At 50.8% G+C, this 43,462-nt stretch carries 55 protein-coding genes, 3 pseudogenes and 1 riboswitch (1 of these 59 only partly in view); of the genes and pseudogenes, 46 read left to right on the top strand and 12 right to left on the bottom strand.

Annotated features, from left to right (window positions below; genetic code table 11):
• Positions 1-741 precede the first annotated feature (741 nt).
• Both sopA and AC3EMD_RS28225 read left to right on the top strand, forming a co-directional pair.
• On the top strand, positions 742-1,908 hold the full coding sequence (gene sopA, locus AC3EMD_RS28230) for a plasmid-partitioning protein SopA (protein WP_000523815.1): 1,167 nt from the start codon (positions 742-744) through the stop codon (positions 1,906-1,908).
• Positions 1,908-2,873 carry a ParB/RepB/Spo0J family plasmid partition protein gene (locus AC3EMD_RS28225; protein ID WP_032740676.1) on the top strand — a complete coding sequence of 322 codons (966 nt, stop codon included), beginning with the start codon at positions 1,908-1,910 and terminating at the stop codon, positions 2,871-2,873. The genes sopA and AC3EMD_RS28225 overlap by 1 nt, the downstream gene beginning before the upstream one ends.
• Positions 2,874-3,830: 957 nt before the next feature.
• Here the strand turns inward: AC3EMD_RS28225 and crcB are convergent.
• The 4 genes from crcB to AC3EMD_RS28205 form a co-directional block, all read right to left on the bottom strand.
• Entirely contained in the window at positions 3,831-4,205 is a 375-nt protein-coding gene (gene crcB / locus AC3EMD_RS28220; protein ID WP_074446765.1) for a fluoride efflux transporter CrcB, read from the bottom strand.
• 96 nt (positions 4,206-4,301) lie between these two features.
• Positions 4,302-5,591, bottom strand: a complete 1,290-nt coding sequence (gene eno / locus AC3EMD_RS28215) for a phosphopyruvate hydratase (protein WP_032740678.1) — start codon at positions 5,589-5,591, stop codon at positions 4,302-4,304.
• Positions 5,592-5,607: 16 nt separating this feature from the next.
• A complete protein-coding gene (locus AC3EMD_RS28210) occupies positions 5,608-6,033 on the bottom strand; it encodes an adenine nucleotide alpha hydrolase family protein (protein WP_040107908.1) in 426 nt (141 codons plus the stop codon).
• Between the two features lie 2 nt (positions 6,034-6,035).
• Positions 6,036-6,938: a DHHA2 domain-containing protein gene (locus AC3EMD_RS28205; RefSeq protein WP_040107984.1), complete on the bottom strand. Its 903-nt coding sequence runs from the start codon at positions 6,936-6,938 to the stop codon at positions 6,036-6,038.
• A 77-nt stretch (positions 6,939-7,015) separates the two neighbouring features.
• A riboswitch (Fluoride riboswitch) is annotated at positions 7,016-7,084 on the bottom strand.
• Positions 7,085-7,396: 312 nt separating this feature from the next.
• Here AC3EMD_RS28205 and AC3EMD_RS28200 point away from each other — a divergent pair.
• Positions 7,397-7,627 (top strand): hypothetical protein, encoded by a 231-nt coding sequence (locus AC3EMD_RS28200; protein ID WP_032740680.1) that lies wholly within the window; start codon positions 7,397-7,399, stop codon positions 7,625-7,627.
• A 390-nt stretch (positions 7,628-8,017) separates the two neighbouring features.
• On the opposite strand, the gene AC3EMD_RS28195 is transcribed toward AC3EMD_RS28200, so the two are convergent.
• Positions 8,018-8,314, bottom strand: a complete 297-nt coding sequence (locus AC3EMD_RS28195) for a hypothetical protein (protein WP_032740681.1) — start codon at positions 8,312-8,314, stop codon at positions 8,018-8,020.
• A 408-nt stretch (positions 8,315-8,722) separates the two neighbouring features.
• Here AC3EMD_RS28195 and AC3EMD_RS28190 point away from each other — a divergent pair, with 408 nt between their 5' ends.
• From AC3EMD_RS28190 to arsC, 19 genes and pseudogenes are all read left to right on the top strand, one after another.
• On the top strand, positions 8,723-10,294 hold the full coding sequence (locus AC3EMD_RS28190; protein WP_302074208.1) for a sensor domain-containing diguanylate cyclase: 1,572 nt from the start codon (positions 8,723-8,725) through the stop codon (positions 10,292-10,294).
• Between the two features lie 15 nt (positions 10,295-10,309).
• Positions 10,310-10,702, top strand: a pseudogene (locus AC3EMD_RS28185) (hypothetical protein); the annotation flags it as partial.
• A 219-nt stretch (positions 10,703-10,921) separates the two neighbouring features.
• Complete coding sequence (locus AC3EMD_RS28180) at positions 10,922-11,350, top strand: antirestriction protein (protein ID WP_040107910.1); 429 nt, start codon at positions 10,922-10,924, stop codon at positions 11,348-11,350.
• 44 nt (positions 11,351-11,394) lie between these two features.
• On the top strand, positions 11,395-11,901 hold the full coding sequence (locus AC3EMD_RS28175; protein ID WP_046622857.1) for an antirestriction protein ArdA: 507 nt from the start codon (positions 11,395-11,397) through the stop codon (positions 11,899-11,901).
• 42 nt (positions 11,902-11,943) lie between these two features.
• Positions 11,944-12,135, top strand: a complete 192-nt coding sequence (locus tag AC3EMD_RS28170) for a hypothetical protein (RefSeq protein WP_040107911.1) — start codon at positions 11,944-11,946, stop codon at positions 12,133-12,135.
• Positions 12,136-12,335: 200 nt separating this feature from the next.
• The gene (locus AC3EMD_RS28165; RefSeq protein ID WP_302074207.1) at positions 12,336-12,590 is read left to right on the top strand and encodes a DNA polymerase III subunit theta; all 255 of its coding nucleotides are present in this window, start codon (positions 12,336-12,338) and stop codon (positions 12,588-12,590) included.
• 34 nt (positions 12,591-12,624) lie between these two features.
• Complete coding sequence (locus AC3EMD_RS28160; RefSeq protein WP_023340975.1) at positions 12,625-12,945, top strand: hypothetical protein; 321 nt, start codon at positions 12,625-12,627, stop codon at positions 12,943-12,945.
• Between the two features lie 673 nt (positions 12,946-13,618).
• Positions 13,619-14,161 carry a single-stranded DNA-binding protein gene (gene ssb / locus AC3EMD_RS28155; RefSeq protein WP_040107913.1) on the top strand — a complete coding sequence of 181 codons (543 nt, stop codon included), beginning with the start codon at positions 13,619-13,621 and terminating at the stop codon, positions 14,159-14,161.
• Between the two features lie 48 nt (positions 14,162-14,209).
• Positions 14,210-14,458 (top strand): DUF905 domain-containing protein, encoded by a 249-nt coding sequence (locus AC3EMD_RS28150; protein ID WP_040107914.1) that lies wholly within the window; start codon positions 14,210-14,212, stop codon positions 14,456-14,458.
• 68 nt (positions 14,459-14,526) lie between these two features.
• On the top strand, positions 14,527-16,527 hold the full coding sequence (locus tag AC3EMD_RS28145; RefSeq protein WP_040107915.1) for a ParB/RepB/Spo0J family partition protein: 2,001 nt from the start codon (positions 14,527-14,529) through the stop codon (positions 16,525-16,527).
• Positions 16,528-16,571: 44 nt separating this feature from the next.
• Entirely contained in the window at positions 16,572-17,003 is a 432-nt protein-coding gene (psiB, locus tag AC3EMD_RS28140) for a conjugation system SOS inhibitor PsiB (RefSeq protein WP_038992715.1), read from the top strand.
• A complete protein-coding gene (locus AC3EMD_RS28135; protein WP_040107916.1) occupies positions 17,000-17,728 on the top strand; it encodes a plasmid SOS inhibition protein A in 729 nt (242 codons plus the stop codon). Before psiB ends, AC3EMD_RS28135 begins: the two co-directional genes overlap by 4 nt.
• Positions 17,725-18,051 (top strand): hypothetical protein, encoded by a 327-nt coding sequence (locus AC3EMD_RS28130; RefSeq protein WP_038992719.1) that lies wholly within the window; start codon positions 17,725-17,727, stop codon positions 18,049-18,051. Before AC3EMD_RS28135 ends, AC3EMD_RS28130 begins: the two co-directional genes overlap by 4 nt.
• Positions 18,052-18,239: 188 nt before the next feature.
• Positions 18,240-19,593 (top strand): annotated as a pseudogene (locus tag AC3EMD_RS28125) (IS3 family transposase).
• Between the two features lie 217 nt (positions 19,594-19,810).
• Positions 19,811-20,161, top strand: a complete 351-nt coding sequence (gene arsR / locus AC3EMD_RS28120) for an As(III)-sensing metalloregulatory transcriptional repressor ArsR (protein WP_012540252.1) — start codon at positions 19,811-19,813, stop codon at positions 20,159-20,161.
• A gap of 47 nt (positions 20,162-20,208) precedes the next feature.
• Entirely contained in the window at positions 20,209-20,571 is a 363-nt protein-coding gene (gene arsD, locus AC3EMD_RS28115; protein WP_012540111.1) for an arsenite efflux transporter metallochaperone ArsD, read from the top strand.
• A 17-nt stretch (positions 20,572-20,588) separates the two neighbouring features.
• Positions 20,589-22,340, top strand: a complete 1,752-nt coding sequence (arsA, locus tag AC3EMD_RS28110) for an arsenite efflux transporter ATPase subunit ArsA (RefSeq protein WP_040107917.1) — start codon at positions 20,589-20,591, stop codon at positions 22,338-22,340.
• A 47-nt stretch (positions 22,341-22,387) separates the two neighbouring features.
• Positions 22,388-23,677 carry an arsenite efflux transporter membrane subunit ArsB gene (gene arsB / locus AC3EMD_RS28105; RefSeq protein ID WP_302074206.1) on the top strand — a complete coding sequence of 430 codons (1,290 nt, stop codon included), beginning with the start codon at positions 22,388-22,390 and terminating at the stop codon, positions 23,675-23,677.
• A gap of 12 nt (positions 23,678-23,689) precedes the next feature.
• Entirely contained in the window at positions 23,690-24,115 is a 426-nt protein-coding gene (arsC, locus tag AC3EMD_RS28100) for a glutaredoxin-dependent arsenate reductase (RefSeq protein WP_013087165.1), read from the top strand.
• A gap of 34 nt (positions 24,116-24,149) precedes the next feature.
• On the opposite strand, the gene AC3EMD_RS28095 is transcribed toward arsC, so the two are convergent.
• The 6 genes from AC3EMD_RS28095 to AC3EMD_RS28070 all read right to left on the bottom strand — a co-directional run bounded on the left by AC3EMD_RS28095 (position 24,150) and on the right by AC3EMD_RS28070 (position 28,619).
• On the bottom strand, positions 24,150-24,686 hold the full coding sequence (locus AC3EMD_RS28095) for a GNAT family N-acetyltransferase (RefSeq protein ID WP_013087166.1): 537 nt from the start codon (positions 24,684-24,686) through the stop codon (positions 24,150-24,152).
• A gap of 124 nt (positions 24,687-24,810) precedes the next feature.
• Positions 24,811-26,568 carry an arsenical pump-driving ATPase gene (gene arsA, locus AC3EMD_RS28090; protein ID WP_013087167.1) on the bottom strand — a complete coding sequence of 586 codons (1,758 nt, stop codon included), beginning with the start codon at positions 26,566-26,568 and terminating at the stop codon, positions 24,811-24,813.
• Between the two features lie 20 nt (positions 26,569-26,588).
• Positions 26,589-26,951 carry an arsenic metallochaperone ArsD family protein gene (locus AC3EMD_RS28085; protein ID WP_013087168.1) on the bottom strand — a complete coding sequence of 121 codons (363 nt, stop codon included), beginning with the start codon at positions 26,949-26,951 and terminating at the stop codon, positions 26,589-26,591.
• Between the two features lie 75 nt (positions 26,952-27,026).
• Positions 27,027-27,572: a sigma-70 family RNA polymerase sigma factor gene (locus tag AC3EMD_RS28080; protein ID WP_040107919.1), complete on the bottom strand. Its 546-nt coding sequence runs from the start codon at positions 27,570-27,572 to the stop codon at positions 27,027-27,029.
• A gap of 8 nt (positions 27,573-27,580) precedes the next feature.
• Positions 27,581-28,294 carry an arsenical resistance protein ArsH gene (arsH, locus tag AC3EMD_RS28075; RefSeq protein ID WP_013087170.1) on the bottom strand — a complete coding sequence of 238 codons (714 nt, stop codon included), beginning with the start codon at positions 28,292-28,294 and terminating at the stop codon, positions 27,581-27,583.
• Position 28,295: 1 nt separating this feature from the next.
• On the bottom strand, positions 28,296-28,619 hold the full coding sequence (locus AC3EMD_RS28070) for an ArsR/SmtB family transcription factor (RefSeq protein WP_065907728.1): 324 nt from the start codon (positions 28,617-28,619) through the stop codon (positions 28,296-28,298).
• 299 nt (positions 28,620-28,918) lie between these two features.
• On the opposite strand from AC3EMD_RS28070, the gene AC3EMD_RS28065 reads away from it, so the two are divergent.
• The 9 genes from AC3EMD_RS28065 to AC3EMD_RS28025 all read left to right on the top strand — a co-directional run bounded on the left by AC3EMD_RS28065 (position 28,919) and on the right by AC3EMD_RS28025 (position 34,208).
• Complete coding sequence (locus AC3EMD_RS28065; protein ID WP_012540086.1) at positions 28,919-29,185, top strand: type II toxin-antitoxin system TacA family antitoxin; 267 nt, start codon at positions 28,919-28,921, stop codon at positions 29,183-29,185.
• A complete protein-coding gene (locus tag AC3EMD_RS28060; RefSeq protein WP_013087172.1) occupies positions 29,173-29,658 on the top strand; it encodes a GNAT family N-acetyltransferase in 486 nt (161 codons plus the stop codon). The genes AC3EMD_RS28065 and AC3EMD_RS28060 overlap by 13 nt, the downstream gene beginning before the upstream one ends.
• Positions 29,659-29,884: 226 nt before the next feature.
• A complete protein-coding gene (locus tag AC3EMD_RS28055; protein ID WP_306463585.1) occupies positions 29,885-30,094 on the top strand; it encodes a DUF5431 family protein in 210 nt (69 codons plus the stop codon).
• Positions 30,039-30,158, top strand: a complete 120-nt coding sequence (locus tag AC3EMD_RS28050; protein WP_223156217.1) for a type I toxin-antitoxin system Hok family toxin — start codon at positions 30,039-30,041, stop codon at positions 30,156-30,158. Before AC3EMD_RS28055 ends, AC3EMD_RS28050 begins: the two co-directional genes overlap by 56 nt.
• A gap of 902 nt (positions 30,159-31,060) precedes the next feature.
• The gene (locus AC3EMD_RS28045; RefSeq protein ID WP_038990973.1) at positions 31,061-31,441 is read left to right on the top strand and encodes a hypothetical protein; all 381 of its coding nucleotides are present in this window, start codon (positions 31,061-31,063) and stop codon (positions 31,439-31,441) included.
• 66 nt (positions 31,442-31,507) lie between these two features.
• Positions 31,508-31,855, top strand: coding sequence for a hypothetical protein (locus tag AC3EMD_RS28040; RefSeq protein ID WP_038990975.1), 348 nt, complete (start codon positions 31,508-31,510; stop codon positions 31,853-31,855).
• Between the two features lie 87 nt (positions 31,856-31,942).
• Positions 31,943-32,173, top strand: a complete 231-nt coding sequence (locus AC3EMD_RS28035) for a CCDC81 family HU domain 1-containing protein (protein WP_038990977.1) — start codon at positions 31,943-31,945, stop codon at positions 32,171-32,173.
• Positions 32,174-32,219: 46 nt separating this feature from the next.
• Complete coding sequence (locus tag AC3EMD_RS28030; protein WP_040107920.1) at positions 32,220-33,053, top strand: N-6 DNA methylase; 834 nt, start codon at positions 32,220-32,222, stop codon at positions 33,051-33,053.
• A gap of 624 nt (positions 33,054-33,677) precedes the next feature.
• Positions 33,678-34,208, top strand: coding sequence for an antirestriction protein (locus AC3EMD_RS28025; protein WP_040107921.1), 531 nt, complete (start codon positions 33,678-33,680; stop codon positions 34,206-34,208).
• Positions 34,209-34,245: 37 nt separating this feature from the next.
• Here the strand turns inward: AC3EMD_RS28025 and AC3EMD_RS28020 are convergent, their stop codons facing one another.
• The gene (locus AC3EMD_RS28020) at positions 34,246-34,725 is read right to left on the bottom strand and encodes a transglycosylase SLT domain-containing protein (protein WP_040107922.1); all 480 of its coding nucleotides are present in this window, start codon (positions 34,723-34,725) and stop codon (positions 34,246-34,248) included.
• Positions 34,726-35,159: 434 nt separating this feature from the next.
• Between AC3EMD_RS28020 and traM the strand changes: the two genes are divergently transcribed.
• The 15 genes and pseudogenes from traM to AC3EMD_RS27945 form a co-directional block, all read left to right on the top strand.
• Positions 35,160-35,552, top strand: coding sequence for a conjugal transfer relaxosome DNA-binding protein TraM (gene traM, locus AC3EMD_RS28015; protein WP_047665760.1), 393 nt, complete (start codon positions 35,160-35,162; stop codon positions 35,550-35,552).
• A 206-nt stretch (positions 35,553-35,758) separates the two neighbouring features.
• Positions 35,759-36,454 (top strand): transcriptional regulator TraJ family protein, encoded by a 696-nt coding sequence (locus AC3EMD_RS28010; RefSeq protein ID WP_072194100.1) that lies wholly within the window; start codon positions 35,759-35,761, stop codon positions 36,452-36,454.
• A gap of 83 nt (positions 36,455-36,537) precedes the next feature.
• Positions 36,538-36,909, top strand: a complete 372-nt coding sequence (locus AC3EMD_RS28005) for a TraY domain-containing protein (protein ID WP_071885111.1) — start codon at positions 36,538-36,540, stop codon at positions 36,907-36,909.
• 53 nt (positions 36,910-36,962) lie between these two features.
• A complete protein-coding gene (traA, locus tag AC3EMD_RS28000) occupies positions 36,963-37,331 on the top strand; it encodes a type IV conjugative transfer system pilin TraA (protein WP_047665762.1) in 369 nt (122 codons plus the stop codon).
• Positions 37,332-37,344: 13 nt separating this feature from the next.
• Entirely contained in the window at positions 37,345-37,650 is a 306-nt protein-coding gene (traL, locus tag AC3EMD_RS27995) for a type IV conjugative transfer system protein TraL (RefSeq protein WP_004178059.1), read from the top strand.
• A gap of 19 nt (positions 37,651-37,669) precedes the next feature.
• Positions 37,670-38,236 (top strand): type IV conjugative transfer system protein TraE, encoded by a 567-nt coding sequence (traE, locus tag AC3EMD_RS27990; protein ID WP_047665763.1) that lies wholly within the window; start codon positions 37,670-37,672, stop codon positions 38,234-38,236.
• Positions 38,223-38,963: a type-F conjugative transfer system secretin TraK gene (gene traK, locus AC3EMD_RS27985; RefSeq protein WP_302074205.1), complete on the top strand. Its 741-nt coding sequence runs from the start codon at positions 38,223-38,225 to the stop codon at positions 38,961-38,963. The genes traE and traK overlap by 14 nt, the downstream gene beginning before the upstream one ends.
• On the top strand, positions 38,963-40,387 hold the full coding sequence (gene traB / locus AC3EMD_RS27980; protein WP_046622826.1) for an F-type conjugal transfer pilus assembly protein TraB: 1,425 nt from the start codon (positions 38,963-38,965) through the stop codon (positions 40,385-40,387). Before traK ends, traB begins: the two co-directional genes overlap by 1 nt.
• Positions 40,380-40,976: a conjugal transfer pilus-stabilizing protein TraP gene (traP, locus tag AC3EMD_RS27975; protein ID WP_047665764.1), complete on the top strand. Its 597-nt coding sequence runs from the start codon at positions 40,380-40,382 to the stop codon at positions 40,974-40,976. Before traB ends, traP begins: the two co-directional genes overlap by 8 nt.
• Before the next feature lie 22 nt (positions 40,977-40,998).
• Entirely contained in the window at positions 40,999-41,568 is a 570-nt protein-coding gene (traV, locus tag AC3EMD_RS27970; protein WP_046622829.1) for a type IV conjugative transfer system lipoprotein TraV, read from the top strand.
• Between the two features lie 155 nt (positions 41,569-41,723).
• Entirely contained in the window at positions 41,724-42,122 is a 399-nt protein-coding gene (locus AC3EMD_RS27965) for a hypothetical protein (protein ID WP_223170083.1), read from the top strand.
• A 28-nt stretch (positions 42,123-42,150) separates the two neighbouring features.
• Positions 42,151-42,441, top strand: coding sequence for a hypothetical protein (locus AC3EMD_RS27960; RefSeq protein WP_046622830.1), 291 nt, complete (start codon positions 42,151-42,153; stop codon positions 42,439-42,441).
• A gap of 23 nt (positions 42,442-42,464) precedes the next feature.
• Positions 42,465-42,683 carry a hypothetical protein gene (locus AC3EMD_RS27955; RefSeq protein ID WP_046622831.1) on the top strand — a complete coding sequence of 73 codons (219 nt, stop codon included), beginning with the start codon at positions 42,465-42,467 and terminating at the stop codon, positions 42,681-42,683.
• Positions 42,684-42,994: pseudogene (locus AC3EMD_RS27950) on the top strand (hypothetical protein).
• A gap of 66 nt (positions 42,995-43,060) precedes the next feature.
• Positions 43,061-43,462, top strand: the 5' portion of a protein-coding gene (locus AC3EMD_RS27945; RefSeq protein ID WP_046622833.1) for a hypothetical protein. The gene runs 3 nt beyond the window's last position; the window shows 402 of its 405 coding nt (coding positions 1-402); it begins with the start codon at positions 43,061-43,063; the stop codon falls past the right edge of the window.

The raw sequence follows: 43,462 nt of genomic DNA, 5'->3' as shown, positions 1-43,462 counted from the left end.
CTTGATCCTCAACGGTTATCCACAAAAGAATGTCGTTATACGTATCGCAGTCAACGGATATACATACCTCAGTAAATACCGTTGCATATCACAGTATTAGATTTTGCATACAGCAGTCAACATTTTACATTCCATAGTCGATCCAGTATGACGTTCAGGCCAGTCACGGCGCCTGCTGCAGCGATCCGGGGATCTCTTTAGGATCTCAATATGATCTCTTTGGGATCAATTACTGGATCGAAGCAATGAATAACGCTTATCCCCGACCATATGCTTCCACACTACATTCTGGGTCCTACAAAGATTTTCTGAGTACCACGTGAGTAACGCTCCCTGATTCAACATTAAATATTGACTGCGATATGTAGGATCTTCTTTTGTTGTTAACCAGTCTCCGGCTTTCAGTTTCATACCATAGTCAATTTTTTACATATCACAGTCAATTTCATGAAGAGAGACTGATCCGGAGAAATAGCTGGCATCGTAGCGTTAGTGCTTTGTGCAGCCTCTGTACTTTTCCGCTTCCTCGCCGCGATCTCACGTAGTGAGATCGCTTACTGCGGCGAGCGGCAGTGAGAAATATTTACTACGGTATGTGATTTACTCCCTCTTCTCCGGTTTATTGCCTTCATCACCGTCAGCTTTGCAATTTTCATATGACTTTGCGATTTTATTGTTGCTTTGCAAAAAATTCCAAGATTTAATAAAATAATGCAAAGCGATGATTAAAGGATGCTCAGAATGGGACTGATGGACACACTTAACCAGTGCATTACTGCTGGACATGAAATGACGAAGGCTATTGCCATTGCGCAGTTTAATGACGACAGTCCGGAAGCCAGGAAGATCACACGCCGCTGGAGAATAGGTGAAGCGGCGGATCTGGTTGGCGTTTCTTCTCAGGCAATCAGGGATGCAGAGAAAGCCGGCCGGTTACCCCACCCGGATATGGAAACCCGTGGCAGAGTTGAACAGCGTGTTGGTTATACCATCGAACAAATCAATCATATGCGGGACGTGTTCGGTACCCGACTGCGGCGTGCAGAAGATGCTTTTCCACCAGTGATCGGCGTTGCTGCTCATAAAGGGGGGGTTTACAAAACCTCCGTTTCTGTTCACCTGGCTCAGGACCTGGCCCTGAAAGGGTTACGCGTTCTGCTTGTCGAGGGTAATGATCCTCAGGGCACAGCTTCGATGTATCACGGATGGGTGCCCGATCTTCATATACATGCGGAAGATACTCTCCTGCCCTTTTATCTTGGTGAAAAGGATGACGCCAGTTATGCGATAAAACCCACCTGCTGGCCTGGCCTTGATATCATTCCGTCCTGCCTGGCACTTCATCGCATTGAAACTGAGCTAATGGGCAAATTTGATGAAGGAAAACTGCCCACTGACCCGCACCTGATGCTCCGTCTTGCCATTGAAACGGTTGCTCATGACTATGACGTGATTGTTATCGACAGCGCACCGAACCTCGGTATTGGCACGATTAATGTCGTATGCGCTGCTGATGTGCTGATTGTTCCCACCCCGGCAGAGCTGTTCGATTACACTTCTGCACTGCAGTTTTTCGATATGCTTCGTGATCTGCTCAGGAATGTGGATCTTAAAGGCTTTGAGCCGGATGTCCGTATTCTGCTTACCAAATACAGTAATAACAATGGTTCGCAGTCACCGTGGATGGAAGAACAAATTCGCGATGCATGGGGAAGCATGGTCCTGAAAAATGTGGTACGTGAAACCGATGAAGTTGGTAAAGGCCAGATCCGCATGAGAACCGTTTTCGAACAGGCTATTGATCAACGTTCTTCGACCGGCGCATGGCGAAATGCTCTTTCAATCTGGGAACCTGTTTGTAATGAAATATTTGATCGTCTGATTAAACCACGCTGGGAGATTAGATAATGAAGCGTGCACCTGTCATTCCAAGACATACAGCAAATACTCAGGCAGCTGAAGACACGTCAGCGCCAGCTGCACCGATGGTGGATTCGTTAATTGCTCGTGTAGGGGCTATGGCTCGTGGCAATGCAATTACGTTACCGGTGTGTGGTCGGGAAGTGAAGTTTACCCTGGAGGTGCTCCGGGGAGATATTGTTGAAACCGCTTCCCGGGTATGGTCAGGTAACGAGCGCGATCAGGAACTACTGACTGAAGATGCCCTGGATGATCTCATTCCTTCATTTTTACTGACCGGTCAGCAGACTCCGGCTTTTGGCCGTCGGGTTTCCGATATCATTGAAATTGCAGATGGCAGCCGTCGACGCAAGGCCGCTATCCTGACAGAAAGTGATTATCGTATTCTGGTCGGTGAACTGGACGATGAGCAGATGTCGGCATTGTCCAGACTGGGCAACGATTATCGCCCTACGAGTGCTTATGAGCGTGGTCAGCGTTATGCAAACCGTCTCCAGAATGAGTTTGCCGGAAATATTTCTGCACTTGCCGATGCGGAAAACATCTCTCGTAAGATAATTACTCGCTGTATCAATACGGCCAGACTCCCGAAATCCGTTGTCGCCCTTTTCTCTCATCCTGGTGAACTGTCTGCCCGCTCAGGTGAAGCCCTTCAGAAAGCTTTTGCAGATAAAGAAGAATTACTGAAGCAGCAGGCCGCAACTCTCCACGATCAGAAGAAAGCGGGTGTAATCTTTGAAGCAGAAGAGGTCATAAGTCTTTTAACATCGGTACTAAAAAAGTCTCCTGCATCAAGAGTGAATCTGAGCTCACGTCATCAGTTTGCTCCGGGGGCAACAGCATTATACAGAGGCGATAAAGTGGTCCTGAACCTGGACAGGTCCCGGCTTCCTGCGGAATGCATTGAGAAGATCGAAGCCATTCTCAAGGCGCTTGAAGAGCCTAAGTCCTGAAATGGACACGCCTTATCCTTCTGCCTGTTTCCTGTATTTTACCCCATCTCTTTAGTTTTTTTCTCAGGCCAGTAAATCAGAACTGGCCTTCATCCTGTCAGTCTGGGACCACGGTCTCACCTTTACCGTCAGCGCCGGAATGCTGCCTCTGGGACCACGGTCCCAACTTCCCGGTCAGCGCCGGAATGCTGCCTGGGACCACGGTCCCACCTTTACCGTCAGTACCGGAATGCTGCCTGGGACCATGGTCCCAACTTCCCGGTCAGCGCCGGAATGCTGCCTCTGGGACCACGGTCCCACCTTTACCGTCAGCGCCGGAATGCTGCCTGGGACCATGGTCCCAACTTCCCGGTCAGCGCCGGAATGCTGCCTCTGGGACCACGGTCCCACCTTTACCGTCAGCGCCGGAATGCTGCCTGGGACCACGGTCCCATCTGCACCGTCAGTACCGGAGCTATACCCAAGACCTTCTTACTCACACATCCTGTTGTTTTGGAGAAAATTAATACTGAGCACATCTATTAATCATTGAGTCATTTCTGAGACAGACCCTGAACATGATAGATGTGTGCTGAATCGATTGGTTGATCGTGTTCCTGAATATCTCAAATTACATTGTATGGCTAGTGAGTAGTGGACAGAGAGAGAAGCAGAATTTCTACATATTATGGAGTGGCAGATATTTAATTAATGGCAGATGTACGTCTGGCAGCACTAGGATATGAAGCCAGCACCGCCGGCTTTTGACGATAAGAGAACATCGGTGGACAATGGTACTCCTGTAATATATGTCAGTCTAACTCCCTACTTTAGTTATTCAATCATTGTCAAACCTAAGTTCCGATGCTCAATGTGAATCAAAATAATAATACCCGCACTATTCCAGAAGTGGGCATTGAACAGCGTACATAAAGCCTGCGAGTCGCGTTATATCCGACTATGGTTGTGCTGTAACATTCATATGAGTAACATTATCAGATAAAATCCCGCCGCTGTCATAAGCAGTGATCCCACGACGTGAACCAATACAGATGTGAGCGCCGATAAATAATTTCCCGTCTGCAGTAATGAGAAGACTTCCACAGAGAATGTTGAAAAGGTGGTCAGCCCGCCACACAACCCAGTGACGATGAACAGTTTCCATGCAGGATCAAGTTGGGGGTGGCGCATAAAATATGCCATTGCGGCACCGATGATAAAAGCCCCCATTAGGTTAACCATAAGCGTCCCTGGCGGAATTGAGGGGTAAAAACTGTTGAGCTTAATCCCCAAAAACCAGCGGATGACACAACCAGTGGCGCCACCAATCATAATTGCCAATAACTGACTCAACGAGAATCTCCCCATACAAGGTGAATATAAATTCTGAAGCAGGATGTATGCCGGATTCAGCCGGCATACGCACCTCAGATGCCGTGATGATTTCGATCATCCACGGCGAACAAATGCCTTAATACCTGCATAACGCGCGTCACTACCCAGTTCCTGCTCAATGCGCATAAGCTGATTGTATTTTTCAATGCGTTCACCACGACAAGGTGCGCCGGTTTTCAGATGCCCTGCACGCAACGCCACTGTCATATCAGCGATAAATGTATCTATGGTTTCACCGCTGCGGTGCGAAATAAAGGCACCCCATCCGTTTTCATGACACAGTGAAACCGCATCAAATGTCTCGCTCAGCGTACCAATCTGATTGAGTTTGATAAGCGCTGCACTGGCAAGGTTTTCTTCAATACCTCGTTGGATATACTTCACATTCGTGACGAAAAGGTCGTCACCGACCAGCTCCGCTCGTCCGCCAAGTGTATTATGCAGATATTTCCACCCGGTCCAGTCATCCTCGGCAAGACCGTCTTCAAGCAGGACAATCGGGAACTGGCTCATCAGTTCACCATAATAATCCGTCATCTCTTCTGAGCTCAGGGCGCTGTTTTCGGTACGTAGGTGATATTTCCCGTCGCGGTAAAATTCGCTGGATGCGGGGTCCATACAGATGCTGATATCTTCCCCTGGACGGTAGCCGGCTTTCTCAATGGCCTGAACAATGAATTCCAGAGGATCCCGGTTCGAAGATACGGCCGGGGCAAATCCCCCTTCATCACCCACCGCAGCGGAGAGGTTCCGGGACAGAAGGATCTGGCGCAAAGCCTGATAGACCTCACTGCCCTGACGAATGGCCTCTGTCAGCGATGATGCACCGTGCGGCGCTATCATAAATTCCTGAAAATCGGCTCCCTGACCACGGGCATGAACTCCACCATTAATAATATTCATGCACGGAACCGGCAAAAGACTGGCATTGAGTCCGCCGAGATAGCGGTAAAGTGGCTGACGGGTGACCTGAGAAGCCAGTCTGGCCACCGCCAGCGAAACACCCAGAATAGCATTAGCACCGAGCCGGCTTTTAGTCTCAGTGCCGTCCAGTTCCCGCATCAGATTATCCAGGCGCCGCTGCTCCCGCACATCGGTTCCCCTGACTGCGTCGTAGATTTCTGTCTCCACGGCCTTAATGGCATCACGGACCCCTTTCCCGCTGAAGCGACCTGTATCCCCATCGCGGCGCTCCGTTGCCTCTCTTGAGCCAGTACTGGCACCGGACGGTACCGACGCTCGCGCCATCTGCCCGTCAGAAGTAAAAGCATCCACCTCAACAGTGGGATTACCGCGGGAGTCAAGAATTTCGCGGGCGGTGACTTTTTCAAGTAGAAAATTCATACAGTTCTCCTGTAGCTCAGTCATGAATATGTTTAATCAAAACGTCTACGTTCAGGTGGTTAACGTATTCAGCCGAACGGGACGTCAGTGCTCCCATAAAACGGTTCCGGTGGCCAGCTATCACCAGGTCCGCGCCGGTATCGTTGATACATTTCTGTACATCTTCGAATCGCCGCATGGTGACCAGTTCTCTCGCATTAACCTGCTCAGCTACAGACGATGTCAGCTCGCTGAGCAGCGCCTTCGCCAGGACAACCTCCTTCGATAGGGCATCGTTCATCAGACTGTCCGATATGTAGTTCATCTCCCGGTAGTCGTTACAGATATGAGCAATGGTGATTTTCATTTGCAGCATACTGGACAGTGTTGTCGCCAGTGCGAGAAGAGGGACGCCATCCTCTTTCCCCTGAACAAGAACAAGTGCATGTGTGTAGATTTTCATGGCTATCTCCGGCTTTGACTGAGATGGTGTTCGAGCCAGGGCAGAAGCTGTTTCTTCCGGCTTACCATACCCGTTACGAAACATGGAGCCGCGCTGATACCCTCCGGCCCGGCAAAATAGAGTGAAGAACAGCATGTATGAATATCAGTGACCATCAGCACGATAAGCCCGGCTTCCGTCATGACTGCCAACTGCACCATCGCACTTTGCAATTCATCCAGCAGAGGGGTGACCTGGTCAGGTGAACTGACCTCCAGTTGCGCTATACGAACATTCATACCGGCGAGCGAAAAGGCTTTAAGGTCTTTATGCAGAAGCTGCTCTGCAGACATTCCGGTGATATCGGTTTTAGCTGTCAGGAGCCCTCGGGCAAAAGCCGTGCGTTTTACCCCTGAAAGGACGCAGAGTTCAGTGGCGGAACGGATATCGTCTTGTGTTGTGGTGGGAGAGCACAGATTAACGGTGTCGCTGAGCAACGCGCCAAGAAGCAGGATAGCGTGGGCCGGGGGCATCGTACGGCGCATTTCTGTATCCATCAGTAGCCAGAGTACTGTCGCGCTGCTGCCTGCCGGTTTTATCCAGACCTCTGGCGGCAATTGGGTGATCAGACCGCCCAGCCGGTGATGATCGATAATTCCGATGATATTGCTCTGAAAAAGGTCAGCAGGCCCCTGAGCCGGTTCGGTAAAATCGACCAGCCATACAGGTTCATCTTTCAGTGAGATATCAAGCAAGGGCGGTAGGGTTAGCGTGGCAGCTTCAAAAATATAGTGTGTCTCAGGGTTCACTTCACCAGGCCGCCAGGCTCGGGCAGGACGGTTACACCGGTTGAGCCAGCCCGCCGTCACGGTAGCGGTGCAGACAGCGTCGCTGTCAGGATTAAGGTGACCAAATACATTAATCAAAAGAATATCCCCGTTAAGGGAAGCAGACAGGTCGATGGGATTTAGGGACGACCTGACATACCTCCTGAAAATCAAGAGTCATATCAGGCGTCATCAGCCCCGGACGGGGCGGTTGGGAAAGGTGGAACGCCATCACCTTCTAAAAATTATAAGTCAGAAATAAAGAGATGTCAGCTTACATTTGGGGTGTCTACGTGCGTTCAGTGTTTTTTACTGGCATGAATCACCTTTGACTGGTGAGATATATCAGATTTCACCATGGGCACTGGCTGGGGCTGTCAACCTGGACTTCTGCTTTCGCTCATAAGCTACAACAACACAGAAATCCTACACATGACAAAAGAGTACCGTTGATACTGTCACTAAAATCCATAAGGATCTTGTCATGTCAGGAGAACCGTTATCTAGCAAAGTGTAATATACTGAAGTACAGAGTATTTGTTTTGAGTGGAGTGGTTATGAACGCGAGTTTAAGGCATGTTCTGCGATATACAGGAGTCCCGGTTGACGCCGCTGAGCCTGTGCGCCGGAAGTTCGGTAGCCGCCTGATATTGATCGTGACGGTTGCTCTTCTTCCTTTGCTGATTGTTGATATATCTCAGTGTATATTTGTGCTTTCACAGCTTATGTGGGGTATCGGTATGTATGTTGGTATTTCTGTGGCGAGTGACAAACCTGAGCGTCGGTAATGCTCAGAACGAGATATCTAACGGCCTGCCATATGACGGACTGCTGTTAAAGCGACGATGTAGAGGACGCAGGCTTTGCTTTACACGTGCCCTCCCTTTGGTCTGGACCTTTAATCGCGACAATCGCGTTACGATCTCTGTTTCTCACAGCCAGCAAAGACTTATCTGTGTTACCGGACAGCTCAACGAAAGGCTCAGAAAAACGCCAGATTATGAATCATCCGCAGAGCGGTCCAATAAGTATATTACATCCATAAATTGAACTCAAAGCGAATAGCGGAACTGGTGGATGTTTTGCCTTACGCCCGCGTTTATTGCAGGTTAATTCTTGTTTATTCATTTCACTGATTGTGAAGAATCTCCCTGCATCAGGCTAAGAAAGTCGTAGTGTCAGAAAAGTGCTTCTTTAATGCTGATTTCATCCACCCGGAGGATAGAAGACATGTCGAAACCTTCCATGTCAGACATGAACGCATCGCTTTTCATGTACTTCTGATTTATAGCCTGTATATCAGCGTCTTTCTGATAAGTCACTGTTGCAATAACCTGACATTCATTCCCCAGATAGACATGATTTACATATATATTAAAAGCGGGAAGGGAGACCATGTGCCGGGGCCAGTGTCTGTGAAAATAAATTTCTGCTGACTGTGTATCTTTGAGTGTATAAATCCTGACCTGTTTCATCTTATCTTTCCTGTTGTGAGGTTTTCGTAGGACGGCCAGTCAAAGCATACCAATTATCTTTTTTTAAATTAGCAAAAGACCACTTTTCGCTCGTAGCGGCTTTGTGCAGCTGTACTGTATTAATAACATACTGGATAAGTATCAGTGTTACGCCAGCTCTACAGAGTATCAAATAAGCAGAAAATATGACTCCCCACAAGCACAATGCTGCCCTATGTGCTTGTGGCTATGGGAGAATTCTCTTAGCTTCCACTTGTAATGTTGAGGCCTCCTTTCATAGCTAAGACTGAGGCTGGGCAATGAGAATCAGAAAACAACCAGACTTTTAATTTATACCGTTATTGAAAAAAGATACTGGTCATGCAAAGGTGGTAGACGGTTAAAGGCTGACAACAATCATCTTAACACATGAATAACTACAAAATTCGTCTTCGTACTCTCATTACAGCCCTTTCTACAGGCGCTGTAGTGCTTACCGGAACCATGCTGTTATGCATAATGATTGTGTTTCAGAGAGACAGCATAGAAGAAAGTACGGTTCAGAATAACATCGCATACGCTCGTAAGCTGGCCGACACTACAGATCGGTACCTGACGATTGCGCAAAGTGAGCTGAGGTGGAGTTCTGGGCAGATCCACGATCTTTCAGCTTCCGACGAACTAGTACGTGAGGCGGATCGTTTGAGGCTACAGTCTGGCTTTTTTAATTCAGTTGTCATTGTTAACAGCGAGAGGGTTGTAAGAGCAACCTCGCCTGAAAGTCTGGGTTTAGTTGGAAAGATACTGACTTCAGATGCCAGTATCAGAGCTGTAAAAAATCAGGTAGCTTCCATTTCTGAGCCGTTTATTTCGGCTGCCGGAAATTATGTTGTTTTTCTTTCACAACCTATTTTTTCTGAACATGGGGTTTATCTTGGGTATATGGGCGGGACAATTTATTTAAAAAAACATAGTATGTTAAGTGATATTTTAAGTCAGCATTTTTATCCCCCAGAGACTGACATAAAAATAGTCGATGGCAATGGTATGGTGGTGTTTAGTCATGATCCTGATACAGTGGGTACTGTTGAAAATATTTCCCCTGAAATTCATTATCAACTTAACTCCTCGCAAAGTGGTAAGCTCAGTTTAGCTAATAATAATAGGGATTATGTCGCTGGGTTTGCACGACTAAGACAAACTGACTGGAGTATCTGGATTTCCGGAAGTGAAAAGGAGGTCGATGCGTTAGTCAACCATTCGGTAAAAAAGATCGTTGGATTCATTACCCTCGTCGTATTTTTTGTCGCTATTTTAATGATATATCTTGGTACACTAGTCGCTACTCCCCTGGAGCGGCTGGCAAATGCTGTAAAGGCTGGTAGTAGCCAGCGGAGCGATCCTTCTGTACTACAAAATATCAAGGGTTGGTACTATGAAGCTCAGGAACTCAAAGAGGCGGTAAAACAAAATTTAATATCAACCCAGACGAAACTCAAAGCCTTCAGCGAGCAGGCGATAAAAGATCCACTTACAGGGCTCTACAACAGACGCGGTTTTGAGAAAATGTATGAGTCCATTTCCTCAGGAAAGCAAGTAAACATTATTGCAATTGATATAGATCACTTTAAACAAGTAAATGACCGATTCGGGCATGATGCTGGAGATAAGGTGCTGCAAGAGCTTGCGACTCTTTTGAAGGAAATATGCCGGGAAAACGACTTTATCTGTCGATTTGGCGGTGAAGAGTTTGTAATCGTTATACCTGAAAAAAAATCTGATGAAGTAATTGATATTGCAGAGCGTATCCGAAAGCAAACTGAAACCACTATTTTTCCCTTTGTGGGACATTTGACATTATCAGCAGGAGTGGCGTCTTCCCAATATTTCGGTGAAGATATTAATGAGTTACTCAGACGCGCAGATGAATTTCTCTACGTAGCAAAGCGGTCAGGCCGCAATGCAGTAGTCTCTGTACAAAACAAGTATCAATTTAACTGACCCCATCCAGGTAGACGATTCTGCCTGGTTCTGCTCATCCTGGTTAACGAGCGGCAGGAAACCATTGAGGGCGCAGGGGTTATCACTGGTCTGCTGCGTTTCAGAGACGATCCGGTCCGCCGTCGGTTTGATCGCCGGGCTTTAAGTGACGTGGTCAGAGAGGCCCGAGCCTTCAGATCTCTGATGTTGCGGGCCAGAATGTCAGGGGAGAAGGGGACCTCTCCCTTGTCAGCCAGCTGGCGCAGGAGGTCCGGTGCGATAAGGATGTCATCTTGTCGGCTCAGCATCTACCCGGCCCGGTTTCCGGGCCTTTTGAGTGAAAACAACCCTCAGTTATCGCTGTACCGTGTGCGGCCTGTGCCGTGCCTTCACTATAGCCCGGCCGCTGCAGATGCAAGGGTGCGCTGACGCCGCCATCCTCACCCGGTCGCAGTTTTTTATGATGCTCGCCGTTCTTCCCGTCGTTTTCTCGCTCAGGTTTCGCTCGAAAACCGTCCAGACCCGCTTCGCGCTTTATCTGCGCTGCGGCCTCCGGTGTCGCCCCTGCATCTTCCGCTTTCCGCCGGGCTGACGTGTCGGCACGGCACAACCCGGTGCCGCAGTCCATGTCATTACGGAGGTTTTACCATGCAGTATGTGACAACACGCCCCGTCCTGAATGTTGAAGAGTGTGACCGCCTGTCTTTTATGCCGTACCTGTTCGGCACGGATTTCATGCTCGCAGAATTGCAGGTGTATGCGCTGGCGAAACAATGGATGCCTGAATACAGCAGTGAGTTCTGGCACTTTATCCGGCTGCCAGAGGGCGGCGGTTACATGATGCCGGATTGTGGCCGGGTTCATCTGGTCAACAGTGAAAACTGGTTTGACCGCATTGTGAGCGCCGACGCAGCGGGCATTATTCTGACATCGCTGGCCGTTAACCGTCGTCTGGCGGCAAATCATGACAGCAGTAATCCGGCCCTGACCCGCCTTTATATGCTGCGTGATGCCCAGCTCTGGAATCACATTACCCTTCACCCGGAATGCAGTGCCATTTACGCCGCGCTGGACTGATTAACGACCGGGGCGGCCATGCCGCCCCGCAGGGAGACGAAAAAATGAATTCATCAGTAACCGTTCCGGCCGTCTACGTGGGCACATATCACCAGTACAACGGCGGCAGTATTTTTGGCAAATGGTTTGATTTAACCGATTTCGACGACGAAGACGAATTTTATGACGCCTGCCGGGCGTTGCATGCCGCAGAGGATGACCCCGAGTTTATGTTTCAGGACTGGGAAGGGATCCCGTCTCAGTTTGCCTCTGAATCCTCTGTTAAGTGGGCGTTTATCGAGGCATTCCGGCAGGCGCAGGACGAAGGACGCGCCGCCGCGTTTGTGGCCTGGGCGGAATATACCGGCGAGTGCGACTATGACGCCTTTGATGATGCGTATTGTGGCGAGGCTGAAAGCGAGGAGGATTTTGCTTATGGCTTTGTGGAGGATCACGGCCTGTTAAACGAGGTGCCTGAATTCCTGCGCGTCTATTTCGATTATGAGGCTTACGCGCGGGATCTGTTCAGCAGCGGCTATGTCTTCCATGAAGGCTATGTATTCAGCAACTGATTACTATCCGGCGGGGAAGCCCGCCGGTTAAGGAGAAAGCACATGAAACTTGCACCACAAAGCCGCGATATCCTGCGACAGTACAAAGCCCTGATGAATGCCCGCCGCCGCGATGCCGGTCAGCGGGAACTGACCACCGCCCAGGTGATGGATGAAATCTGCTATTACATGACCTGCCAGTGTGCCGTCTACATCGGCGGGCACTTCATCTTACAGGGCGGTAAAGGGCAGTAATCAGTAAGCTCGATGACAGGCGTCCGGGCCGGAGGGCACCTGTCAGCCCGCGCGCAAAACCCTGGCAGGCTGCGCCTGCCGGAGAGATACATCGCCGCGCCTCCGGCGCCGCGCACTCTCCTCTCCGTTGTCAGTCGCCGTTGCCCGGGAATACGCGTATTATCAGGGATATATTCCTGTAAAGCAGACCGGTGATACATATGTCAAAGTGGAATATCGCCTCTTTTCCAAAAGAGGAGCAGGACAACGTTGCCGTCGATAAGGTGGCCGCTGCTGTCGCCTGGCAGGAAAGGATGAGCAAGCCCGTCGAGCCGGAACTTGTTGAACGGGAACAGCCTGAACACCTGCGCGAATATTTCCATGAACGGCTCCGCGTACATCGACTGAACAGTCAGCAGCTGCCGCGCGCAAATGCACCCGAATATAATAAACCGGGCGATGATCAGCAGAATTGATTTTCTTTCTCAGTGTGTCCAGAGAGGGTAATCTGTGCGTATGTCTCTGATGTTTGCTGCCGTGACGCTTTTAACCGGTATTAATCTGTTTTTTATTCCGTTTCAGCCTGTTCCGGCTCTGTGGGGGGCTATCCTGGCCGTTGCTTTTGTTCTGATTAATGTCGTGGCGGATAAGCTGCGCCTCTGGAGTGGCATGGCGTGGATTATCGTTGCCGGCATCATCATAACGCTGATGCTGCAGGGGAAAGAGCCGGGTGACGAATTTCGTGTCCTGATCACCGTTTTCGCTTTCCTGGCTTCTGCCTGGTACTGCGTTGTTCAGTACAGAAAAGAGAAGGGAGAATCTCAGTCCTGACCTGACCTGACCAGACCTACCGGTACTCTCCACCTTGCTGCAGCTCTTCCTCTGTTTAACTTTCTTTTCACACAATCTGCCCCGGGGCCACCTTCGGCTCCTGACCCGCTGGCGCGGTTCAGTCGTCGAGCCACACTCCGCTAACCGCGAAAAGACGCGGTAAGCTCCGCCGAACCCGCTACGCGGTTTCGGGCCTGCCGGCTAGTGTCTGATGTCCAGTGTCAACGGCAGCGCTTGCTGCGACCGTTCCGGTCGCGCCGCTTTCACCGTGCCGGCGAAGGATTGCCGGCACTCTGCAGGGCAACGCCGTTTCGCGCCCGCGCGTTCCGTCGTTGCGGCGGGTGCCTGCTCCTTTCCCCTGGTACCCGAATCACCCGATTGAGTCCATTCGCCCGGGCTGACATAGCCACAACCTGTCGCATTGGCTGTCCAGGGTGTAATGAACAGTCCACAAAACTTTTTGCATGGAACCGCAAAAACTTTTGTGTCCTGCCCCGGACAGATGCGTCAGGCCGTGGCGTCTTTGCCCTTGCGGCGAACGGCTCTCAAACGGGTGAAGGTAACAACCAGGGGGCAGGTTCAGCAGGTCCCCGCACAAAGTCAAAACCGCGGCCCCGGCAACTCAACGGGTGATGGTTTTTAAAGACAAAACAACAGAGTAAGGAGATTCATCATGGCAGCACGTGGCGTTAACAAAGTCATTCTGGTCGGACATCTGGGACAGGACCCGGACGTGCGTTACATGCCCAACGGGGGCGCAGTGGCCAATCTGACGCTGGCCACGTCTGAAACATGGCGTGACAAGCAGACGGGAGAGATGCGCGAAAACACCGAATGGCACCGTGTGGTGATCTTCGGCAAGCTCGCGGAAGTGGCGGGTGAATACCTGCGTAAAGGCGCGCAGGTCTACATCGAGGGCCAGCTGCGCACCCGCAACTGGCAGGACGATGCCGGAGTCACGCGCTACGTCACCGAGGTGCTGGTCGGCCAGAACGGCACCCTGCAGATGCTCGGCGGCCGCCGTGAATCCGGTGTGCCTGAGAGCGCCGCGCAGCCGCAGAGTCCTGCCGCCCCGGCACAACCTGCTCAGGCCCCGGCTAAATCCCCGAAAGCGAAGGGCGGTAAGAAAGGCCGTCAGGATGCGGATCCGTCTCAGCAACCGCCTCAGCCACTCCCGGATGATTTCCCACCAATGGATGATGACGCGCCCTTTTAAACCACGATGAAGACGCCCCGTTCAGGCGGGGCAGAAAAGGAGAAACACATGGACCATAACGTTTTGTCCCCGCTTGAATCCCTGCCGGATGGCACGTTTACCCGCGAGCAGGCTCAGGTTGTCGCAGCGCAGTATCAGAATGTGGCGATTGAAGATGACCAGGGGACCCATTTTCGCCTTGTCGTCCGTCATCAGGATGACGGCAGCATGATCTGGCGCGTCTGGAATTTTGAACCGGGCGGCGAGGACATGATGAACCGTTACATCCGGGACTACGGACTACGCAAAACGCAATAAGCCGTAATAGGTGCCGGGCAGATGGGTCTGCCCGGCAGACATTAACCAATATCGGAGAGAAATCAATTATGTCAGTGACCGAGTCTAAAGCAAAAGCGCCGGTTAAAACCAGCAAAAAATCGGTGAACCCTGCCGAATCCGCCGCCCTGAAAGCCGCGCTTGAGGCTGCTCAGGTTGAGATGGTGCCGCTGTCGGCGCTGGTCAAATCCCCGCTGAACGTTCGCACGATCCCCTATCCGGCTGACAGTGTCCGGGAGATGGCTGACTCCATCATGGCGATCGGCCTGATCCAGAATCTGGTGGTTCACTCGCTGCCGGACGGTATGTCAGGGGTGGCTGCAGGTGGCCGCCGTCTTGCCGCCCTGCAACAGTTGCTCAGCGAGCAGCGCATCGATGCCGGGTATCTCGTTGTCGCCAAGCGTGTCAGTGACGACCTGGCGATGGTTGCCTCGATGGTCGAGAACAACCAGCGGGTGGCCATGCATCCGGCAGAGCAAATCAGCGGGTTCCGCACCCTGTCAGAAGAGGGGAAAACCCCGGCTCAAATCGGGGACCTGCTGGGCTACAGTGCCCGTCACGTTCAGCGGATGCTGAAGCTGGCAAACCTCGCCCCGGAACTGATCACCCTGCTGGCAGAGGACAAACTCGACGTGGAGCAGTGTCAGGCCCTGAGTCTGGAGAGCGACCCGGCACGTCAGGTGCAGGTGTATGACCAGGTGAAAACCTCATACGGCAGCACACCCGCTCACCTGCTGAAGCGGGCCATCACGGATACGGAAATCGCCGTAACCCACTCCCGCTTCGTGTTTATCGGTCGTGAAGCGTATGAGGCCGCCGGGGGCGTGGTGCGTGAGGATCTGTTCAGCGCCCAGGAGGGAGACGGAACGGCTGACGGGGTACTGGTTGAGCGTCTGGTTCAGGAGAAGCTGGCGGCGGCTGCGCTGGCCATCGAACAACAGGAAGGCTGGTCATGGTCACTGGCTCGTGAGGGATCCGTCAGAAACTACGGCGATGACCGCGAGCATTATCTGGTGCTGCCGGCGCCGGAGGGGGAATTCAGCGCTGAGGAGCTGCAGCGTCTTGATAAACTGTACGCCACGCTGGAGGCAACAGAAACTTTTGAGTATGAAGCCGCGATTCAGGTGCTGATTGATGAGATTGAAAATGCGGCGTCAGTTCGGGCGTGGACACCGGAGCAGAAAGCGGCCTGTGGCGTGGTGGTCAGTCTGTATGACGGTGAGCTTTGCGTCCAGCGTGGTGTCCAGAAGAAGATCCAGACGGCGGTCTCTGACGTCGGGGAACACGGTGGCGATCAGGCTGCCGTACATGTGGTCACCCGCAGTATCCCGGATGCGGCAGAGGGCATCAGCGTACCGTTGCTGAAAAAAATGTCTTCAGAAAGGACACTGGCGGTTCAGGCCGAACTGGTTAAGCAGCCACAGAAAGCCGTGGCCCTGATGGTCTGGCGGCTGTGCAGTTGCGTGTTTGACTACTGCACCACCACCCGGCATCCGTTCGTCCTGCGCCTTGAGGTGCATCACAGCGGCCTGACCAGTGAAGCCCCGACCGGAGAGGAAGGTCAGGCATGGCGGTATCTGATGCAGGAGAAAGCCCGTCTGGAAGCCCTGCTGCCGGAGGGGTGGCAGAAAGATTTCACCACCTTCTTTACCCTCGACGGACAGACCCTGATGTCGCTGATGGCCTTCTGTACTGCCTGTTCCGTAGACGGTGTCCAGACCCGTGAATGTGGACATACCCGCCGCAGTGACCTCGATGGCGTGGAGGCGGCGCTGGGATTTCATCTGCGCGACTGGTGGCAGCCGACAGCGGATAACTTCCTCGGGCTGCTCAGCAAGGCCCAGATTGTGGCGGCGCTGAAGGAGGCCGGGCTGACCGGAGCCGCCTCGGATGCCGAAAAAATGAAGAAGGGTGATGCTGCCAGCCATGCGGAACAATGGCTCTCCGGCTCCCGCTGGGTACCGGGCTGGATGCAGTCCCCGGATGCCGCAAAGCCGGACGATGCACATGCTGCCCCGGACACTGACGAACCGACTTCACACGCTGCCTGATAACGGAGACGCCGCCCTGCGGGGCGGCGATAAGGAGACTGAAAATGAAAACGTTACTGACTCTGGACGTCCTGAAAACCATGTCCATCGACGAGCTGGAAGATTACCGCGCTGCCGGTGAAGATTTTCGCCGTGAGCTGACCCATGCTGTGATGCGTGTTCTGCATCTGCCGTCAGGCTGGTCCGTGAACGGTGAATATCGCAGTGAGTTTGGCGGTTTTTTCCCGGTTCAGATCCGCTTTTCTCCGGCCCATTGCCATTTTGATGTCGCTGTCTGCAGCCCCGGAGAGTTGAGTGAGCGCTGGATGATCGTCTTTGTGACACGTGGTGGCCAGCCGTTCTCTGTTGTTCGCAGCATGGAAGCATTTAACCCGGAGTTGATCTCCCACACGCTGGCATTGATAGCGTGTCTCGATACTGACGGATATTCCTGCGCCAGTATCATCAGTACGCTGGAACAGGAGGGCGCACAATGATCCCTTCGTCCCGTTCCCTTGTCACCCTGCAGCCTGCCCGGCAGGCTGCGCTGCAGGCCATCATGACCGTGGAGAATGCCCGCCAGCGCGGTGCTCGTCTGTCTGCAGCGCCACACGTGCGTACTTTCCTGCGCCTGCTGACCGGGAACAGCCGTATGAACACGACCGTGGCGCAGCGCATTCCCGGCCTGAACTGGGACCCGAAACATCGTCTGAGCAGTCTTAAACAGGTGGAAGAGGCGCTCGATGCACTGATTGCCAGTCACGGGGAGTGCTGCCCGCTGCCGCTGCCGGTTGATGTTCAGGCCGAACTGTTCCCCGAGGTGCAGCACAGCCGGACTGAGCGCCGGAAACAGCGCAGCAGCCTCGCCTTTACCCGTAAGATGCGTCGGGAAGAACGCGCAATGGTGCATCACTGGCGATTACGGCAGAACCTGCTGGGACAGGCCGTCACGGAGCTGAATTTCCAGTCACCGGAAACGGTCATCAGCTGGTACCGCCGGTGGGCCGGTGAGTTTGACGCGCGTGAGCTTGCCCCTGCCTTCTGGCACTGGCGATCGCGATATGCCTCGCTGGCCTCTCTGGACTGGCTGCGGGATGCCGGGGAGCCGCTGTATGGTGTCATGCATGAAATCAGCTTCATTGTGAGAGAGACGCCGGAGTCTGTGCGTCAGGCAGAACGCTGGCAGGTCCCGAACAAGCTGACACACCGGAGCCACGGATGAAGTGGCGCTATTCCCTGCGCTGGAAACTGCCGCACAGGCCCTGCCCGGGTCCACAGGAGCTGGTTTCCGTTGTCGTGGAGGCAGGGCAGGCGGCACCTGAAGAAGTGATGTCTTGCTGGGTGGCGGGCGCGGGATATGCGGTATGCGTGGATTTTCTGGACGAGAGGCAGATTAAGCGCTGGAGCGACGAGCGGAAAGCCGCCGCCCGCCACCGGAATCTGGTTCGCCGCATCAACAGGATTGCGCCCTTGTTTGCCGACGAGCTGATCGAGCGGGAGCTTGAGAGCAGACCCGGGTATTTTCGCGGCAAATCAGAACGATGATGGCGCGATGCCTGGTCAGTATGGCAGCGGGTAAGGTATACTGGCGGTGGCGCTTGAGGCTTTTTGCCTCATGACGTGAAGGTGGTTTGTTACCGTGTTGTGTGGCAGAAAGCAGAAAGCCCCGTAGTTAATTTTCATTAACCCATGCACTGCACCCATTTAGTTGGACTCTCAAATTGGAGAGTCCCATGTCCAGACGTAAGTACACCTTTCAACAGCGCCTCGAAGTGGTTATGCACTATTTCGCTACCGATGAAGGCTATCGTTTAACTTCAGCTCGCTTTAACGTTCCCAGAACCCAGGTAAGAATATGGGTTGCAGCCTATGATGCTTATGGAGAAGAAGGTCTGAAGCCCAGGGATAAGGGCGTATCAATCGCTCCCGATATCAGAGTCGAAGCCGTAAAGGCTGTACTGACGGGGCAGATTTCCCAGACGCAGGCTGCAGCGAAATTTAACGTCGCGGGTTCGGCCTCTGTTGGGAAGTGGATGAAGGTCTTCAGCGAACATGGAGAGGAAGGGCTTCGTTCTCTCCGTATTGGCAAAAAAAGGGCACTTCATATGATTGATGATCCTGTTGCGCTTGAGGCAGCACTGGAGCGTTCGAAAGATAAACGTATTCAGGAACTTGAACAAAAAGTCCGCCGCCTGGAATTACGGATACTTTATTTAAAAAAGTTGAAAGCCTTAGTTCGATAAGGGATAAGGTCAGAATTATCGACGAACTGAGGCAGCACTATTCGTTCGAGCAGCTTTTGCAGATAGCTCAGATACCCAGGAGTACGTTTTACTATCACCTGAAAGCACTCCGCTCTCCGGGAAAATACGATGAAGTGAAATGCAGAATCAAAGAGATCTATGATGAGAACCAGGGCCGCTATGGTTATCGGCGGATAGCACTGGCGCTCAGAAGAGAGGGAGGAGCGTTGAACCACAAAGTGGTTCAACGTCTGATGAATGTGCTTCGTCTCAAAGCTGCGATAAGAGTTAAGCGTTACAGTTCATGGCGGGGTGAACATGGGCGCGCTGCTGACAATATCCTGCAACGAAATTTCAAAGCCAGCCGGCCCAATGAAAAATGGGTCACCGATGTCACTGAATTCGCTGTAAATGGCCGGAAACTCTATCTTTCTCCCATCATCGACCTCTTCAATAACGAAGTTATTTCCTACAAACCATGCCGATGATTGATGAGATGTTGATTAAGGCATTTGCCAGAATGGATCCAAACAGCAAGCCAGTTCTTCATTCAGATCAGGGCTGGCAGTACCGTCATCGATGGTACCAGTATCAGCTCCGCGATTTTGGCGTCACGCAAAGTATGTCCCGCAAAGGTAACTGCCTGGATAACGCCTGTGCAGAATGCTTTTTCGGGACTTTAAAATCAGAATGCTTTTACCTCGGTAAATTTAAGGATATAGATGAACTTAAGGATGCTATTGAGGATTACATTCGGTACTACAACACCCGGCGAATCAGCCTTAAATTTAACGGTCTCAGCCCAGTTGAATACCGTCTGAAATTCCATCCATTGCGCATTTAATCAGCCGATTTTTAGTTGATGCAGCTTTAAAGAAAGCGTTTAAATATGAGTGATTTGTATGCTCTGAGTTCTTGCGTTTAAGGCTAATTGAGTTAAAGAAAGCGTCTGGTATTCGTGACCATTGCGTCACCGGCCATCAATACATCTGATTTTCCACATGTGTTATTGATTTTAAATTCCCAGAGCGTATCCTGTTACCAAATGAGAAGGAGTACTGATGAAACTAACTACCCTACAACTCTTCAAATACCTCTCCGATGAAACCCGTTTGGGTATCGTGTTGCTGCTCAGGGAGATGGGGGAGCTGTGCGTGTGTGATCTCTGCACTGCATTGGAACAGTCTCAGCCCAAGATCTCCCGCCATCTGGCAATGCTCCGGGAAAGTGGACTATTGCTGGATCGCAAACAGGGCAAGTGGGTTCATTACCGCCTTTCTCCGCAAATTCCTTCCTGGGCTGCTCAAGTAATTGAGCTGGCCTGGTTAAGCCAACAGGACGACGTGCAAGCCATCGCCCGTAAGCTGGCATCAGCAAACTGCTCTGGCAGCGGTAAGGCTGTTTGTATCTAAAAAATTTGCCTTAATATATGTGATTTTTCGAATGTGAGGTATTCAGAATGAAAACGTTAACGGTGTTTGACCCGGCAATGTGCTGCAGTACCGGCGTATGTGGCTCAGATGTCGATCAGGTTCTGGTTGATTTTTCTGCTGATGTGCAGTGGCTGAAAGGACGTGGCGTACAGGTTGAACGTTACAACCTGGCGCAGCAGCCCATGAGTTTTGTTCAGAATGAGAAAGCGAAAGCATTCCTCGAAGCATCTGGTGCAGAAGGGCTTCCGTTACTGCTGTTGGACGGTGAAACGGTGATGGCAGGGCGATACCCAAAACGCGCCGAGCTGGCTCGCTGGTTCGGTATTCCGCTGGAGAAGGTAGGGCTAGCTCCCATCAGTTGCTGTGGTGGTAATACTTCCTGTTGCTGAGTATGTCAGGAGGACATATGAAATTCTTACAGAATATCCCGCCTTACCTGTTTTTTACTGGCAAGGGAGGTGTAGGAAAAACTTCCATTTCCTGCGCGACGGCTATTCGCCTTGCCGAACAGGGTAAGCGGGTTTTGCTTGTCAGTACCGACCCAGCCTCCAATGTCGGTCAGGTATTCGATCAGGCTATCGGTAACACGATTCGCCCTGTGACAGCAGTTCATGGACTTTCCGCACTGGAGATTGATCCGCAGGACGCCGCCCAGCAATACCGCGCCAGAATCGTTGACCCTATTAAAGGTCTTTTGCCTGATGACGTTGTTAACAGCATCAGTGAACAGCTTTCAGGAGCCTGTACCACTGAGATTGCGGCGTTTGATGAGTTCACCGGCTTATTGACAGACGCTTCTCTGCTGACCCGCTTCGATCACATCATTTTTGATACTGCCCCAACGGGCCACACTATTCGCCTTCTTCAGCTTCCCGGAGCCTGGAGCAGCTTCATCGAAAGTAACCCGGATGGTGCTTCCTGTCTTGGCCCAATGGCCGGGCTGGAAAAGCAACGCGAGCAATATGCTCATGCAGTTGAGGCATTATCCGATCCTGAACGTACTCGCCTGGTGCTGGTCGCGCGATTGCAAAAATCCACATTGCAGGAAGTTGCCCGCACTCATGAAGAACTGTCAGCCATTGGCCTTAAAAATCAGTATCTCGTCATTAATGGTGTGCTGCCTAAAGCCGAAGCTGAACATGACGCCCTGGCCGCTGCGATATGGCAACGAGAGCAGGAGGCGCTGGCAAATCTTCCTTCCGGGTTATCTGAGTTGCCGACAGATACCCTATTACTACAGCCAGTCAATATGGTTGGTGTTTCAGCATTGAAGGGACTGCTGGATACCCGTTCTGAGACATTACCGCTCCCGGTAACGAACATCCTGTACACGCCTGAAAACTTATCACTCTCTGGCCTGGTCGATGATATCGCTCGCAGTGAACACGGCCTGATTATGCTGATGGGAAAAGGTGGTGTAGGGAAAACCACGATGGCTGCGGCTATAGCCGTCAGGCTGGCAGACATGGGATTTGACGTGCATCTTACGACCTCTGATCCTGCTGCGCACCTGAGTACAACGCTGAACGGCAGCCTCAAAAACCTGCAGGTCAGCCGCATCAACCCTCACGATGAAACCGAACGCTATCGCCAGCATGTTCTTGAGACGAAGGGAAGAGATCTGGACGAAGCAGGGAAACGGCTACTGGAAGAGGATTTACGCTCTCCCTGTACTGAAGAAATTGCCGTGTTTCAGGCCTTTTCCAGGGTGATTCGTGAAGCGGGTAAACGGTTTGTGGTCATGGATACTGCCCCTACGGGACATACGCTGTTGCTGCTGGATGCGACCGGGGCTTACCACCGAGAGATTGCCAAAAAAATGGGGAGTAAAGGTCATTTTACTACCCCAATGATGCAGCTTCAGGATCCGGATAGAACCAAAGTTCTGCTGGTTACGCTTCCTGAAACCACACCGGTGCTGGAAGCGGCAAACCTGCAGGCTGACCTTGAAAGAGCGGGGATTCATCCGTGGGGCTGGATTATCAATAACAGCCTTTCCATTGCGGATACGCGTTCTCCGTTGCTTTGCCAGCGTGCTCGTCAGGAACAGCCTCAGATTGAGGCTGTTAAGAATCAGTACGCTAACCGTATAGCGCTTGTTCCGGTGCTGACGTCAGAGCCAGCTGGTATTGAAAAGCTCAGAGAGTTGATGAGTTAATTTTTTTGCATATACAGGGCGGCAAAGTCGCCCTGTCAGGAGGTTTTATGTTACTGGCAGGCGCTATTTTTGTCCTGACCATTGTTTTGGTTATCTGGCAACCAAAGGGATTAGGGATCGGCTGGAGTGCAATGCTGGGCGCGGGACTGGCTCTGATATCTGGCGTTGTGCATGTGGGGGATATTCCGGTGGTGTGGAATATCGTCTGGAACGCTACGGCGACCTTTATTGCCGTAATTATTATCAGCCTGCTGCTTGATGAATCCGGCTTTTTCGAATGGGCAGCGCTGCACGTTTCCCGATGGGGTAACGGTCGTGGACGTTTGCTCTTTACGTATATCGTTCTGCTCGGTGCGGCGGTGGCGGCACTGTTTGCCAACGATGGTGCGGCACTTATTCTGACGCCGATAGTCATCGCCATGCTGCTGGCATTAGGGTTCAGCAAAGGTACGACACTGGCATTTGTCATGGCAGCCGGTTTTATTGCCGATACGGCCAGCCTGCCGCTTATCGTGTCGAACCTGGTGAATATAGTCTCGGCGGACTTTTTTGGTCTGGGATTCACCGAATATGCGTCGGTGATGGTTCCGGTTGATATTGCCGCTATTATCGCCACGCTGGCGATGCTGCATCTGTTCTTCCGCAAGGATATTCCACCGACTTACAACCTGGCGCTCCTGAAAGCTCCGACAAAAGCAATAAAAGATCCTGCTACGTTCCGCACCGGCTGGATAGTTTTGATTCTTCTGTTGGTAGGTTTTTTCGTCCTCGAGCCGCTCGGGATTCCCGTTAGTGCGATTGCGGCTGTTGGTGCTGTGATCCTGTTTGCGGTAGCTAAACGAGGCCATGCCATTAACACCGGCAAAGTGCTGCGTGGCGCACCCTGGCAAATCGTCATCTTCTCATTGGGGATGTACCTGGTGGTCTACGGTCTGCGCAACGCCGGGCTAACCGAATACCTTTCAGGAGTGCTGAACGTACTGGCGGATAAAGGACTCTGGGCTGCGACGCTGGGTACTGGCTTCCTGACGGCTTTCCTGTCTTCCATCATGAACAACATGCCTACCGTGCTGGTTGGCGCTCTTTCTATCGATGGAAGCACTGCAACTGGCGTTATTAAAGAGGCGATGATCTACGCCAACGTGATTGGCTGCGATCTGGGCCCGAAAATTACACCTATAGGTAGCCTGGCAACGCTGCTCTGGCTGCATGTCCTTTCACAGAAGAATATGACCATCACCTGGGGATACTATTTCCGCACCGGGATCGTCATGACTCTGCCTGTGCTGTTTGTAACGCTGGCAGCGCTGGCGTTACGTCTCTCTTTCACTTTGTAATGAGATACTGATATGAGCAACATCACCATTTATCACAACCCGGCCTGCGGCACGTCGCGTAATACGCTGGAGATGATCCGCAACAGTGGTAATGAACCGACCGTTATTCATTACCTTGAAAATCCACCTTCACGCGATGAGCTGGTCAAACTCATTGCAGATATGGGCATTTCAGTCCGGGCTTTGCTGCGCAAAAACGTCGAGCCTTATGAAGAACTGGGGCTTGCTGAAGATAAGTTTACTGACGGTGAGTTAATCGATTTTATGCTTCAGTATCCGATCCTGATTAACCGTCCGATTGTGGTGACACCGCTGGGAACGCGCCTTTGCCGCCCTTCCGAAGTGGTGCTGGATATTCTTCCGGATGCGCAAAAAGGCGCATTTGCTAAGGAAGACGGCGAGAAAGTCGTTGATGAAACAGGTAAGCGATTGAAATAAAGATAAAGGGGGCAGACGCCCCCTTATTCCTGCCTCAGAGCATAAGATCTGAATCTTCTGGCAGAGTACGATTCCCTTCACCAAGTTTCATTTGCAGCAAAACCGTGTCAAGCCAGCGGCCATGTTTGAAACCAATGTCTTTTAATGTGCCTATTTCAGTAAATCCTGTGCGGATATGAAGCGCAACAGAAGCGACGTTAGCGCTGTCACCTACGACAGCAATCATCTGACGATATCCCTGGGACTCGGCCCATTTTAATGCATGATTGAGCAGTGCTTTTCCGACGCCCTGGCGCTGATAAGTCGGATCAATATATATCGAATTTTCAACTGTAAACCGATAGGCATGGCGTTCGCGGTAACGGGAAATATAACAGTAGCCGATGACCGTATCGCCATGCAGAGCGACATACCAAGGAAATCCCCGAGACTGAATGCTCCTCAGTCGGTTAAGCATTTCCTGCGTATCCGGAGGTTCGGTTTCGAAGCTACCTGTACCATGCAGAACATGGTGAGCATAGATATTGCGTATCGCGGTAATGTGCTGTTCTTCAGCATTAATAATGTGCATCGTGTTACTCCAGTAATGATGCTTTACAAGCTACCGGAATTCGCGACAGAAGGTTAAATACTTAAACTTATAGCCTGTATAAGTAAAAGTTTGACTGCAGGAAATGGGGCCGCAGCCCCATCTTTTAGCCTGCCATTTTTGCCAGCAGAGCTGCACCCACTGGTTCTTCATTCTGCAGCGGTGTTAATGCAATACGCTCTGCAAACTGCTCTGTAACGTCATTTATCAGAGGCAGTTCGCGACTGGCTCGGGTTACGAGGAACGGTGAGGACGGTTTCGCAGCAGCCAGACTGCTATTGATTACCCATGCCCATGGTTCAATTTCAGCACGACGCAAATCCTGCTGCAGGTTTGCTGCTTCCAGTACAGGTGTCGTTTCGGCAAGCGTCACGATAATCACCTTCGTCTTCTCCGGGTCCTGCAATAGCATCATTGGTGTCAACAAATTGTCATGCGTTTGCCCCATCTGGCGCACCATTTCCCGGTGATAGGCTCCTGTTGCATCCAGTAGCAGAAGCGTGTGACCTGTTGGGGCTGTATCCATAATGACAAAATGGTCGTCTGCTTCTTTGATGATCCGAGAGAATGCCTGGAAGACGGCGATCTCTTCAGTGCATGGTGAGCGGAGGTCTTCCTCAAGCACCGCCAGCCCTTCTGCATCTAATCCTTTGCCCTGATTTTCCAGGACAAAGCGGCGATAACGTTCTGTCTCTACCTTCGGGTCGATACGGCTGACCTGAAGATTGGGCAGCGAGCCATCCAGTGTGTAAGACAGATGTGCTGCCGGATCGGATGTAGTCAGGTGGACCTTATGACCACGTTTCGCCAGCGATACCGCGACTGACGCTGCAATGGTCGTTTTACCTACACCGCCTTTACCCATCGTCATGACCAGCCCATTGCCAGTTTGGCTCAGTTCATCAACCAGTGAAGACAGTTTCGGTAAATCCAGAACATTCAACGTGGTATCAGGGAGAGCCGGTGCGGCTTTGCTCTGGGTAAATAGCTCCCGCAGGGCTTCCAGGCCGACCAGGTTAAATGGCTTCAGATACAGCTGCGAGCGGGGAAGATTAGCCAGATTATCAGGCATTGCCTGTAATGCTTTTTCTTCCCGAACCAGAATACTTTGCGCCAGTGGGTCATCCTCACCAGCAAACGGCGGCAGCACACCATTGATGGCAAGGTGTTGATGCTGCAAACCAATAGCAGAAAGCTCATCGTGCGTATGAGAAACCTCTTTCAGCGTTGAAGCCTGAGCTCGGGCAACCAGCACTAAGCGTGTGAGAGCTGCGTCGGACAGCGCTTTAACCGCATCGGAGTACTGGTGCTGTTGTTTCTCAAGCCCTACCAGAGGTCCAAGGTTTGCAGCGGCATCAGGGTTCGCTTCGAGATAACCGCTCCAGGCTCCCGGCAATTCAAGCATGCGGATGGTGTGACCGGTTGGCGCGGTATCAAATACGATATGGTCATATTTTTCCCGCAGCTCATGATTGGTCAGCAGACCAGTAAACTCATCAAACGCAGCGATTTCTGTGGTGCATGAGCCGGAGAGCTGCTCTTCAATACTGCTGACCACATCGGCTGGCATCAGCCCGCGAACCGGGTCGAGCACGCGGTCACGATAAGCCTGTGCTGCAGCCATCGGATCAACTTCCATAGCGGCAAGATTTTCTACGGTACTGATATCTGTGATTCGGTGGCCGATAGTCTGGCTAAATACCTGGCCGACATTGGAAGCCGGATCGGTACTCACCAGAAGCGTTCTCTTACCCTGATCGGCCAGCCATACCGCAGTAGCACATGCCAGGGATGTTTTACCCACACCACCTTTGCCAGTGAAGAAGATGAACGGGGGAATGTCTTTTAAAAATGGAATATTCATCAGTAATAGCTCCTCTGGAATTAAGGCATGCGTGGAATGCTGCAGCAGCGTGGTTGCGTGCTGCCTTCACTCCAGTCCTGAGTAAGCGGAATACCTGCCCAACGGGCGATATCTTCACGAGTTGGCAGTTTGCCTGCCATCACTAGCTTGCCGTCGAGCAAGGTGACAGGAAGGGACTCCATCCCTGATGTGTTCAGAAACTCTTTAATGACAGGCGTATTCAGGAACTGTTGCGGGTTCTTTGCAAGGCTGTAGCGCTGAATATCAACGCCATTTTTTTTCGCCCATTCGGCGCTGGCGTTCCATTTGATGGCTTCGTCGCTGACCACAACGCTACTGGTTGCGCAGCAGCCTGCTGCTTCAAAGATCTCAATATTTGACATGGACTGTTTACCTCAGTGTTTAGTCGATTGGCTTTACACTGAGGTAAACGAAGATGGTGGGAAAAAGATGCGCGATTAATTCATTTTTTTGTGGCAGCAGACGGAAGAAGTGTCATCCGCCTCAATTTGGCAAAGTTCTGTCATCGCTTCTTTCAGGTGCTTTCTGGCCCGAAGTAGTCGAGATTTAAACGCCGTAAGCGTGACTCCCAGTTCATCGGCCAGAGACTGCTGGGGACGCCGGTTAAGGTCGGATTCTTCAATCAACCACCGCTCATCCTCAGGTAATGCCTGTAATGTTTCAGGCAGGCAAATACCCAGCGTTGAGATTGCCTCAGGGGATGCGTCAGTTAATGGGGCATCTTCTTCCAGCTCAACGAAATCCCTGGTGGTGCGGTACTCATCAATCAGCAGGTTCCTCGCAGCCCGGTACAGCCAGGCTCGTGGATTCTCCATCTCACAAAAACTGTCTGAATGAGCGCGGGCACGCAGGAATAGCTCTTGCAGAAGATCTGCTGCTTTTTCGCTATCGCCTGTCTTCGATGTCAGAAATCGAGCGAGTTCGGCTTCATGTTGCCGCCAGAACACGCTCATGCAGTTGTTGAATGCCGTTACATCACTCATACCAGCCCTCAAATTTTGCTCTGATTAACTCGCCGGGAAAGTTCTTCTGCCGACTCTTTTCGTTCGCTGTAGCGATTAACGAGATAGGCTGAGTTACCTCGGGTCAGCAGAGTAAATTTCACCAGTTCTTCCATTACATCTACGATGCGGTCGTAATAAGACGACGGTTTCATTCGTTCATCTTCATCAAACTCCTGCCAGGCTTTTGCCACAGAGGACTGATTCGGGATGGTGATCATCCGCATCCATCGGCCAAGAATACGCATCTGGTTTACGGCATTGAAAGACTGAGAGCCACCGCAGACCTGCATAACGGCCAGCGTCTTACCCTGAGAAGGGCGAACAGCGCCTTCCGAAAGTGGTATCCAGTCAATCTGGGCCTTCATGATGCCGGTCATCGCACCATGGCGTTCAGGTGAACACCAAACCATCCCTTCGGACCAACGAACCAGCTCGCGCAGTTCCATAACTTTAGGATGCGTTTCAGGTGCATCGTCAGGAAGAGGCAAGCCAGATGGATTGAAGATCCGCACCTCTGCGCCCATGGCAGTCAGCAACCTTGCTGCTTCCTCTGTTGCCAGTCGACTGTATGAGCGTTCACGTACAGAGCCATACAGCATCAGGATACGGGGAGGGTGGGGAATTGCAGGTACGTGGAATTTTGCCTCTGTGATGGAGGTATCGAACAGGCCTGCATCAACATTCTTAAGTTCAGTGGGCATATTATTCTCCGACGTCGTTATTGGTATTGTGCAGTCCATCTGCGCCTGTGCAACATTCTTCCGTCAGAAAGGCAATCAGCGCACTAAGTTTTTCATAGCAGGCATGGCAATACAGAGTTCTTCCCTGACGTTCCTGACGAACCAGCGCTACTGATATCAGGGATGAAATATGATGACTCAGTGTCGATGCTGGGATCTCAAGTTGCTTCTGTAGATCGCCCACGGGCAGGCCCTGAGGCCCTGCTTTGACCAATTTTTTGTAAATCCCTAGCCTTGTAGCATGCCCAAGTTCTTTCAGCACCGTCGACGCACTGATAAGTTCCATAATCGTTCTCACAATCAATGATTCTATATTTCTAGAATAATGGAAATGTTTTTTTCTTTCAACCTTCAATCTGTCTGGTTGGGGAGTTGTTGAGAGCGGCTAAGTAATCGTTGCGAGCCATCATGTTTGTAGGACTAATGTGTTGGATGGATTAAGCTCTTTCCTTTGTCTAACGCTGCTTTTAGCGCAAAGTGAACTTCAGAACTTCGCATACCAAAGAAGATAAATAATTGTATAACGTTTGCTATACATGAATATTATGCTATCTTTGTAAAGCAAATGCTATACAGAGGTGTCTCATGAAATCAGATGTTCAACTTAATCTTAGAGCAAAGGAATCACAGCGGGCGCTCATTGATGCTGCTGCGGAAATTCTTCACAAATCACGAACAGACTTCATCCTGGAAATGGCCTGTCAGGCCGCTGAGAACGTGATCCTCGATCGCCGGGTCTTTAATTTTAACGATGAACAATATGCCGAATTCATCGACATGCTTGATGCCCCTGTTGCAGATGATCCTGCCATAGATAAACTGCTGGCAAGGAAACCTCAGTGGGACGTGTAACAGTACCAGAACCTTTATCCAGCTTTCATCAGGTGGCGGAATTCGTTTGCGGTGAAACTGTTCTGGATGACTGGTTAAAGCAGAAAGGCCTCAAAAACCAGGCTCTCGGATCGGCCAGAACGTTTGTAGTGTGTAAAAAAGACACGAAACAAGTAGCCGGTTTTTACTCTCTGGCCACCGGGAGCGTCAACCATACAGAAGCGACAGGCAATCTTCGGCGTAACATGCCCGATCCCATCCCTGTTATTATACTTGCCCGTCTTGCTGTCGATCTCTCTTTCCGCGGAAAAGGGCTTGGCGCTGATTTACTTCATGATGCAGTGCTTCGTTGCTATCGGGTTGCCGAGAATATTGGTGTACGTGCAATCATGGTTCATGCACTCACCGAAGAAGCTAAAAATTTCTACATTCACCATGGTTTCAAACCATCACAAACTCAGCAACGGACATTATTTCTTAAACTCCCTCAATAGAACGCGAAGACTATTACGCTCAAAGCGCCGGGAGCGAGAATCGGATGGTCCGTCTAATGTTAATTCAGTAGAAACGCTTCACGAAAGAAGATGACGAACAGTTATTGATGAGACTGTAAGGCGAAAGGAAAGAAACGGCGGGATGGATAATTCGAGTACGGAATACTCTATTTAGCGTTAGCTGGAAACAAAAAAGAGCCCATGTATTCAATGGACTCTTTCTCTGATGCCTCGGTTAATCTGTCCAACTTTTTGGGGTCAGTACACCCACGAGGCCACCTGTATGCCTAGACAACATCAGGATAGCCTCTTAGATGCCGCGAGGCAAGGAGAAGAAGGCCATGAAACTGCCGCGAAACACTCTGCTCGGGTGCGTATTAATAGTGTGCCTCACACTGTTGATATTCACTTACCTCACCCGGAAATCACTCTGTGAAATCCGGTACAGGGACACGAACAGAGAGGTGGCGGCTTTTATGGCTTACGAATCCGCTAAGTAGCTAACCCCGGCGGGGGAAACCCCCGCCATTAAGGGGAGATGATGTCTGTCATGCCTGAAGCGCCTTTATGAAGGGGTTGCCGGTTCACCGGTAGCCCCTTTTTCCTTTCCGATGCGACCGCACGCCTCAACTTCCGGTAAGGGCAGTTCCCCTGCGGGGAACAGAGCAGGACGGTAGCCCCTTTTCCATCCCTCTGGTCATGTTAATGCTAATGTACGCATCCATTAGCTATTACCGGGAAAGGCTATTTTTCCCTGTTCCGTGCTGCACGGCGGGAAAACCGGGCCGCGCTGACGCGCCGCCCGCATTTCCTCTCCGCATCTTCCCTGTTTGCTGCCCGCTGTCTTCCTGCTTCTTCTCCCTGCTGTGTCTTTGCTGTTAAACCCTCTAAGGCCTTAACGTCAAAGGCATAACAACACTGGACACCTTCGGCTCCTGACCCGCTGGCGCGGTTCAGTCGTCGAGCCACACTCCGCTAACCACGAAAAGACGCGGTAAGCTCCGCCGAACCCGCCAGGCGGTTTCGGGCCTGTCGGCTAGTGTCTGATGTCTGAGGTCAACGGCAGCGCTTGCTGCGACCGGAACGGTCGCGCCGCTTTCACCGTGCCGGCGATGCCGGCACTCTGATGGCGCCACGCCGTTCCGTCGTGTCGGGTGTGTTCATTCTCATCCCTTCCCCTGGTGAGTCATCTCTCGTCCGTTCCCCGGCGGAGGGCTGGTCGTAGCACCGCCGTGTCGTCATCCAAGGGGTAAATAAACTCCGCCAAAAACTTTTTGCCAGGGACCGCAAAAACTTTTTGTCTCCGCCCTTGTTCTCCTCCTTACGACGTTGCTCCTTTGCCCTTTGCCGCCAGGGAACTCACCGAGAGATGGATTAACCACCAGACCAGAGGAAAAGCAGAATGAACACACAGAACGTCAACGTCAAAACCGCCACCAAAGAATCTACCGAAAGATGGGTTGAAAACCTTCTGGCCAACGCGATTAGCGAGCAAAAAAGCCTCCTTATGTATCTGGCGGAGCTTAAAAACAAGCGCCTGAGAGAAAGCGAAAGAAGTGAACTGGTATGGGGAACGTTGATGCGTATGGCTGATAACGTCCTGGGGGCGGGAGTGGTTGACTGGCACGCGGACGTTCTGCAGGTGCATTTCGGCGTTGCTCAACCGTGGCTGCAGTCCCGGAAACTCGTTGAGCTTCTTTATGGTGATACCGGTAAGGAAGCGTGGAATGACGCACGCAAATACATTGCTGACTCAATGCGTGCTGAACCCCATATGCCATGAGTCTGCTTTTTTTACCCAACATCTGGCGGTCCGGGGGCCGCCGGTGATCCACATAAGGAGAGACGTTTGAACTTACACCTGACCGAATCCTCAGCCCATCCGGGAATGCTGGCTACAGCAGAATCAGAGCGCGAATACTGGCTGAGCCGGCAGAAAGCAGCGGTTAAAGCCCCCTCAGAAATCGACGTTCACACGTTCCATGACGCGCTGGGCCTGATGTATCCGCTCAACTGGTCAACAAGTGAGAACGGCGAGTGGGAAACGTTCATGCTGCAGGAGATGGTCTGCGGTGACGTGACAGAGATATATGCCCGCTACGGAGCCAGATATTTCCGGCTGTGGGATGTGTGCAACCTGAGCCATGCGCAGATCACAACGCGCATTAAGGAGGAATTTAACCTGTTCCGGAAATGAAAAAAGCAGGGAAAACCCTGCTTTGCCCATGCCGTAAAAGTCGCTGTAACGATTTTTACGGCTGTTCAAATTAACTAAGAGGTACATATGAACCTATCTATTCTTTCACCTTCCACTGAGGCTGTAAAGCCCCGTCGTCATCAGCGCAACCTGCGTGATGATATCGCCGCACAGGAGATTGACCCGGTGCTGAAGGCTTTCGGACGGCATATTGCCCGGAGCGTTCGCAAGGGGCGTGGTGTCCATATCCCCGCGATGAACAACACCGCCTTCGGGCAGGTGCTCCGCACGCTTGAACTCAAACGCGCATGTAACTGACAAGGTGAGCCGCTCCTTCGGGAGCGGCAACAGCGGAGATAATGCTATGTCACAGATGAATTTTGCCGATGTGTTCAATCTGGCCAGAGAAACCGCGGATAACAGCCCTGTTATTCAGGCAGGGCAGCAGATCGCGGAACAGGTGCCTGCGGTTCATCGTATGATGAGCGCGCAGTACAGCCGGGGCCGTTTCATCAGCGTATTTAAGGATACGGGCCGCCATCTGGGGCGCTGGGAAGTGTTCAGTGATTTTCTGTCACTCGCCGCCAGTGAGCTGGATATGGCCCGGATAAGAACGCCGGAGAGCATGGAGCACTGCCGGAAAATCTGCGCCCGGTACGAGGCCGCCGACATCGCGAACATGCAGGAAATGTTCTGCCTGATGGTGTGTGCGCTGGAGGCGAAATTTCATGATTTCCTCGGCGCGATTTTTATGGAGCTTGATCTGGGCGATAACTTTCGCGGGCAGTATTTTACGCCGTATTCGGTGCAGTGTCTGATGGCGCGAATGCTGATGCCAGGCGTCAGAGACACTATCCGCCGGGAAGGCATTGCCACCGTCAGCGATCCGGCGTGTGGGGCCGCAGGGATGCTGATCGCCTATGCAGAGTGCCTGCTTGAAGCGGATATTAACCCCTCCATGCACATGTTCGGCAGCTGCATTGACATCGATCCAGTGGCAGCAGATATGGCCTTCATCCAGCTGTCACTGCTGGGGATAGCCGCGGAAGTGGTGACGGGCAACACGCTCACGATGCAGATCCGGCGTGTGAGGTATACCCCGGTTTTCTACCTCAATGACTTTGAAAAACGACTGACAGATCTGCGCCGGTTCAGGGCTATACGGGACTTTATGCGCGGAATACAGGAGGCCGCGTAAATAACCGGAAGGGCAGGGGATAACCTGCCCTACAGCGCTGAAGGGCCGCAGCGCCTGTGGCGCTGAATAATACCGGCTGCGCTACGCGCCGCCCGTATTACTCCGGCGCGGTAGTATCTCATCAATATTCTTTATTCATCCCTGTTACATCGCTTCCGATATTCTGCTGTGTATCTCTTCCGCTATTTATTTCTGATGAAAGATTAAATAAATACTGACCCGGGCGTCGTCCCTGTCGGGACACGGCTGTCGTGAACAGAGCCAGCAAGCTGTCTCTGCCCTTTCGGGCTTCCATCCTGACGCAAATTCAAAATCTCGCTTGCTGCATCCTTATCAGGATGCGCCGCTCTCACCGTGGCGATAAATACCCGCCACTCCAGGGCCTGAACGTGAATCCGATAAACACCGGATTGACGTTCAGGGTTGTGCGCATTCTCACTCCTGCTCGATATCGCCCGACTTCATCTTTCGCGGAGGGCTGCTTTTAGCATCAGCCGTGGCGAAAATAAAGGGGTATATGAACGCCAGGCGCCCCTTTATTTTCTCCCCGTCGGCTGCAAATTGCCCTTCGCCGCTCAGTGATGAAGTCGAACGTTTTAATAAACCGCGAAGGAGAAAATCAGTATGCGCACAATGAAAGTCAACACCGCCACTCGTGAATCAGACGAACAGTTTAAAACAGACAAATATCTGCGCTGTGCCGTAACCAATGGTAAAGCTCGCCTGGATTTTATCCCGGACCTCTTTTTTACGCCGTTAGCCGATAATATGGCCGCGAGCTGGTTACGCCAGCATTCTGAATACGACGGCGGTTCCTGGTCTTACTGGGTTATTCCACAGGGTGTTGGCGGGAATATTGCACCCAACAGCATCCAGTTCATTACCACGCAGACCGGATATATCGCACCAGAAGGTGAGCAGCGTTACAGGATGTGCATCCCGGGAAATTATTTCGAAGGTGAGGTCAGCGCCGATGCAGCAGGCATTATTGCCACGCTGATGATTATGAACAGGCTGTCCTGGCACGTGGCTGAAATGGGGCCGCAATATGACCAGATCTGCAGGCGTCTGGTTTCACGGCAGGATGCACTGAAGTATTATATCAGCATTATTCAGCATCCCGAACGGCATTTAATATGGCGGGCAATTGATTAATCACTTCCCTGTTCTGAAGACCTCATGAATGAGGTCTTCAGTTTTTTGTTAAAGATGACTGGCCGGCATTTTTATTTCTCTTGATAGCCAGGTAGATGGTCTCAATCTTCCTGGCGTACTCCAGTCGTCGTATGGCCTGCCTGTCCGTTCTCCGGAACCCGGCGTTGTAGGCGCCGACTGCCTCCCAGCTTACTCCCCATTTTTTAAAAGCCAGTGCCAGATAATAAGCACCGGTGTAAATATTCAGACAGGCATCAGTCAGAAGGTGTCCCGGTTTAATACCGTACTGCGACAGTTCACCCTGGTGTTGCGAGTCGATCTGCATCAGTCCGGCACCGTAGCCAGATCCCGGGTTTTTCCCGATGGCATTCACCTTCCATTTAGACTCCTGCCATGAAATAGCCCGCAGCAGATCGGGATCTATTCGATAGTCCCGTCCTGCCATATCAAAACAATCCGCAGACCAGGCAGGTGTGGAAATTAAAAGCAGGGTAGCTAATACCAGTTGTTTTCTCAAAAGACTCCCTCCGGGTCGGTTCCTGCAAATACGTTAACCCAGACCAGAACCAGACTCAACAGATATGCACTCCTCACCACAAAATCACCACACCCCACGCAAAATTAAAATTTTGCAGATTTATTATTTAAACCATAGAGTTATGGTGACTTAAATTACACTATCTTTCATTATGTAATATAAATATGAATCGCAGATGAATCGCTAACGACTCACTTATAAATCGTGGGTGAATCAGTAACGAATCAACTCTTATGAAATCTAGTTTTATTGGCGAATTGACTCTAGATTCAATTCGTGGTGTTATTCGCCATATGAATCGAGTTTAAGGGCGGTGAATCTAGATTCGAATCGCGAATTGAATCGTTGGTGAATCGTCTAAGTTGGTTGGCTGTAAATAGTATCGAGATTTCTTTTTATATTAAGGGATGGATATGGCAAAGATACAGGCATATGTTAGCGATGAAGTTGCTGAAAAAATTAATGCCATTGTGGAAAAACGGAAAGTTGAGGGCGCCAGGGAGAAAGATGTTAGTTTTTCCAGTGTGTCTACGATGCTTGTCGAGTTAGGCTTGAGGGTTTATGAAGCGCAAATGGAAAGGAAAGAAAGCGGCTTTAATCAGATGGCTTTCAATAAGGTTTTGCTTGAAACAGTTTTGAAGACGCAATTTGCAACCAACAAAATTTTGGGAATTTCTTGTTTGAGTCCACATATCTCTGGCAACCAAAAATTTGAGTGGCGATTTATGATTGATACCATTCTGGAAGACACTAAAGAAGTGGTCGATACATTCTTTCCAGAATCAGAAGATGGTGACGAAAAGTAAACTACACAGCATTCAGTTATATAGATTATTAAACTAAAATATAAAAAATAAAAGCGGAATGATCTGCGTATTTTTAGTGACAGGGAAGTGGGTTACATTTATCATAGTTTGAGAGGCTCAGGTCTCACAAAATTTGAGAATCGCTGATGTGAAGGGTTGGCCCCCTTCACATCAGCTGCCCATAGAATCCTGTTGAGGAGGCTCCTATGTGTTCGATGGATCGTATTGAAAACACCAACTGTAGTCAATTGGATTTCTTTCGTGAAATGCAATTAACTGTCAACCTTTCTAGCCATCCTGCTTGTATAAGGCTCCGTGATGGATCCTTTTCCCATTTCAATCATTCTTTCGCTACAACTTTTCTGCACAATATTAACGTTAACATATGGTTTAACCGTCTGGAAATCTCCTCTTCTTTACGTCTGTCAGCTCTTGACGCCGAAGTTTACTCAGGCGATCGAAAAATGCTCGTTGAGGAAAATTTGCCCATTAATGGGAACCGATGGGATTTTATAATAGAACGGATGTCATTTGATGGAGCGGAGTTCACTCTGTGGAAGTTCTGTCATCTTCAACGAGGTGGTTTTTTACTATCTCCTGTTCGCTCTGGTTTTATAAAAAAACTCAACGAATTTAAAAATGCACTCGGTTTTTTAACTGATGTTCAGATTGAGACTCTGGCTCTATATTCTTTGGGTGCCTCCCACAATCAGATTTCAGAGGTTTTAAATATAGCGATTGGAACATCGAAGAACAGGGTTAATCGTATTCTTGCAGCTTTACCAATCCGCACGAGAGAAGAGGTTTTTTATTTTTTATTCGCCAGTGGAATGGCCTTTTCATTCTGTAAGGTTGTTACGGAATTAATTGGAAGTCGCGTTAATAAATTGTTAAATAAATAGTGACCTTTTGTCTATTGTGTTAAGGGGTTTTATTTGTGAGACTACTCCTATTGAAAAGTAGAGTGGAGGTGCAAGTGAGGCGAATGACTACTCGTCCGGCATTAGGTCCATGCGTAAGTTTTAAACTTGATGAAGATACGCATCTGAAATTGGTAAACGCCAAAGAGAGAAGCGGACGTAGTAAGGCTGGGGAGGTTGTGCTTAGGGTTAAGGATCACCTTTTACGCTATCCAGATTTTTATCCAACTGTAACCTATAAGAGTGTGAGTTTTGGTCCTGTTGTTATGGCCCGCTTTGATGAGGATACAAACAAAAAACTGATTGCAGCTAAAAATAAAAGTAACAGAAGCAAGTCGCATGAAGTTTATCTTCGTCTCAAAGCGCATCTGTCCGAATTTCCTGATTTTTATAGCTCTGAAGTCGAAGTGATAAGGAGGTCTGTATCTGAAACATAAGTAGTCCCGAAGGTATTACCATTTAAACATTATCTATTTAAAAGGAAATAAATATGAATGCTGTATTAAGTGTTCAGGGCTCTGCTGTCCCTGAAGAAACCAAACCGTCTTTTCTGTCTCGCGTTTTCAATAAAAAGAAAGCCCTGAAAGTCGCTAAAGTTGCGCTGCCGGTTGCTGCTGTGGCGGCGTTCTTCCCGGATGCTGCGATGGCCACCACCACGGCAACCGACCTGATGAAGTCCGGGGATGCGACCGTTAAAGGCACGTTTGGTAAGCAATCCAGCGTCGTCAAATGGGTGGTTCTGGCAGAAGTCGTCGCCGGCGGCATCATGTACATGATGACCAAAAACGTGAAGTTCCTGTTTGGCTTCGCGATTATTTCCACCTTTATCACCATCGGTATGTCGGTCGCCGGTTACTGACAGGAAGCACGTGATGACGGGAGACGAATTAAAGCGATACCGTTTCCCGGAAACACTGACTAACCAGTCCCGCTGGTTTGGCTTATATCTCGATGAACTTATCCCGGCCGTGATTTGTCTCGGCTGGGGTTTCTGGACCAGCAAGTTCATTTTTGGTATGGCTGCAGCGGCACTGGTTTTCTGGGGTATCAAGAAACTGAAAAAAGGGCGGGGCAGTTCCTGGCTACGCGACCTGATTTACTGGTATCTGCCAACCTCCCTTCTTAAAGGTTTCTTTCATGATGTCCCGGACTCCTGTTTCCGGCAGTGGATTAAATAAATCAACGGGGAAATAACATATGGAACATGGTGCCAGACAAAATACCACCCGCGTTATCGCTGTGGGATTTATCAGTCTGGGGACACTCCTGACCCTCAGTCTTGCGACCAATATTATCCAGGGCATAAATAATTACCGTCTTCAGACGGAACAGAAAGTGGCAGTGACACCGATGTTATTCAGTGCCCCCTTTGCGGTCTCTCAGAACCAGGCTGACGCTTCTTATATTGAGCAGCTGGGCATGTCCTTTGTTGCCCTGCGTCTGAATGTCACCCCGGAAACGGTTGATGCCCAGCATCAACAGCTTCTCCGGTATGTATTACCCGCCTCGCAGAACAGCCTCAAGGTCCAGCTGGCTGAAGATGCGAAACGCATTAAAGACAATAACGTTAATTCCACCTTTTATATGACGTCGATGCGTGCCTGGCCGGCAGAGAACCGCGTGGATATCCGGGGTGAGCTGAAAACGTGGATTGGGGATTCCAAACCCTACAGTGAAATTAAAAGCTATGTCATTCAGTTCAGTCGTGTCGATGGTGTCAGCTGGCTGGCGCGTTTTGGAGAAATAAATAATGAAAAAAATTAACCCGTTATTTATTTCAGGCTGTCTGCTGTTGGCCGCCCCCGCGATGTCCGCGACCCTCAGCGGTACGCTGGCGCCGACAGTGGTCCCCCTGACCAATGGCGGTCAGGCAAATATTGCCGTGAGTAACACCGACCCGAATCTGTTCACAGTACCTGGCGATCGCATCACGGCGATAAACAGCCTGGACGGTGGCCTGACAAACCATGAGCAGACCGACAGCGGCGGCGCCATTCTGGCGACCGTCAGTAAAAAACCATTCACCTTCATTGTGGAAACCGAACGCGGGCTGAACTTCTCCATTCGTGCCGTGCCCCGAGCGGGCTCAGGCCGGACTATTCAGCTGGTTAGCGAGCTGGCGGGGACACCCGGTCCGGCAAAAGCCTGGGAAGAGTCGAACCCCTATGAATCGTTACTGGTTTCGCTGAATCGCGCCGTGCGCCAGGGCAGCGTACCCGATGAGTATCAGTCTGTCCCCGTCACCTCTGAAGTGCTGCAGGTGCCGGCTGGTCTGCGCGCCACTGCCGACAGGGTCTGGGTCGGCCACCACCTGAAAGTTGTCCGTTACAGTCTGGATAACGTCTCCCTGTCGGCCCGTATGGTGCGTGAAAGCGATTTCTGGCAGCCCGGAACACGTGCCGTCATGTTCAGTACCCCGGCGGGCCTGCTGACTGCCGGTGGTCGCATGCAGATCTGGGTCACGACGTCAGATGAAGGAGTGAAGCGCTGATGGCCAACTTCAACACGCTGATCAAACGTAAGCAATATATCTGGCTGGGACTCATTCTGGCGGGCGGCGCAGCAGCAGTCGGAGGCGGGCTGTATCTGTCAGATCTGAACATGAGCTCTGATGAGGAAGCCCCGGCTCAGGGCGAACCCGCGCCGGATATGACCGGGGTGGTCGACAGCAGCTTCAACAGTAAGGTGGAGCAGCACGCGACAACAGAAATGCAGGCGACGGCTGCTGATCTCAACAAGCGTTTTGACTCCCTGCAGGGGGAAGTGGATCTACTGAGTAAGGCGCGAACCGCTGACCAGATACGTATCGACAAACTCAGCAGTGATAATGATGCCATGCAGACTCAGCTGAAGGCGCTGGGCGTGAAACCGGCTGTCTCTGGTGGCGAGCCCGCGCCGACTCCTCCGTCACCGCCACCCGGTCCGGAAGGGGAGCCGCAGCCAGCCAGTTATCCGCCGCAGACCGGCGCCGCGGTACCGCCTCCGACGGCATTCTATCCGGGGAATGGTATGACACCGCCGCCGCAGGTCAGCTACCAGTCTGTGCCGGTACCAAACCAGATACAGCGTAAAACGTTCAGTTACGACAAAGGAAAGAAAGCAAAGTCATTGCCGTACATTCCGTCGGGGAGCTTTGCAAAAAGCACGCTTATCGAGGGGGCAGATGCCAACGCGTCTGTTACCGGGAATGAATCAACTGTACCGATGCAGCTGCGTATCACCGGTCGTGTGGAAATGCCAAACAGCAAAACCTACGACCTGACAGGGTGTTTTGTGGGGCTTGAAGCCTGGGGCGATGTATCGAGTGAGCGCGCCATTGTCCGTACCCGCAATATCAGCTGTATCAAAGGTGATAAAACCATCGATCAGCCCATTAACGGCCACGTGTCCTTTATGGGGAAAAACGGGGTTAAGGGAGAGGTGGTGATGCGTAACGGAAAAATCCTCGGCTGGGCATGGGGGGCCGGTTTTGTTGACGGGATTGGTCAGGGCATGGAACGGGCTTCACAGCCGGCAGTTGGCCTGGGGGCAACCGCATCTGTTGGCGCCGGTGATGTTCTGAAAATGGGCGTCGGCGGTGGTGCATCTAAAGCTGCGCAGACGCTGAGCGAGTACTACATCAAAAGGGCCGAGCAGTATCACCCGGTCATTCCGATTGGTGCCGGCAACGAAGTGACGGTCGTGTTCCAGGATGGATTCCAGCTGAAAACGATTGAAGAACTGGAAGCGGAAAAGAACGGGCAACAGCAGGCTCAGAATCAGGAGGCGGAGCCGGCACCGCAGGCTGATGCACATCATCAGTCAGGCGGCGGTATGAACGGATTCAATACTGACGAGATGCTGAAGAAGCTGGGCAAACTTGATCCGCGTGAGTTCTCTCCGGGCGCAGCGCCGCAGGGGGAAAATAATGGCTAAGTCTCTCATTACTGCTGTTCTGTCAGCACTGCGCTGGGCTCACTGGTTGGTTAAGTGTGCGGTGGTGTATCCGCTGGCCATGATGATGTTACTGGTTGTTCTGGTGTTCCGGACGGGACCGTACACGTTCGGCCAGACACTGGTGAAAACCGTAGAGTCTGTGCAGCAGGAGGGATATGTCATTCAGGACTGCACGGGGCCGAAAGAACTTAATGGTGATGCGGTGAACGCACCACTGCCTCCGGTTTTACAGGAAGCCTGTACCACCGTCAGTACGGATGCGGCAGGGTATGCAGCATATATCGACCAGAGCTATACGCATAATATTCTCTGGCTCTGGCTGCTGATGGCGGTGGTGTTTACCGGGATCGCTGTGGTTTTCCGTCGGACTCCTGTCCGCAGGGGGATCATACGGAAAAACGGTGTTGTCGTCGGAGAGTCTGATTCGGGTTCTTCAGGGCTGATTCTAGCCCGATCTGATGTCAGCCAGATTAAGCGTGTTTACGATGAAATGAGTCCGGGTGAAGGGGATAAATTTGTTCGGGCGATTAAGGAAAATACCCAAGTCAGGATGAACCTGAAGAAATAACCGATAAATAGCGAGAAATATCATGAAGGAATTAATGCTGTTAATTCCTCTGGGCAGCGCTTTGCTCTTAACCGGGTGTGCGGGCACAGAGACCGAATTTCAATGTAATGCCACGACGTCGGATACCTGTATGACGATGGAACAGGCAAATGAAAAAGCGAAGCTGAAAGAGGAACGCAGTGACGCAAAGCCGGTTGCGGCCGGGTTGCCACAACTGGCTGAGGGTAATTTCAGAACAACGTCAGTTAATTCGTACCCGTTGCCGCCACAGCCAAATTTAATGCAGTCCAGAACAACGACAACGGTACCGACTAATACAGTAACGTCAGGATTTCTGACTAATAACAGAATAGTCAGTGCGCCGGTATATCGGCCCGTGGCTGTAGCGCCAGCTGTTCGGCCGGTCAGTGTATCAACTTTTACATCTCCGGTAACGGCTCCTGGTAACTATCCCCGGCCATTAAGAAAAGGGGAGGAGACAACGTCATTGTGGATAGCGCCGTATGTGGATGCAGATGATGTATATCACCAGCCAGCAACGGTTCTTTTTGTCGTGACACCATCGGCGTGGGGACAACCTCGCCTTAATTGATTCACAGCGCCATTACTGGCGCTGCAGTAAGTTTTCATTTCTGAATTATAACGAGTGCCCTCTGCGTTGAAAGGGATGGGCGGTAGCGTGCTCAGACGCAGATATTACGCTCATGTATCTTTGTGTAAGGCGTTATTTAAATAGGTGGGTTGATTATGATTAATCTCTTAACATTCTCTTATAAGCTTGTTCGGGCTGACTCCTTTTATATATTTTATTTTTTTCTCGCTATTGGTATGGGAGTGATAGTTGGATTTTTTGCATCAAGGGCGTTTGAGAGAAGGGTGTGGCGCGTATGCATGTTCTCTGGGGTTTTAATTCTTCATGTTATAACTGCCCTTGTTATTTTGTCACCAGAGGATGCTTATAAGGAAATGATTTTAAGAAAAAAGAATACAATGAATACATTAACAAATTGCAAGATATCAGCTTTTGATGCTAAACAAGGAATTAATGGGCGCAAAGATGCCTGGTCCTGTCCTGACGGAACAACCCGCTACCTTCCCGTTAAGTACAGGCCAGAAGGAAGTTTATCTGAAAATAAAGTGCAATGATGTTATTTACTGAAAGGAAAAGCTTGTTATGAGAGAGTTATTCGGATGGGCGATGATGCTGGTATTTTTTTTGGCAGGTTATAGCCTGCTGTTTTCTACTGACAGTAATACAGTGCCCGAAGCTCTTTCTCATCACTGGAAAAATGACTGCCGGTTGCTTGAGACTAATATTGATAAAGGGTTTTTCTCTCCTGCGCAAAATCGACTTCAGTGTGGTGATGTTATTGAAAATGTCAGCAAGGCTGATTATGACAGAGCGATAAGTGGTGATAAGCAAACAACTATCGCAGAGGCAATGAAAGAAATATTCATTCGTTAATATATAAACAGAGGCAATAAAGTATGCATGCCTTTATTTTTCTGGTGCTGATGACGCCGAGTAGTGGTGGTGGAATTTGGGATATTACTCCCATGCCTAATACAGATGTCCGCATAAAAATGCTACGGGTACTCGAAGCACGTGGAAGCAGAGGTTACGGAAGTAATACAGGAGAGTGCATTGAAATTAAAACCCGCGAGCCTTTGAGCAGCGTGATAGAAACATTGAGTGAGGGTGGTTAAATGGCTGAATACCAGTTAAGTTTTGATGGTTTTGTTCGACTTTTTTTGCAATGGCAATCATTATCTGTGGTTACGGCTATGTAATTATTGGTGTTTTTATAAGAGATACGCTTGCCTATATTTTAATGTTGTTTGGGCTTGCTGGTCTCAGTGCTTTATTTTCTTTCATGGTGTTTAAGGATAAAAACATGTGGGCGGACTCTCCTGATTTGACGCTGTCAGTAATAACGGGTTTTTTTACGGCCACAGTGATCTTTTATATGTTTTATGTCTTGATTTATTCCTTTGATCGGATGGGGGCAGGTGAATAGTAAGACCGATGGTCAGTATTAACAATCTCACGTTATTTGAAAGTATGCAGCATAAGGAATAAGAAAGTGAAAGCGTACTATATACTTGGACATAACGTTGCATGGCTTAACGGTATATGCCTGATTCTTTTTGTTATTGGTGTGGTCGGTGCGCTGGCAATGGTTGCCATCCCTGAAAAATTCAATCTTCGAGTTAACAGAGGCGATACATTCATATACTGTGCGCTTATAGCGGTGGTTGGGTTTTGCGGGATGTTCGTTATCTCCATTCACTCATTTTCGATGGATGAACTTGAAGCAGGTAGACACTGGAAAGACGACTGCAAGACACTTGAAGTAAACATATCGACAGGCGCTTTTACCAGCCCTGTTAATAAACTGGACTGTGATGGTATCATCATTAATGTGCCTGATGGGCGGTATTATTCGTATATCCATCAGTGGGAATTATATAAAGCTAACTCAAAA

It is taken from the genome of Klebsiella sp. PK18 (assembly GCF_057784655.1).
Note: the sequence above shows the minus strand (reverse complement) of the source record. Positions and strands in the feature narration are given on the sequence as shown.

Bases quoted from the DNA above. Each gene is read 5' to 3' on its own strand.
- AC3EMD_RS28150 (WP_040107914.1), top strand. From the start codon at position 14,210: ATGGACCATAACGTTTTGTCCCCGCTTGAATCCCTGCCGGATGGCACG.
- AC3EMD_RS28200 (WP_032740680.1), top strand. From the start codon at position 7,397: ATGAACGCGAGTTTAAGGCATGTTCTGCGATATACAGGAGTCCCGGTT.
- traL (WP_004178059.1), top strand. From the start codon at position 37,345: ATGACGGGAGACGAATTAAAGCGATACCGTTTCCCGGAAACACTGACT.
- AC3EMD_RS28170 (WP_040107911.1), top strand. From the start codon at position 11,944: ATGAAACTTGCACCACAAAGCCGCGATATCCTGCGACAGTACAAAGCC.
- AC3EMD_RS28025 (WP_040107921.1), top strand. From the start codon at position 33,678: ATGCGCACAATGAAAGTCAACACCGCCACTCGTGAATCAGACGAACAG.
- arsR (WP_012540252.1), top strand. From the start codon at position 19,811: ATGAAACTAACTACCCTACAACTCTTCAAATACCTCTCCGATGAAACC.
- arsB (WP_302074206.1), top strand. From the start codon at position 22,388: ATGTTACTGGCAGGCGCTATTTTTGTCCTGACCATTGTTTTGGTTATC.
- AC3EMD_RS28195 (WP_032740681.1), bottom strand. From the start codon at position 8,314: ATGAAACAGGTCAGGATTTATACACTCAAAGATACACAGTCAGCAGAA.
- AC3EMD_RS28135 (WP_040107916.1), top strand. From the start codon at position 17,000: ATGATCCCTTCGTCCCGTTCCCTTGTCACCCTGCAGCCTGCCCGGCAG.
- AC3EMD_RS28065 (WP_012540086.1), top strand. From the start codon at position 28,919: ATGAAATCAGATGTTCAACTTAATCTTAGAGCAAAGGAATCACAGCGG.
- arsA (WP_013087167.1), bottom strand. From the start codon at position 26,568: ATGAATATTCCATTTTTAAAAGACATTCCCCCGTTCATCTTCTTCACT.
- traE (WP_047665763.1), top strand. From the start codon at position 37,670: ATGGAACATGGTGCCAGACAAAATACCACCCGCGTTATCGCTGTGGGA.
- AC3EMD_RS28210 (WP_040107908.1), bottom strand. From the start codon at position 6,033: ATGAAAATCTACACACATGCACTTGTTCTTGTTCAGGGGAAAGAGGAT.
- traA (WP_047665762.1), top strand. From the start codon at position 36,963: ATGAATGCTGTATTAAGTGTTCAGGGCTCTGCTGTCCCTGAAGAAACC.
- AC3EMD_RS28130 (WP_038992719.1), top strand. From the start codon at position 17,725: ATGAAGTGGCGCTATTCCCTGCGCTGGAAACTGCCGCACAGGCCCTGC.
- AC3EMD_RS28030 (WP_040107920.1), top strand. From the start codon at position 32,220: ATGTCACAGATGAATTTTGCCGATGTGTTCAATCTGGCCAGAGAAACC.
- arsD (WP_012540111.1), top strand. From the start codon at position 20,209: ATGAAAACGTTAACGGTGTTTGACCCGGCAATGTGCTGCAGTACCGGC.
- AC3EMD_RS28010 (WP_072194100.1), top strand. From the start codon at position 35,759: ATGTGTTCGATGGATCGTATTGAAAACACCAACTGTAGTCAATTGGAT.
- AC3EMD_RS28070 (WP_065907728.1), bottom strand. From the start codon at position 28,619: ATGGAACTTATCAGTGCGTCGACGGTGCTGAAAGAACTTGGGCATGCT.
- arsA (WP_040107917.1), top strand. From the start codon at position 20,589: ATGAAATTCTTACAGAATATCCCGCCTTACCTGTTTTTTACTGGCAAG.
- AC3EMD_RS28055 (WP_306463585.1), top strand. From the start codon at position 29,885: ATGCCTCGGTTAATCTGTCCAACTTTTTGGGGTCAGTACACCCACGAG.
- AC3EMD_RS28035 (WP_038990977.1), top strand. From the start codon at position 31,943: ATGAACCTATCTATTCTTTCACCTTCCACTGAGGCTGTAAAGCCCCGT.
- AC3EMD_RS27965 (WP_223170083.1), top strand. From the start codon at position 41,724: ATGATTAATCTCTTAACATTCTCTTATAAGCTTGTTCGGGCTGACTCC.
- AC3EMD_RS28145 (WP_040107915.1), top strand. From the start codon at position 14,527: ATGTCAGTGACCGAGTCTAAAGCAAAAGCGCCGGTTAAAACCAGCAAA.
- AC3EMD_RS28225 (WP_032740676.1), top strand. From the start codon at position 1,908: ATGAAGCGTGCACCTGTCATTCCAAGACATACAGCAAATACTCAGGCA.
- arsH (WP_013087170.1), bottom strand. From the start codon at position 28,294: ATGCCCACTGAACTTAAGAATGTTGATGCAGGCCTGTTCGATACCTCC.
- AC3EMD_RS28095 (WP_013087166.1), bottom strand. From the start codon at position 24,686: ATGCACATTATTAATGCTGAAGAACAGCACATTACCGCGATACGCAAT.
- traB (WP_046622826.1), top strand. From the start codon at position 38,963: ATGGCCAACTTCAACACGCTGATCAAACGTAAGCAATATATCTGGCTG.
- sopA (WP_000523815.1), top strand. From the start codon at position 742: ATGGGACTGATGGACACACTTAACCAGTGCATTACTGCTGGACATGAA.
- traP (WP_047665764.1), top strand. From the start codon at position 40,380: ATGGCTAAGTCTCTCATTACTGCTGTTCTGTCAGCACTGCGCTGGGCT.
- ssb (WP_040107913.1), top strand. From the start codon at position 13,619: ATGGCAGCACGTGGCGTTAACAAAGTCATTCTGGTCGGACATCTGGGA.
- AC3EMD_RS28180 (WP_040107910.1), top strand. From the start codon at position 10,922: ATGCAGTATGTGACAACACGCCCCGTCCTGAATGTTGAAGAGTGTGAC.
- AC3EMD_RS28190 (WP_302074208.1), top strand. From the start codon at position 8,723: ATGAATAACTACAAAATTCGTCTTCGTACTCTCATTACAGCCCTTTCT.
- traK (WP_302074205.1), top strand. From the start codon at position 38,223: ATGAAAAAAATTAACCCGTTATTTATTTCAGGCTGTCTGCTGTTGGCC.
- AC3EMD_RS27960 (WP_046622830.1), top strand. From the start codon at position 42,151: ATGAGAGAGTTATTCGGATGGGCGATGATGCTGGTATTTTTTTTGGCA.
- AC3EMD_RS28005 (WP_071885111.1), top strand. From the start codon at position 36,538: ATGACTACTCGTCCGGCATTAGGTCCATGCGTAAGTTTTAAACTTGAT.
- psiB (WP_038992715.1), top strand. From the start codon at position 16,572: ATGAAAACGTTACTGACTCTGGACGTCCTGAAAACCATGTCCATCGAC.
- AC3EMD_RS27955 (WP_046622831.1), top strand. From the start codon at position 42,465: ATGCATGCCTTTATTTTTCTGGTGCTGATGACGCCGAGTAGTGGTGGT.
- arsC (WP_013087165.1), top strand. From the start codon at position 23,690: ATGAGCAACATCACCATTTATCACAACCCGGCCTGCGGCACGTCGCGT.
- AC3EMD_RS28045 (WP_038990973.1), top strand. From the start codon at position 31,061: ATGAACACACAGAACGTCAACGTCAAAACCGCCACCAAAGAATCTACC.
- AC3EMD_RS28080 (WP_040107919.1), bottom strand. From the start codon at position 27,572: ATGAGTGATGTAACGGCATTCAACAACTGCATGAGCGTGTTCTGGCGG.
- traV (WP_046622829.1), top strand. From the start codon at position 40,999: ATGAAGGAATTAATGCTGTTAATTCCTCTGGGCAGCGCTTTGCTCTTA.
- AC3EMD_RS28175 (WP_046622857.1), top strand. From the start codon at position 11,395: ATGAATTCATCAGTAACCGTTCCGGCCGTCTACGTGGGCACATATCAC.
- eno (WP_032740678.1), bottom strand. From the start codon at position 5,591: ATGAATTTTCTACTTGAAAAAGTCACCGCCCGCGAAATTCTTGACTCC.
- AC3EMD_RS28165 (WP_302074207.1), top strand. From the start codon at position 12,336: ATGTCAAAGTGGAATATCGCCTCTTTTCCAAAAGAGGAGCAGGACAAC.
- traM (WP_047665760.1), top strand. From the start codon at position 35,160: ATGGCAAAGATACAGGCATATGTTAGCGATGAAGTTGCTGAAAAAATT.
- AC3EMD_RS28085 (WP_013087168.1), bottom strand. From the start codon at position 26,951: ATGTCAAATATTGAGATCTTTGAAGCAGCAGGCTGCTGCGCAACCAGT.